Consider the following 56656-nt stretch of genomic DNA (forward strand, 5'->3'; position numbering starts at 1 on the left):
TGGTGGTGGTACGGACGTTTTCCAAGGCGTACGGGCTGGCCGGGCTGCGGATCGGCTATGGGGTGGCCGCGCCCGAGTTGGCGGCGACGATGTGGTCACACCAGCTGCCGTTCGGCATCGCGATGATCAGCCTGCCGGCGGTCGCGGCGTCCTACAACGCTGAAGACGAACTGCTGCAACGGATCCGGATGATCACCTGTGAGCGACGGTATCTGCGGATGCGGCTGTCCGCGCTGGGGATATACACGACCAACGCCCACGCGAATTTCATGTACCTGCCGTCGAAGACCGGGCGGCCGTGGAGTGAGGTGTTCGCCGACAGCGGGCTGCGGGTGCGCTGCTATCCCGACGGCGGCGCGCGGATTACCGTGGGCAGCCGCGAATCCACGCTCGCGGTGCTGGCCGCGGTCGGGAAATAGGCGCGCGCTGGATCGGGCCAGTTGACCCGCTTTTGCCGCGAGTGCGGTAAGAAAAGGGGTGGCCCCCGACAAGAAGCGCGACCCGATCGCCGCCGCACGCACCAACTGGGAACGTGCGGGCTGGGGGGATGTGTCGCAGGGCATGGTCGCGGTGACCTCGGTGATGCGTGCGCATCAAATCCTGCTGGCGCGCGTGGAGACGGCGCTACGGCCGTATGACCTGAGTTTCTCGCGTTACGAGTTGCTGCGGCTGCTCGCGTTCAGCCGGACCGGGGCGCTGCCCATCACCAAGGCGTCCGACCGACTGCAGGTCCACGTCACCAGCGTCAGCCACGCGATCCGCCGGCTGGAGGCCGACGGGCTGGTTCAGCGGGTGCCGCACCCCACCGACGGGCGCACCACGCTGGTGCAGCTCACCGAGCTGGGCCGGTCCACGGTCGAGGACGCCACCGTCACGCTCAACGAGCAGGTGTTCGCCGACATCGGCATGGGAACCGCGGAATCGCAGGCGCTGGTGTCCTCGATTGAAACGTTGCGCCGCAACGCGGGTGACTTTTAGCCCGCGGCCCATCGTTTGGCGCGCTCGAGGTCGTCGAGCCCGAACACGGCGATCTCACCCGGCACCATCCAGGCCAACGCGTGCAGAGTGTGGGCGACCCACTCTTTGTCGGACACCACCGCGATCCGCTTGAACGCCGAATGATGCTTGAAAACGCTGCCGAGGCCCAGCTTGAGGTCCTCGACCAGGCCACCGGGCCCGAAGCCCTCGTAATCGGGCGCGATGACCTCCACGATCCTGATCTCGTCACCGCTCACGAGCTCTTCCATGGCGGGCTTGAAGTCGCGCAGATCGTCACCGTTCAACCGGCCCGATACGCGGATGCCGGTGACTCCCGCCGGCATGTCGTCCAGCACTTCGATCATCGAATGCTCCTTTCTGACAACCGTATTGCGCGAGACCGTGCGTCCAGCCGGGCGAGTATTACCGCAATGCCTCGATCACCGCGCTGAAGTCCAGGGCGCCGTGAGAGGCGTCGGACGCGACAAACGCAGCGTAGATCTCGGCGGCGTGCGTGCCCAGTGGCGCGGACGAGCCCGTCGACGACACCGCGTCCATCGCCAGCCCCAGGTCCTTGTTCATCAGCGCGGTCGCGAATCCGGGCTTGAAGTCGTTGTTGGCCGGTGACGTCGGCACCGGGCCCGGCACCGGGCAATTGGTGTGCACCGCCCAGCAGTTGCCGGTCGCGCCGGTGATCACGTCGAACAGCGATTGCGCCGACAGCCCGAGCTTCTCGGCGAGCACGAAGGCCTCGCCGATCGCGATCTGCTGTACGGCCAGCACCATGTTGTTGCACACCTTGGCGGCCTGCCCGGCACCGGCCGCACCGCAGTGAATGATCTTGCCCGCCATGGGTTCCAGCACCCGGCGGGCCCGCTGCACCGCGTCTTCCTCGCCGCCGACCATGAATGCCAGCGTTCCGGCGACAGCGCCTTTCACCCCGCCGGATACCGGGGCGTCCAGCTGCGCAACACCGTGCTCCTTGGCCTGCGCATGCACTTCGCGGGCGTCGCTGACCGAGATTGTCGAGCTGTCGATGAACAGCGCGCCGGCTCGCGCGGCCGGCAGCACCTCGGCGTAACAGCGTTTGACCAACTCGCCGTTGGGCAGCATCGTGATGACGACGTCCGCGCCGGCCACCGCTTCGGCGGCGCTGTCGAAACCGGTGACGCCGGCCGCGGTTGCCGCGGCCAGGGCCGCCGGCACCGGGTCGAACCCGCGCACCGCGTGGTTGGCGGCAACAAGGTTGGTCGCCATCGGCGCGCCCATGTTGCCCAGCCCCAGGAACGCCACCGTCAGATGCTCCGTCATTGCTGCCTTCCTAAGCGGTGGCCCGGAAACGGCCGGCCTCGGCGCGGCCGATGACCACCCGCATGATTTCGTTGGTCCCCTCGAGGATTCGGTGAACCCGAAGATCGCGGACGATCTTTTCCAGACCATACTCGCGCAGGTAGCCGTAGCCGCCGTGGAGTTGCAGCGCCTTGTCCGCGACGTCGAAGCAGGTGTCGGTGACGTAGCGTTTGGCCATCGCGCACAGCTCGACCTTGTCGGGGTCGCCGGCGTCCAATGCGCTTGCTGCCCGCCACAACATCAGTCGTGAGGTTTCGAGCCCGGTGGCCATGTCGGCCAGGGTGAAGCGGATGGTGGGCTCGTCGAGCAGTGCGGAGCCGAACGCGTGGCGCTCGCGCACGTACGCCCCGGCCTTGTCGAAGGCCGACTGCGCACCGCCGAGCGAGCACGCCGCGATGTTGAGCCGGCCGCCGTTGAGGCCGTTCATCGCGATGCCGAAACCGGCGCCCTCGCCCTCGGCACCGCCCAGCATTGCGTCGGCGGGAACCCGCACGCCCTCCAGGATCACCTGTGCGGTGGGCTGGGCGTGCCAGCCCATCTTCTCCTCAAGAGCACCGAAACTCATTCCCGGCGTGCCCTTTTCGATGATGAAGGCGGAAATGCCGCGCGGTCCGGGCTTTTCTGGGCCGCCGGTGCGGGCCATCACCAGGTAAACATCCGAAGCGCCCGCGCCGGAGATGAACTGCTTGACGCCGTCGAGCACGTAGTCGCCACCGTGGGCGACCGCGCGGGTACTCAACGCGCTGGCATCGGACCCGGCGCCGGGCTCGGTCAGGCAGTAGCTGGCGATGACGTCCATCGGCGCCAGCCGCGGAATCCATTCCTTGCGTTGCTCGTCGGTGCCGAAGCTGTCGATCATCCAGGCACACATGTTGTGGATGGACAGGAACGCGGCGGTGGTGGGATCGGCGATGGCCAGCTGCTCGAAGATGCGCACCCCGTCGAGGCGACGCAGCCCGCTGCCACCGACGTCATCGCGGCAGTAGATCGCCGCCATGCCGAGCTCGGCGGCTTCCCGCAAGACATCGGTCGGGAAGTGCTGCGCCGCTTCCCATTCCAGGGCGTACGGAGCAATCCGCTTGGCGGCGAACGCCGCTGCTGTCTCGGTGATGACTCGTTCGTCGTCGTTCAGGGCGAACATGACCTTAATCCATTGTCGGGATGACGAATTCGGCGCCATCCTTGATGCCGGATGGCCACCGCGACGTCACGGTCTTCACCTTGGTGTAGAACTGGATGGACGCCGGTCCGTGCTGGTTGAGGTCGCCGAAGCCGGAGCGCTTCCAGCCGCCGAAGGTGTGATAGGCCACCGGCACCGGGATCGGCACGTTGACACCGACCATGCCCACCTCGACGCGTGCCACAAAATCACGCGCGGCGTCCCCGTCGCGGGTGAACACGGCGACACCGTTGCCGTATTCGTGCTCCGACGGCAGGCGCAACGCCTCCTCGTAGTCGTGGGCGCGCACGATGCACAGCACCGGGCCGAAGATCTCGTCGGTGTAGATCGACATGTCGGTGGTGACGTGGTCGAACAGGGTGGGCCCGATGAAGAAGCCGCCCTCCAGGTTCGCATCACCGAAGGCCAGGTCGTCGCTGGTGCGCTCGCGGCCGTCGATGACCAATTCGGCACCGGAGGCCACGCCCTGGCCGATGTAGTCGCGCACCCGGGCCACGGCGGCCTCGGTGACCAGCGGGCCGTAGTCGGCCTTGGGGTCCAGGCTGTGTCCGACGCGCAGGTTGTTGATCCGCTCGATCAGCCTGGCGCGCAACCGATCCGCGGTCTGCTCGCCGACGGGCACCGCGACGCTGATCGCCATGCAGCGCTCGCCGGCGCTGCCGTAGCCGGCGCCGATCAGCGCGTCGACGGCCTGATCGAGGTCGGCGTCGGGCATCACGATCATGTGGTTCTTGGCGCCGCCGAAGCACTGCGAGCGCTTGTCGTTGGCCGCGGCCGTCGAGTAGATGTAGTGCGCGATGTCGGAGCTGCCGACGAAGCCGACCGCCTTGATGTCGGGGTGGTGCAGGATCGCGTCGACGGCCTCCTTGTCGCCGTGGACGACCTGGAAGACGCCGGGCGGCAGACCCGCCTCGAGAAACAACTCGGCCAGCCGCACCGGCACCGACGGGTCGCGCTCGCTCGGCTTGAGCACGAACGCGTTGCCACAGGCGAGCGCGGGCCCGGCCTTCCACAGCGGGATCATCGCCGGGAAGTTGAACGGGGTGATGCCCGCGACCACGCCCAGCGGCTGGCGCAGCGAGTAGACGTCGATGCCCGGGCCGGCGCCCTCGCTGTACTCACCCTTCAGCAGGTGGGGGATTCCGATGGCGAACTCGATCACCTCGATGCCGCGCTGGATGTCGCCGCGCGCGTCGGGCACCGTCTTGCCGTGTTCGAGGGAAAGCAGCTCGGCCAGCTCGTCCATGTTGCTGTTGACCAGCTCGATGAACTTCATCATCACCCGCGCGCGGCGCTGCGGGTTCGTTGCGGCCCAACCCTTTTGGGCCTCGACGGCCGAGGCGACCGCCGCGTCGACATCGGCCGCCGACGCCATCGGGACCTTCGCCTGGACCTCGCCGGTGCTGGGGTTGAAGACATCGGCCGTGCGAGTGGATTGGCCGGGGACGCGCTTCCCGTCGATGAAGTGCGGGATCTGTGTGGTCATGGGGTGCCCTTGGGTCTTGTGCCAGTGCGTAAGCGGATACTTGCATATCCTAGTAACCGCGTTCTGACCTTGGCAAGGTGGGTTACCTGCGCTGACAACGCGGGTTAGCGTTGAGCCGTATGCAGACCATCGAGGCCGATTACCTGGTCATTGGCGCGGGTGCCATGGGCATGGCGTTCGTCGACACGCTGGTCACAGAGACTTCAGCGACGGAGGCCAGCGTCGTGGTGGTGGACCGCAACGACGCGCCGGGTGGGCATTGGACCACCGCCTACCCGTTCGTCCGCTTGCATCAGCCGTCGGTGTTCTACGGGGTCGGCTCGCTGCGGCTGGGCCGCGACACCATCGACCAGGCCGGCTGGAACCAGGGGCTCTACGAGCTGGCAACGGCCGGAGAAGTCTGTGCTTATTACGACCACGTCATGCGCCAGCAGCTAATGCCGACCGGGCGGGTCCGCTATTTCCCGATGAGCCAGTACCTCGGTGCGGGCCGCTTCGCCACGCTGGCCGGCGACGAGTACACCGTCGACGTGGCTCGCCGCGTGGTGGATGCCACCTACATGCGAGTGATGGTGCCCGCAATGCGCCCGCCGCCGTATCCGGTCGCGCCCGGCACCGTCTGCGTCCCCCCCAACGACCTGCCCGGTCGCGGCGCCCACGAGCGCTACGTCATCGTCGGGGCCGGCAAGACGGGCATCGACACCTGCCTGTGGCTGCTCGGCCATGGCGTGGCACCGCAGCGGCTGACCTGGATCATGCCGCGCGACTCGTGGCTGCTGGATCGCGCCACGATGCAGCCCGGGGCGGCGTTCGCCGACCGCATCAAAGCCGGATTCATCGCCCAGCTGCGCGCGATCAGGGACGCCACCTCAGCCGACGACCTGTTCGCCCGGCTCGAGGACGCCGGCACCCTGCTGCGGATAGACCCGGCGGTGCGGCCCACGATGTACCGCTGCGCGACCGTCACCCAGGCCGAACTAGAGCAGCTGCGCCGCATCGGCGACATCGTGCGCAAGGGCCACCTGCTGGCCATTGAGAAGGACAATGCGGACGACAGGATGGTCCTCGAGGGCGGCGACGTGGCGATGGACAGCGGCGCACTCTATATCGACTGCACCGCCGACGGAGCCGAAAAGCGCCCTGCCACTCCAATTTTCGATTCCGGGCACATCACGCTGCAAAGTGTGCGCGGTTGCCAGCAGATATTCAGCGCCTCGCTGATAGCCCACCTGGAGGCGGCCTATCCCGATGACGCGACCCGCAACCGGCTGGGTGTGCCGCTGCCGCACCCCGATACCGACCTGGACTGGTTACGCATCGCGCTGGCCGACTACAGCAGTCAACTGCGCTGGTTCGACGACCCCGACCTCACCGCTTGGCTGTCCGGCTCGCGCCTGGACCTCTTCGGTCACCTGGTGGGCCAGTTGCTGCCGCCGGCCTCGGCCAAACCCCGGGTGCGCGAGCGAATCCTCGGCGTGGCCAAAACAGTCCTGTCCGCCACCGCGGCGAAGCTCGACGAGCTAGTCGTCGATGAACCTTCGCTCGCCGCGCCCTGACCGCGTGTAACCCCCGCTGATATTGATCGGGTGAGGGAGACATGTGACGTCACAAAACGAACCCGCGGGCCCGCGGCCCCTGCGCGCGGTGCCCGACCCAGGCGCTGCGGGCTACGCCGACTGGCAAGCCGTGTACCAGGACAACGCGGACTGGGTGTACCGCACGCTGTTCGCCCGGGTCGGCAACCGGGCGGACGCCGAGGATCTCACCGCCGAGGTGTTCCTGGCCGCACTGCGGCCACTGCGGCTGTCCGCGAGCGTCGGTGAGGTGCGCGCATACCTGCGCGCCACGGCGCGAACGGTACTGGCCGCGCACTGGCGCGAGACCCTGGGACGGGAGATAACGTCGATCGAGGAGGACATCGAGCAACCACCCGATAGCGAGGAAGCGATCAGCAACGCGCCGGTGCGTGTCGCCCACGTTCTCGAGAGCCTGCCCGACCGCTATCGACAAATTTTGGAACTACGTTTCCTGCAAGGCAATTCAATCAAGGAGTCAGCCGCGGAACTTGGAATCAGCGTCGCCAACGCCAAGGTGCTTCAACATCGCGCGCTGCGGCTGGCGGCACAGGTCAACGATGGGGGCCAGTCATGAACGCGCGAGGATTGCGTCGCTACGTCGACGATATGCTGCGGGGCCGGCGGCCGAAACCGTTTGCGCCAACCGACTTCGAGGCTGCCCAGATCCGCATGGCGATCGAGCTGCACGCTGCCGGACAGGGCTCTGAGGTGGGGGCCGCCCCGCGCCAGGAATTCCTCGCCGACCTGCACCGGCGGCTTGCCGAGCAGATGGCCGGCGTACCGCCCGCGCCACCGACGCCCAAGCAGAACACCACGCGACGTCAGGTGATCGTCGGCACGTCGGCCGCGGCGGCCGCCGCGGTCACCGCGGTCTCCATCGATCGAGCCGTCACCGGAGGCGTCACCGAAGGTCCCGCGGTCGCAGGACAACTCACCCCGAACGACGGAAGCTGGCAGCGCATCGCGGCCAGTTCGGACGTGCCGGACGGTCGCATGCATGCGTTCGATCTGGGCTCGGTCAGCGGATTCGTTCGCCGCGTCGACGGCAAACTCGAGGCGGTATCCGGGGTGTGCACGCATCAAGGGTGCAAGTTGTGGTTCGACGCGCCAGACGACAGGTTGCGCTGCCCCTGCCACTCGACGTCGTTCTCTCCCGCGGGAGAAGTGCTCACCCATCAGCTACCGATCGCCCCAAAGCCGTTGCCTACATTGATGGTTCGCGAGGTCAACGGGGTCGTCGAGGTGCTCGCCCCGCCGCCGTACCCGGAGCGGCCGGCCTAACGGTGTAACCACCGGCCCTATCACTGGGCATGACGATTGCCACGTTCCGAAAACACCTTGCCTTGCTGGCGGCGGGGGCGCTGTTGCTGGCCGGGTGCTCTGCATCGCGGCCCGATGCGCACGCGTCGGTCACCATGAAGCCGGATTCCGGTGCGACGCCGTCGGTGACCGCGCCGTCGGCGCCGGTCAGCGGTAACCAAGTCACCATCGACGGCTTCGCGTTCGCTCCCGCGACGCTGAAGGTCAGCGTGGGCACCACGGTTACCTGGATCAATCGTGACGAAGAACCCCACACCGTGGCCGCGAGCGACGGTTCGTTTCATTCACCCGGCATGGGGACGGGAGCCAGCTTCACCCATACCTTTTCCACCGCAGGGACTTTCGACTACGTCTGCTCGATTCACCCGATGATGCACGGCACCGTGGTGGTGACACAGTGAACACGGACACGAACGCGAACCGCGACCCCAACACGATGAGTCGCCGCCAGCTGATCCGGCACGGGGCATGGTTCGGTGCGGCGGTCGGGTTCGCCGTCGCCGGCGGCGAGGTGATCTCCCATGTCGCCGGTGCCGCCGCGGCCGAGCGCGCAAAGATTCGGCCCGCCCTGCGCTTCGCCCAGATCAGCGACAGTCACCTCGGCTTCACCGGTGCGCCCAACCCGGACGTGGCCGGCACGTTCGGCCACGCAATCGATCAGGTCAACAACCTGGGCTACACACCGGATTTCGTCGTCCACACCGGTGACCTGACGCACCTGTCCACTCCCGAGCAGTTCGACCAGGTGAAGCAGATGATGAGCGGGCTGCAGACGCCGCACGTGTTCACCGTGCCGGGGGAGCACGACTCGGTCGACGATGCGGGTCAGAAGTACCGCAAGGTATTCGGGGCGGGATCGGTAGGTGACGGGTGGTACAGCTTCGACACCGCCGGCGTTCACGTGATCGCACTGGTCAACACGCTGAACTTGCGCAAGCTCGGACATCTCGGCGTCGACCAGCTGGAGTTCGTCGAGAAGGACGTCGCGAGCCTGTCCAGCGACACACCGATCATCGTGTTCAGTCACATCCCGCTGTTCGCGATGTACCCGGACTGGGGCTGGGGCACCGACGACGCCACCCAGGCCCTCAGTTACCTGCGCCGGTTCGCCTCGGTGACTTGCATCAATGGCCACGTGCACCAATTGTTTTCGAAGACCGAAGGCAATGTGTCGTTCTACAGCGGGACCACGACCGCCTACCCGCTGCCACACCCCGGTGATGGGCCGGCACCCAAGCCGATCACGCTGCCGGCCGGCAAGCTGCACGACGCGCTCGGCATTCGCGAGGTCAGTTACACCAAGGGCGAGACCGCCCTGGCGTTGAAAGAGCAGAGGCTGCAATGAATATCTTGGTCCGGATCGGCTTCGCCGCGTCGTTGCTCGCCAGCGCCGTCAGCCATGCTTACCTGTATATCCATGGCTACCAGCACATTCCGACGATCGCCACCGGCTTCCTGGTGCAGGCCAGCGTCTCGTTCGCGGTGGCCGTGCTGATCCTGGTGGGTGGTCCCTGGTGGCTGCGCTGGGCCGGAGCCGCGATCTCCGGCGGTTCGCTGGTAGCCTTCGCATTGTCGCGCACCGCGGGGCTTTTCGGCTTTTCCGAGCAGGGCTGGGACCCCGCGCCGTACGCGGCGATCAGCGTGGGGGCCGAAGTGCTGACCGTGCTGTTGTGGACGCTTGCCGATCTTCCCGGTGGCCTGAGGTTCGGCTGGCTTCGGAGAGCTCGGCGTCAACCGGCTTCTTCTTGAATCGAGATTTCAGGGCCAGTGCCGGCTTTTCGATCAGGAACCAGCTCAGAGCGGCCAGCGGCAGAGTCGCGATCGTCGCAATGGCAGCGAACACAAAGGGATTCGTACCGCCCAGCCCGCCGATAACAAGCAACTGCTGGACCGGGAAAGCGTAAATGTAGACGCCGTAGGACAGATCCGTCGGCAACCGCAGATACCGGTTGTGCACCAGCGCGCCGGAGACGATGACGGCGTATGCCAACGGAACGGCGCCGACCAGTCGGTAGTCAGGGAGTAAACCGGTCAGCGCCACAATGCCCACGCACAATGCGACCAGCGACCAGCGAGCGGGAATCACGTGTTTCCACTGATACACCAGGGCGCCGGCGGCAAACACGATGGCGAAGCGCGCGATGCACTGCTCGTTGCTCCATATCCCTGGAAATGTCATGGGCGGCAAGCACGCAGCGAGAAGCACCGCCAATGCCAACACCACCGCAGAAGTCCATCGACGCGTAGCCAGTCCCACCAACCCGAGGATCGCCACACCGGCGTAGCACAGCACCTCGTAGATGAGGGTCCACAGTGATCCATTCCACATCCCGACCACCGGGACTCCGGTCGGAGTGCCGCCGACATCGAACTTGAGCACCGCGATGGCGGCGTTTTCCACGACGTACTGGAATGGCGCGCTGGACAGCAGCAGCTTGAGTGCCGGTCCACCCTGAATCGCCACACCGATCGGCGCGACGACAAACGCGGTCACCGCCAGGCAGACATAGAGACCGGGAAGAATGCGAAGAGCGCGGTGGACGAGATAGTCACGGATTTGCGGGTTGTTGAGCCAGCTCGCGGTGATCAGGAAGCCCGAGATCGCGAAGAACCCGTCGACACCCACCCCGAACAGCAATTGCCGTATGTGGGCGGACGGCAGCACGCCACCGGTGACGGCGAACGAATGCCAAAGGATTACTTCGGCGGCCATGGCCAGCCGCAACGCATTCAGTGCATTGTTTCGCGGATCGAATACTTGCCCGAGTTTCATCCGTTATCACCAGCCGTCCCCGTTCGCGGCGTCGCCACGTTCCTGCATTTAAGCGCATTGTGCCGTCTTCGCATCGGGTCTTTGGTCCCGAAAACGCACTTTGCCATCCCGGGCGGCGTTAGGATTGGCTCGCTTCGGCGAGCTGCGAGCCGGACCACTTCCGCTTGAGCCGAAACTTGAGAGACTGCGCGGGCTTTTCGATCGCGAACCAACTCAGCGCGGCCAGCGGCACCACCACTGTCGTCGAAACACCGGCAAACGCTATCGGATTCAGCGTCGCGACACCGCAGCTGGCCAGCAACTGCTGCGTCGGGAACGCGTAGATGTAGACGCCATAGGAAAGGTCCGTACGCAGGCGCAAGCGTCGGTTGTGAATCCTGGCCGCCGAAACGATGACGGCATAGGCCAGTGGAAGGGCCGCGACCACCCGGTAATCGGGCAGCAGGACGGCGGCGACCACAACAATGACCACGCTCACCGCGACGAGCGACCATCGAGCGGGCATCACGTCGCGCCACTGATACAGCAGCGCGCCCGCGGCGAACATGATCGCCGAACGCACCACGAGCTGTGAGAAGGTCCATACTCCCGGGAAGGCTAGCGGCGGCACCAACGTCGCGCCAATTGTGGCCATGCCCAGCAGTACTGGTGAAATCCAGCGATGATCGCCCAGGCCGGCCAACCCGATGCCGGCGACGGTGAGATAGCACATCAGTTCCCTGATCAGCGACCACAGCGAAGCGTTCCACCCGCCGGCGGCCGCGCGGGGTTTCACCGATGAAGTGCTGGATGTAGGCCACCGCACCGTTTTTCAGGACGTACTCGAACGGCGCGAAGGACTTCAGCAGCCGTACGGCCGAACCACCGGCGATCGCCGCATTGAGCGGCGCGAACACGAACGCGGTGACGATCAGGCAGGCGTAGAACCCGGGCAGAATGCGCAGCGCCCGAGCCGCGAGAAAGTCACGCAGCTTCGGATCGGTGAGCCAACTCGCGGTGATCAGGAATCCCGAAATCGCAAAGAAGCCGTCAACACCCACCGAGAAGAGAAGCTGGCGCAGCACGTGTGGCGGGGTGCGGCCGGTGACCGGCCAGGAGTGGAACAGCATGACTTCGGCGGCCAGCCCGAGTCGAAACAGGTTCAGCGCGTTGTTTCGGGGATCGAAAACCTGAGCCAGCTTCATAGACCCCCGCCTGCATCCCTCGACAACCCCTGTCGGGCGCCCGAATACGACGCCGGATGCCCAAGGTAGTCGATTCACGCCCCCGGCGAGCGAGGGCGAAAGCCAGTGTCTACCCCGTGCCGTGAACGTCTGGAGCCGGCCGCCCGGCGGTCGGATCGATCGCCGGGCTGCCTTGTGGGCCGTCGGCTCCGGGGCCGGCGGGCGCACCCCACTTCCGTTTGAGACGAGACTTCAGCGCCATCGAGGGCTTCTCGACGCAGAACCAGCTCATCGCAGCCAGCGGCAGCGTCGCGATGACCGCAACGACAAAGAACACCGCCGGATGCAGGAATCCGAGCCCAAAAATCACCAGCAACTGCTGAGTCGGAAATGCATAAATGTAGTAGCCGTAAGACAGGTCCGTCCGCAACGTCAGGCGTTTCTTGCGGATGAGGGCGCCCGAAACAATTACGGCGTATGCCAGTGGAAGGGCCGCGACCACCCGGTAATCCGGCAGCAGAACGCCAGCTGCGACGACGATGACCACGCTCACCGCGACGAGCGACCACCGAGCGGGAATCACGTCACGCCACTGATACATCAGGGCGCCAGCGGAAAACATGATGGCCGAGCGCACGGCGAGCTGAGGGATGGTCCATGACCCGGGGAAGGTCAGTGGCGGTAACAATGTCGCGGCACTCGCGGCGAGCACCAGGATCGCGGGCGAAATCCAGCGGCGGTTGGCAAGCCCGGCAATGCCGATGAGCGCAATGCTGATGTAGCACAGAACTTCCCAGATAAGCGACCACAGCGAAGCGTTCCAGACTCCCGGGGACGCGACCTGCAGCGGTGTACCGGCGACATCGAACTGAAGCACCGCCACCAGGGTGGCGTTTTTCAAGACATATTCGAACGGTGCGCTGGACAGCAGTAGTTTCGCCGCCGAGCCGCCCTGGACCGCGACGCTGAGCGGGGCAAACACGAACGCGGTGATGATCAGGCAGACGTAGAGCCCGGGCAAGATGCGCAGGGCTCGGGCGGCAAGATAGTCACGGACGTGCGGGTCGCGGAGCCAACTCGCGGAGATCAGAAATCCCGAGATCGCGAAGAACCCGTCGACGCCCACCGCGAACATCAGCTGAAGCGCCGCGTGTGGCGGCATATGGCCCGTGATCGGCCAGGAGTGAAACAGCATGACCTCGGCGGCCAGCCCCAGCCGAAACAGGTTCAGGGCGTTACATCGGGGATCGAACACCTCCGCTAACTTCATGCGTGCAAATCCGTATCTGTCGTCGACCCGCGCGGCCGGCCAGAGTTTCCGCACGGAATGCCCAAGTTAGTCGATGAACCCGCGACAAACGACGGTTTAATGCCAACCCGACGTTGCCGCTTTGCTACGCGCAGGTGGCACCGACGCCCACCGGCTTTTAGCAGTTGCGGTCCGGCAATCAGTATTTCAGGATTTACCGCGCAGCTGCGCGGCGAACTGCTGCGCCTCGTCCCAGGTGGGCAGCAGCCCGGCGGCACGCACTTCGTCGAAGCCGGGGGCGACGGCATCGCGGTCGGACAAACTCGGGGCGGCACCATCGACCAGCGGCCAGTCGATGCCCAGGGCCGGGTCGGTAGCACGGATGGTGTGCTCGCGCTGTGGGCTGTATTCCGCGGAGCACAAGTACATCACCGTCGAATTATCCTGCAGCGCAAGGAAACCGTGCCCGAGGCCTTCGGAGATGTAGATTGTGCGCCGGTCCTGGTCGTCGAGCAGTACCGAGTCCCATTGGCCGAATGTCGGTGAGCCGACCCGAATGTCGACCACCACGTCGAACACCGCACCGCGCACGCAGGTCACGTATTTGGCCTGGCTGGGCGGGAGCTGGGCGAAGTGCAGCCCGCGCAGCACCCCGGCGGCCGATACCGAGCAATTGGCCTGTTGCACATTGAGCCCATGACCGGCGAATGAACCGAAATCGGTGTTTTTCAGCCATTCGAAGAACATGCCGCGCGAATCCCCGTGAATTCTCGGGGTGATTTCCCAGGCGCCCGGCACCTTGAGTTCACGAACTTCCATCTCACTGCCCCCGTTGTTCGTAGCGGGCTTCCGATGCGTCCTTCAGCGGACGCCACCAGGATTCGTTTGCCCGATACCAGTCGATGGTTTCCCGCAACCCCTCTTCGAAGTCGGTGTGCTTTGGCGCCCAGTGCAATTCGTCATACAGCAACGACGGATCGATCGCGTAGCGCAGATCGTGGCCGACGCGGTCGGTGACGTGGTCGAAGTCGTCTTCGTCGCGACCCATCATGCGCAACAGCGTGCGCAGCACGGTCAGGTTGTCGCGCTCGCCCTCGGCGGAGATCAGGTAGGTCTGACCGATCTGGCCCTTGTCCAGGATCTGCCAGACCGCGCTGTTGTGGTCGTCGACGTGGATCCAGTCGCGGACGTTGGCGCCGGCGCCGTACAGCTTGCACCGTCTGCCGGTCAGCACATTGGTGATCTGGCGCGGGATGAACTTCTCGATGTGCTGATAAGGCCCGTAGTTGTTCGAGCAATTGGACAGCGTCGCGCGTACGCCGTACGAGCGAACCCACGCCCGGACCAGCATGTCGGCCGCGGCCTTGGTCGCCGAGTACGGGCTGGACGGGTTGTACGGCGTCGACTCGGTGAACCGCTGCGGGTCGTCGAGCTCGAGATCGCCGTAGACCTCGTCGGTCGAGATGTGGTGCAGCCGCACCCCGCGACGCCGTACCGCTTCCAGGATCGTGTACGTGCCGACCACGTTCGTATGCAAGAACGGCTCGGGGTTGTCCAGCGCGTTGTCGACGTGGCTCTCCGCGGCGAAGTGCACCACCGCGTCGGACTCGGCGATCAGCCCAGAGACCAGCTCGGCGTCGCAGATGTCGCCCTCGACCAGCCTGATCGCGTCGTCGACGTCGGCCAGCGATTCACGCCGGCCGGCGTAAGTCAGGGCGTCCAGCACCGTTACTGAGACGTCGGGACGTTCGCGCACGGTGCTGTGCACGAAATTCGCGCCGATGAAACCGGCGCCACCAGTGACCAGCAGCCGCATGGTCAAACCCTAACCGAGGGCGGCGGTCAGCTTGCGGGGGTCAGCCCAAGCGGCCCAGCCAGTTCACTCAACGCGGGCAGCAGCGTCTCTTCGTTGTAGCCGCCCAGCACCTGGATGGCCACGTGGTCGGCGCCGGCGTCGAGGTGCTCGCTCAGGCGCTTCACGATGGCCTCCGGGGTGCCGTATGCGACCACCGCGTCGATCAGCCGGTCGCTGCCGGGCGCGCGCACATCGGCCTCGGTGAATCCCAGCCGCAGCCAGTTGTTCACGTAGTTGCTCAGCCCCAGATAGTGCTGGACGATCTGACGGCCGGCCTCGCGTGCCTTGTCGCGGTCGGTGGTCAGCACCACCTTGTGCTCCGGGGCCAGGAACACCGAATTGCCGAGCTGTTCGCGCGCCCTGGCCGTGTGCTCGGGCGTGGTCAGGTACGGGTGGGCGCCGGCGCTGCGTTCGGCGGACAGCGCCAACACCTTGGGCCCGAGCGCGGCGAGCACCCGCCGGCTGGTCGGCACCAGTGCCTCGTCGAGGGCATCGAGATAGCCGACCAGTGCGGCGTAGGGCTTGACGTACTCCTGGGTGTGCTCGGGGTGTCCCACCCCGATACCGAGCAAAAACCTTCCAGGGTAAGCACTTTCGATGCGCTTGAACGATTCGGCGACGGGTGTGGCCGCCGCCGTCCAGATGTTGACGATGCCGGTGGCCAGCTGCAGCGAGCTGGTTTGGGCCAACGCCGGTTCCACCCAGGCCAGGTCGGCGTCCGGTGATCCGCCGATCCAGGCCGCCGAATACCCGAGGGCTTCGATCTCGGCGGCCAGCTCGGGTGTGATGGATCGGGTGGGCAGCCAGGCGCCGTAGCGGCCGAGGTTGGGCTTGAGTGCTGCGGCGTCGTTCATCGAGGTTTCCTCCGCGGTCGGTTACGAGCGGTTCAGTCCGAGCGGCCCCGCTAGCTCAGCCAAAGCCGAGACCAGGTTTTCATCTTTGGTGAGGACCTGCACGGGCACGTGGTCGGCCCCCGCCTCGAGATGCTCGTTGAGCCGCGCGGCGATCGCCTCGGGGGTGCCGTAGGCCACCACCGCGTCGACCAGGCGGTCGCTGCCCGGACGGACGACCTCGTCGTCGCCGAAGCCCGACCGCTTCCAGTTGTTGCGGTAGTTGGCCAGGTTGAAGTAGATGTCCAGCGCCTTGCGCCCGACCGCGCGGGCCTCGTCCGCTCCCGCCTTGTCCGGGGTGGTCAGCACCACCTTGTGCTCAGGTGCCAAGAATGCCGACGGCCCGATCAGCTCGCGTGCCTGCGCGGTGTGCTCCGGCGTGGTCAGATACGGGTGCGCGCCGGCGCTGCGCTGCGCCGAGAGCCCCAGCACCCGTGGGCCCAGCGCGGCCACCACCCGGCGGTGGGCGGGCACGCCGTACTCGTCGAGTGCGTCCAGGTAGTCGACCAGCGCGTCGTAGGGCTTGCGATATTCGCTGATCACCTCGCGGTGGCCGACGCCGATGCCGAGCACAAAACGATTTGGGTAGGCCTGGTCGATGCGATGGAACGACTCGGCGACCTCGTTGGCGGGTGCGGTCCAAATGTTCACGATGCCGGTGGCCACCTGCAACGTGCTCGTCGCTGCCAGGATGGGCTCCACCCAAGCCAGCTCGGCGGGCGGTGACCCGCCTACCCAGACGGCGCCGTAGCCCAGTGCCTCGATTTCCTTTGCTTGCTGTGGCGTTACGCCACGTCCGAACGATCCGAACCGGCCAAGATCGGGCTTGCTTGCAGCTGCATCGGTCATGCCGTCTCCAACCCGGTCGCCGTGGGTGCTATTCCGCCTCGTCCGGATCCTCGTCGTCATCCACGGCGGCGACGTCGGCGACGGGCATCTCCAGCGGCAGCAGGACGATGAATCGGGTGTCGCCGGGCACCGATTCCACCCGCAGGTCGCCCCGATGTTTCTTGACGACGATGTTGAACGCCAGATCCAGCCCGAGGCCGGTGCCCTCGCCGAAGGGTTTGGTGGTGAAGAACGGCTCGAAGATGTGCTCGCGGATATCGGCGGGGACGCCCGGCCCGGTGTCACAGATTTCGACCCGGGCCATGTTGTCGTGGTAGCGGCAGGTGCGCACGGTCAGCGTGCCGCCCGTGTCGCGCATCGCGGCCAGCGCATTGTCGATGATATTGGTCCATACCTGGTTGAGATCGCCTGGGTAGCAGGGGATTTCGGGTAACGATTTGTCGAAATCCTTGACGAGGGTGATCGATTTTTCGTCCTTGCTGCCGTCCTTGGTCAACCGGTCGGCGAACATCACCAGCGTGCTGTAGAGCAGGTCGTGCACGTTGGCCACCTGGAACGGGGCCCGATCCATCTGCGAGTACTGCTTGGCGTCGGCCACCAGCGCCGAAATCCGTTTGCTCGCTTCCAGAATCTGGTTCATCAACAGTTCGCTCTCGATGGTGTAGTTGATCCATCGGACCGCCTGCTCCAACGTTGCCGACGCGAGTTCCTGGCTGACCGTGGAAATCCGTTCCAGCCAATCGGTGTCGATGCCGCCCTCGACGAACGTCGGCGCGATGTCCCAGCCGCCGTCGATGCCGTGCTCGTCCAGCCAATCTGCGACGGCGTCTTCGCGGTCGGAGCTCTCCAGCGCGCTCAGGTGCTGACTCGCCGATTTGGCGACCTGCTCGGCAACCCGCTCCTGCAGGCGCACCAGCGCGCTCAACGCCTCCGGTGAGATGGTGCCGTCGGCGAGCATCGCGAGCTTGTGGCGCATGTTGGCCACGCGCTCGCGCAGATCCGCCGCGGCCCGCGCGATCGCCGCGGCCGGGTTGTTGAGCTGATGCGTCAGCCCGGCCGACAGCCGGCCCAGCGCCAGCAGCTTCTCCCGGTTGTCGATGATGCGGCGAGTCCGGTCCGTGCCGACGGCGATGCCGTCGAGCAGGTGCACCGCCATCGGGAACTGGTCGCGCATGAACTGGGCGAAGACGGGCGCGTCCATCACGAAAAACCGTGACGGCTTGGTCACGTGCACCGAGGCGTCGTAGGTCTTCTGCTTCCCGCCGGTGAACGCTCGCCAGGCCCCGGCGTATACCCCGCGTTGCGAGGTGCGGTTGGTTTCGATGTCCTGGCCGCCGGAGAGCTTGGACATCGTCAGTTCACCCTCGAGCAGTACGTAGAAGCAGGTCGCCGGTTCGCCTTCCACACAGATCGGCCCCGGCTGGTACTCCTCGATGCACCCGTTGCTGCACAGCACCGCGAGCTGTTCGTCGGTCAGCGCCTCGAACAGGAACAGGGAGCGCAGCTCGTCGGGCTGACACGGCGTATTGGCGGTCATGACGCGCGACCCTTCTAGGACTCGGCCAGGTAGCGGTGGACCAGCATCACGGCCATCGACCCTTCACCGACGGCGGCCGCGACCCGTTTGGCGGACGTGGAGCGGACGTCCCCGGTGGCGAAGACGCCCGGCACGCTGGTTTCCAGGTGATGCGGTGGCCGGTCCAGCGTCCAGCCGCACACGTTGCGCAGGTCCGGGCCGGTCAGGATGAAGCCGTGGTTGTCGCGGGCCAGCACCCCGTCCAGCCACTCGGTGCGCGGGGCGGCGCCGATGAAGATGAACATCCGTCCGCAGGCGACGTCCTCGACTTGCTCGGTCCGGTTGTTGACCAGGGTCAGCTTCTCCAGATGGCCGTCGCCGGTCGCGCGCCGCACCTCGGTGCAGGTTAGGACGTTGATCTTGGGGTTCGCCTCGATCTGCTGAATCAGGTAGTAGGACATCGACGCTTCCAGCGACGGAGCGCGCACCACGATGTTGACCGATTTGGCCGTGCGCGACAGATACATCGCGGCCTGGCCGGCGGAGTTGGCGCCGCCGATCACATAGACCTCTTCGTCTTCGCAATCCGAGGCGATCGACACCGCGGCGCCGTAGTAGACGCCGCAGCCGGTCAGCTCCGTGAGTCCCTCGGCGGTCAGCTGACGGTAAGAGACACCGGTGGCCAGGATGACGGCGTGCGCGTCGATCGACCCGCCATCGGCGAAGCGCACGGTGCGCTTGGATCCGTTCACCTCGAGGCCGGTCGCCCTGCGGGCGGTGATGATCTCGGCGCCGAACTTCTCGGCCTGCCGGCGAGCCCGCTCGGCCAGCTGGCCGCCCGATACTCCGTCCGGGAAGCCCAGGTAGTTCTCGATGCGCGAGCTCTGCCCCGCCTGCCCGCCGGTCGCGGTGTGCTCGATCAGCACCGTGCGCAGTCCCTCGGATGCGCCGTACACGGCGGCGGCCAGGCCCGCGGGCCCTCCGCCGATCACGATCAGGTCGTAGAACTCCTGCGACGGGGTGGAGGACAGGCCCAGTTTGTCGGCCAGCTCGGCGTCGGACGGTTCCACCAGCGGGTCGCCGTGCTCGGTGACGACGACGGGCAGCCGCTTGCCGTCTTCGCCGGCCGCCTGCAGGAGTCGCTCGCCGTCGGGCTCGTCGGCCATGAACCAGGTGTAGTAGAGGCCGTTGCGGGCCAGGAAGTCGCGCACCTCCCAGGACCGCGCCGACCAGCGATGCCCGATCACCTTGGTGTGCGGGATGGGGTGTTCCGGGGCCGCCCGCCAGGCCTCGAGCAGGCCGTCGATCACGGGATAGAACTTCTCCTCCGGCGGATCCCACGGCTTGAGCAGGTAGTGGTCCAGGTCCACGACGTTGATCGCGTCGATCGCGGCGTGGGTGTCGGCGTAGGCGGTCAGCAGCACACGGCGCGCCACCGGGTACAAATCCATCGCCTGTTCGAGAAACTCGATGCCGCTCATCTGCGGCATCCGGTAGTCGGCGATCAGCGCGGCGACCGTTTCGCCGCGCAGCTTGAGCTGTTTGAGGGTTTCCAGCGCCTCGGGACCGGCCTCGGCGCGCACAATGCGGTGGTCTTCGCCGTATTTGCGCCGCAGGTCCCGGGCCACAGCGCGGGAAACCGCGGGATCGTCGTCGACGGTCAGGATCACCGGTTTGCGTGCCTGCGCGGTGCCATCAAGGGGACGTGTCATCGTGGTCAAGTATGCGCTTGTCAGGCTAGGTGTGGTGGGTCGAGGTGGCACCCGCGAGCGCCCGGATCGCGGATTTTGGCCACGCCGCACGAGCGGGTACCATGGAACGACGGTGCGACATTTCGCGCCGGCTTTTTTGTGTGTCCGTTCCCTAGGAATTTCCTGTCACCGGCTCACGTTCCAAAGTCGGTGTGAATGCTGTGCCGTTGTTGGCGCAGACGACAACGAAACTAAACGACGAGGATTTGACGAGTAGTTATGGCCAAGAAGGACGGCGCCATCGAGGTCGAGGGCCGGGTGGTCGAGCCTCTGCCCAATGCGATGTTTCGCATTGAGCTGGAGAACGGTCACAAGGTGCTTGCCCACATCAGCGGCAAGATGCGGCAGCACTACATCCGCATCCTGCCCGAGGACCGGGTGGTAGTGGAGCTGTCTCCCTACGACCTGTCCCGGGGCCGCATCGTGTACCGGTACAAGTAACCAAACAACAGACGAGAACAGGATCGAACAGCCGTGAAGGTCAACCCCAGCGTGAAGCCGATTTGCGACAAGTGCAGGGTGATCCGTCGGCATGGGCGGGTCATGGTGATCTGCTCCGATCCACGCCACAAGCAGCGCCAGGGCTAACTGCCGGGCCGAGTTGCACCCACAACTGAATGCAGACCTCCCAGCACCACTGAGCGGATACGCCGCTCACCTACGCCCGGTCGGAGGCCGGGCCCCGAACATTCGGGAACGGGCTGGGAAAAGACCTCCGCTTAGTAAAAAGAGGAAACGCCACCTATGGCTCGACTAGTAGGCGTCGATCTGCCGCGTGACAAGCGGATGGAGATCGCGCTGACTTACATCTTCGGCATTGGCCGTACCCGTTCCAACGAGATCCTGGAAGCGACCGGCATCGACCGGAATCTGCGCACCCGGGACCTCACCGACGACCAGCTGACCCACCTGCGTGACTACATCGAGGCCAACCTCAAGGTGGAGGGTGACCTGCGCCGCGAGGTTCAGGCAGACATCCGCCGCAAGATCGAGATCGGCTGCTACCAGGGCCTGCGGCACCGCCGCGGCCTGCCGGTGCGTGGCCAGCGCACCAAGACCAACGCGCGTACCCGCAAGGGCCCCAAGCGCACCATCGCCGGCAAGAAGAAGGCCAGGTAACCGCCCATGCCACCAGCCAAGAAGGCAGCAGCGTCGGCCCCCAAGAAGGGGCAGAAGACCCGCAAGCGGGAAAAGAAGAACATCCCGCACGGCGCCGCGCACATCAAGAGCACGTTCAACAACACGATCGTGAGCATCACCGACCCGCAGGGCAACGTCATCGCCTGGGCGTCGTCGGGCCACGTCGGCTTCAAGGGTTCGCGTAAGTCGACGCCGTTCGCCGCGCAGCTCGCCGCGGAGAACGCCGCGCGCAAGGCCCAGGAGCACGGGGTGCGCAAGGTCGACGTGTTCGTGAAGGGCCCGGGCTCGGGCCGGGAGACCGCGATCCGTTCGCTGCAGGCCGCGGGCCTGGAGGTCGGCGCGATTTCCGACGTCACCCCCCAGCCGCACAACGGCTGCCGCCCCCCCAAGCGCAGAAGGGTCTAGGTAAAAAACATGGCTCGTTACACCGGACCCATCACCCGCAAATCGCGCCGGCTGCGCACCGACCTCGTCGGTGGCGACCAGGCTTTCGAGAAGCGTCCCTACCCGCCCGGCCAGCACGGCCGCGCGCGGATCAAGGAAAGCGAATACCTGCTGCAGCTGCAGGAGAAGCAGAAGGCCCGCTTCACCTACGGCGTGATGGAAAAGCAGTTCCGTCGCTACTACGAAGAGGCCGTGCGCCACTCCGGCAAGACCGGTGAGAACCTGCTGCAGATCCTGGAAAGCCGGCTGGACAACGTCGTGTACCGCGCCGGGCTGGCGCGCACCCGCCGGATGGCCCGCCAGCTGGTCAGCCACGGGCATTTCAGCGTCAACGGCGTGCACGTCAACGTCCCCAGCTACCGGGTGTCGCAGTACGACATTATCGACGTGCGGGACGGGTCGCTGAACACCGTGCCCTTCCAAATCGCGCGGGAGACGGCGGGCGATCGCCCGATTCCGAGCTGGCTGCAGGTGGTCGGGGAGCGTCAGCGCATCCTCGTGCACCAATTGCCCGAGCGCGCACAGATCGACGTGCCGCTCACCGAGCAGCTGATCGTCGAGTACTACTCGAAGTAAAGACTTTCCGGGCCGACCGGCCCGGGAACCTAACGGCATCAAATAGCGGGTGCCGAGAAGGAGAACAAGAAACACATGCTGATTTCACAGCGCCCCACACTGTCGGAGGAAATCCTCACCGACAGCCGGTCCCAGTTCGTCATCGAACCGCTGGAGCCGGGTTTCGGTTACACCCTTGGCAATTCGTTGCGGCGCACCCTGCTGTCGTCGATCCCCGGCGCGGCCGTCACCAGCATTCGCATCGATGGCGTGCTGCACGAGTTCACCACCGTGCCCGGCGTCAAGGAAGATGTCACCGACATCATCCTGAACCTCAAGGGTCTGGTCGTGTCCTCCGAGGAGGACGAGCCGGTCACCATGTACCTGCGCAAGCAGGGCCCGGGTGAGGTCACCGCGGGTGACATCGTCCCGCCCGCCGGCGTCACGGTGCACAACCCCGGCATGCACATCGCGACGCTGAACGACAAGGGCAAGCTCGAGGTCGAGCTCGTCGTCGAGCGCGGTCGTGGTTACGTGCCGGCCGTGCAGAACCGCGCTTCCGGTGCCGAAATCGGCCGTATCCCAGTCGATTCCATCTACTCGCCGGTGCTCAAGGTCACCTACAAGGTGGACGCCACCCGTGTCGAGCAGCGCACCGACTTCGACAAGCTGATCCTGGACGTCGAGACCAAGAGTTCGATCACCCCCCGCGACGCCCTGGCGTCGGCGGGTAAGACCCTGGTCGAATTGTTCGGCCTGGCACGCGAACTCAACGTCGAGGCCGAGGGCATCGAGATCGGGCCGTCGCCGGCCGAGGCCGACCACATCGCCTCGTTCGCGCTGCCGATCGACGACCTGGATCTGACCGTGCGGTCCTACAACTGCCTCAAGCGCGAGGGTGTGCACACCGTCGGCGAGCTGGTCAGCCGCACCGAGTCCGACCTGCTCGACATCCGCAACTTCGGCCAGAAGTCCATCGACGAGGTCAAGGTCAAGCTGCACCAGCTGGGCCTGTCGCTCAAGGACAGCCCGCCGAGCTTCGACCCGTCGGAGGTCGCGGGTTACGACGTCGCCACGGGCACCTGGTCCAGCGAGGCGTCGTACGACGACGCGGACTACGCCGAAACCGAACAGCTCTAAAGACCGTCCGGTGACGATGCGGCCGTGCAGCGGCCGATGAGGAACCGGACACATGCAACACCGTCCGTCCCGGCCCTACCTGATACGGGGGTCGGCCGCTAAATAGGAGATAGTGCAATGCCCAAGCCCACCAAGGGCCCTCGCCTCGGCGGGTCGTCTTCGCACCAGAAGGCTCTGCTGGCCAACCTGGCCACGTCGCTGTTCGAGCACGGTCGCATCAAGACGACCGAGCCGAAGGCACGTGCGCTGCGGCCGTACGCGGAGAAGCTGATCACGCACGCGAAAAAGGGCACGCTGCACAATCGCCGAGAGGTGATGAAGAAGATCCGCGACAAGGACGTGGTGCACGCCCTTTTCGCGGAGATCGGGCCCCACTTCGCCGATCGTGAGGGCGGCTACACCCGCATCATCAAGGTCGAGGCGCGCAAGGGCGACAACGCCCCGATGGCCGTGATCGAGTTGGTCCAGGAAAAGACCGTCACCTCAGAGGCCGACCGGGCCCGTCGGGTGAAGGCTTCGAAGAAGGCCGAGACGCCGGCTGAGGCGCCGGTGGCTGCGGCCGCCGCGCCGCAGGCCGCGGTCGAGCCCGAGGCCGCCGAAGGCCCGACCGTCGAAGAAGCGACGGCTCCCGAGGCCGAAGAGACCACGACCGACGCGGCCGAGCCGGCCGCCGAGGCCGAGGCTGCCACCGAGCCCGAGGCCGCCGACGAGGGTGACGAGTCCACCGACAAGTAGCGAAGACGTCCGTCTCAGGCTCGATATCGCCTACGACGGAACCGATTTCGCGGGCTGGGCAACGCAGGCCGGGCAGCGCACTGTCGCCGGTGTCATCGACGACGCGCTGACGACGGTTTTCCGCACGCCGGTAAAGCTATGGGCGGCCGGGCGCACCGACACCGGAGTGCATGCCACCGGACAGGTGGCCCATCTCGATGTGCCCGCCGGCGCCCTGCCTAACGCCTACCCGCGTTCGCCGCGCGTCGGCGATCCGGAATTCCTGCCGCTGCTGCGCCGGCTGGGCCGCTTTTTACCCGCCGACGTCCGTGTGCTCGGAATTGCCCGCGCCCCAGCTGGTTTCGACGCACGCTTCTCGGCGCTGCGGCGTCATTATGAATACCGGTTGTCGACGGCCGCCTACGGCGTGCAGCCGCAGCAGGCGCGCTACATCACCGCGTGGCCGCGGGAGCTGGACATGGACGCGATGAGCGAAGCGTCGCAAGACCTGCTGGGGCTGAACGACTTTGCGGCCTTCTGCCGTTACCGCGACGGTGCCACCACGATTCGCGACCTGCAGCGGCTGGACTGGTCGCGTGACGGCGATCTGATCACCGCGCACGTCGCCGCCGATGCGTTCTGCTGGCAGATGGTGCGCTCACTGGTCGGCGCGCTGCTGGCCGTCGGCGAACACCGGCGCTCTCGAGAGTGGTGTCGTGAATTGCTAAGCGCAACAACACGATCCAGCGACTTCGCGGCCGCTCCGGCGCAGGGCCTGACGCTGGTCGGGGTGGACTATCCGCCCGACGACGAGCTCGCGTCGCGCATCCTGATCACCCGGGATCTGCGCACCCGCTAGCAGTGGGCCTAAGCGCCCCTCAGTCGGCGCGACACTGTAATTTTGCAGACGACACGCCGCGAGACGTCTGCAAAATTACCGGCTCGACGTCTGGGCTCCGCCGGCCCGTTGGGCCTCGAGCAGGTGCTTGGCCTGCTTGTCGGTGGCCAGGCACAGCGAGCAGATGTGCGCGTCGTGGGCCTGGCAGGCCAGCATGTCGGGACGTTCGAAGCCGTGATTGCAGACGTGGCAGGTCAATTCGTCTGCGGCAGGGTTGCCGTGCTCGTCGTACATCGGCACGTCGATGCCGTCGTCCATGCGGCGCAGATAGTACTTGCCCCGCGTCGCGATCGCCAGGACCGGCGGCATCCCCAGCGCGACCATGATGGCCACCAAAGGCGAATAGGGCCGCAGCTCGGGGCCGAGCCCGCCGAAGAACGCGACGATCGAGAGCCCGGCGGCCAGCAGCATGGAGCCGAAGCCGACCGGATTGACGGGGTACAACATGCCGCGGCGGAATTCGGGTGCCTTCGGCGACAGGCCCAGCACGTACTTGTTGAAGACGATGTCGGACGCTACCGCCACCACCCACGCCATCCCGCAGTTGGCGTAGAAACCCAGGATCGTGTTGAGGAAGTCGAACATGTTGGCTTCCATCAGGATCAGCGCAATCGTCAGATTCACGGCGAGGAAGACGACACGGCCGGGGTAGTGCTTGGTGACCCGCGTGAACGAGTTGGTCCACGCCAGCGAACCCGAATAGGCGTTCGTCACGTTGATTTTGATCTGGCTGAGCACCACCAAGATCACGGCCAGCGTCAGCGCGAGCCAGTCCGGCATGAAGTTGCGGTAGATCTCGTCGAATTGGTGTACCGGCTGATTCGCGATCGACAGCGAACCCGCCAAGTGGAACACGAGATAGACGGCCAGGAAAAGCCCGACGATCTGCTTGATCGCGCCGAACAGCACCCACCCGGGACCGGCCAGCAACACCCAGGTCCACCAGCTGCGGGCGTTCTGCGGCGTGCGCGGCGGCATGAACCGTAGGTAGTCGATCTGTTCGGCGATCTGAGCGATCAGCGCAAGGCAAACGCCCGCGGCCAGCAGCGCCGAGCCGGCGTCGACGCCGCTGTGGCCTTGCTTACCCGTGTAGGAGAAGAACTCGCCGACCGCCTCGGGATGGCTGATCACCAGGTAGACGAATGGGGCGACCATCAGCACCAGCCACAGCGGGGTCGTCCAAAGTTGAAGCTGGGAGAGGACTTTCATGCCGTAGATCACCAGTGGGAAGACGATCAGTGTGGAGACGGCATAGCCGATCCACAGCGGAATGTGCAGGCCGAGTTGGAGGCCTTGCGCCATGATCGAGCCTTCGAGGGCAAAGAAGATGAACGTGAACGTCGCGAAGATGACGTTGGTCACCACGGAGCCGTAGTAGCCGAAACCACTGCCGCGGGTGATCAGATCCAGGTCGATGTTGTAACGCGCCGCGTAGTATGCCACCGGGAATCCGGTCGCCACGATCACCACCGCGAAAATCCCGATACCGCACAACGCGTTTGCGGTGCCGTAGGTGATGCCGAGGTTGGCGCCGATCGCGAAGTCGGCCAGGTAGGCGATGCCGCCGAGGGCGGAGATCCCCACCACCGCGGTAGACCACCTGCGGTAGCTGCGCGGGGCAAAGCGCAACGTGTAGTCTTCGAGCGTTTCCCGGGCGGCGGCCGGCGAGGTGTCGCGGTCGGTGGCAGCGGTGGTCGTCACGTCTGCATTGTCCGATTGCGCGACGTCAAACGCCAATCGAGGCGCCTGGGAATTGCCTGTGCGCCTGCGGTTTACGGACTAAAGCTTGCCGGCGGCGAATCCCGCCGCCTGATCGACCAATCCCGAGTCGATGTAGGAGGGCTGCAGATGCGACGCCCACACCGCCTTGCCGTTGCCGTTGCAGATCGGGTCGCCGGGGGCGCACTCCTCGATCGTCTTGCCGGCGAAGGCCGGGCTGAAGCCGGGGACCGGGCCGAGCACCCGCTGCGTGCCGTTGCCGAACAACGCGACCGCGGCCACGTGTTGGTCGATGCCCGGGGGCAGCGGGTTCTTGAAGCCGAATGAGGGCTGGGTCACCGCGATCACCAGGTCGGCCGACACCGCGCCGAGCGAGTAGCCGCCGAGCACCTCGCGGGTGTTCGGGCAATGCTTGGCCATGTACTGGACGTGGTTGCTCATGTCGCTGGCGCCCTTGGCCGGATCGACGTCGGCGGGGTAGTTGACCCCGTAGACGCCGACCGGCAGCTGAGTCTTGGCGCGCAGCGAGTTGGCGAACGCATCGCCGACCAGGCCGGCGCCCGGCGGTTCCTCACGGCCGCGGGCGAACACCACCTCGGCGCCCGGGCACGGTGGTCCCGCCGAGGCCACCGGAGCCAGCGTCAAAGCCGAGCCGGCGATCATGCATGTCGCGAACAGTGTGTTGCCAAGCGGTCTAACCCCCATGAGCCGATGGTACGCATTTTCGGCGGGTGTTAGTGAACGGCCGTGATCACTCCGCGATCGCGGTGTTACCGGATCTTTGTGCCGCTAGATCTTGCCGGCGACGAAATGTGCTGCCTTATTGGTCAATCCGGGCACGTAACCGAGGTGGGCCGGCCACGAGTTGCCGTTGGAGCAGATCGGGTCGCCGGGGTTACACAGGTTGAGGATCTTACCGCCGAAATCGGGGCTCAGGGCCGTCATCAGATTGCCGGCCCGTCCCGACGGATTCCCGAACAGGGCCACCGCGGCGACGTGGTCGGCGGCATCGGCCGGCAGCGGATCGCGAAAGCCGAGGGCGGCTATGGGTGCGGCGGTGACGATGTCGATGACGGCGGCGCCCTGCGAGTAGCCGCCCAGCACCAGCTTGGTGTTGGGGCAGTGGTCGGCCATGTGCTGGATGTGGCCGCTGGCGTCGTTCGCCCCGTCGGTCGCGGCCAGGAAATCGTCGTTAGCCGGGTAGTTGACACCGTAGGACCCCACATTGCGGTCGGTCTGAGCGCGCAGTGCGGTGACGAAGGCGCCGCCGACTTTGCCGAGTCCGGGGGGCTCGTCGGTTCCGCGGGCGAACACCACCTCGACGTCCGGGCACCCGGCAAACGCACGCGGGATCAGCGGAGACCCGAACACCATCGCGGCGCCCACCACCAGTGCGGCGACCACCAAAAGGGAAAAGTTATGCGCCCGTGATCTTTTCGCGGCAAGGCTCATGCCGCGATAGTACGGGTTGTTGATCGCGCGTCAGTGAACGGCGGCAACCACGTCGGTCTGGGGAACCGTGGGTCCGGGCGCCGACGGGGCCGGTGCTTGTGGTGCGTAGCTGGGGCTCAACGGGCCGGGCGTCGGCGAGCCGGGACCCGGTGCCTGCCCCGGCATTTGCGGGCCGTAGCCGGGCGTGTTGGGACCAGCACCCGGAGCCGACGGCCCGTACCCGGGCATCGACTGGCCGGTGCCGGCCAATTTGGACGCCACGAACTGCGCCGCCTGAGTGGTATAGACGGGGACATAGCCCTCGGTGTGCCCGCTCCACTCGTTGCCGGGACCGGCGTGGCAGATCGGGTCGTTGGGGTTGCAGTAGTCGACGGCTTTGGAGCCGAGCAGTGCACTCTGGCTGGGCAGCGTGCCGCCCGCGCGGTCGGCCACGTCACCGAAGGTGACCACGGCGGCGATGTTGTCCGCGTACTGCGCCGGCAGCTTGTTGCCCCAGCTGATGCCGCCGATCGGGACGCCGGCCACGATGTCCATCACCGACGCGCCCTGCGAGTAGCCGCCCAGCACAATCTTGGTGTTGGGGCACGTTTCCACGCTCTTCTTGACGCGGTCGATAGTGTCGTTGGCCCCGTCGCCGCCGTGCAGCTGCAGCTTGCTGGCGGCGTAGTTCACCCCGTAGGGCAGGATGTTCAAACCGGTCTGCTGGCGCAGCGAGTCGACCAGTGCGTCACCGACGCGGCCCAGGCCGGCCGGCTCGTTGGTGCCGCGGGCGAAAATCACCTCGACGTCGGGGCAGTCGAAGGCGCGCGCGACGGGTGCGCTCGGTGTGGCGAGCAGGCCCGCAGCGACGACCAGGGCGGTTGCGCCCAGGCCCGCGACGCGGCCGGCCAACCGCACGCTGCCCTCCCGACGGGTACGGATGCGGTGAAAAATCACGCGCCAATTTTACCCAAATTGTGACCTCGCCAAACCTACGCGGCTGTGGATGACCGGCGGCGCGAGGCGTTGCCGCGCGGTTACTGTGACCAGCGGATTCGCGGACTTTGGGAGGCCAATGCCCCACCGATCGACGACCTGGGCGCAGGTCAGCGGTTATCGGTTGCTGCTACGTCGGGTTGAAGGCGCACTACTGAGCGGCGCCGCCGGGGCGTCCGATCAGCCGCTGCGGGCGCGCACCGGCCCCCTGACGGTGGGTTGCGTGCTGGCGGCTGTCGCGGCGCTGGGCTGTGCATTCATCGGGTTGCTGCGGCCCCACGTCCGCCTGGATCACGCCCAGATCGTGATGGGCAAGGAGACCGGAGCGCTGTATGTGCGAGTCGGCGATACCTGGCACCCGGTGCTCAACCTGGCCTCGGCGCGGCTGGTCGCGGCCACGGATGCCAATCCGCAGCCAGTGCCCGAGTCCGACTTGCGCGGCACCAAACGTGGTCCGCTGCTGGGCATTCCGGGCGCACCGCAGCTTCTCGGTCCGCAGCTGTCCGGCAACGATGCGGTCTGGACTATCTGCGATTCAGAAGGTGGAACTTCCACCACGGTGATGGTCGGGCCGCCCAGCGCGGCGTCGGCCCATCGCTTGGCACGCGATCAGGCGGTGCTGGTCGCACCGGGTACGGGTTCGCCGGTGTACCTGCTCTACCACGGTGAGCGGGCCGTCGTGGATCTCACCGACACCGCGGTGGTGCGCGCGTTACGGCTGGAGGGCCACCCGCCAAACGTCGTCTCGCAGTCCCTGCTGAACTCGATTCCGGAGGCGCCGCCGATCACGGCTCCGCGAATCCGGGGCGCCGGAGGCAGGGCGGCCGGACTGCCCGACTTTCCCGTCGGCAGTGTGCTGCGTATCACACGCGGCGACGGCGACGAGTACTACGCAGTACTGGGCACCGGAGTCCAGCGCATCGGCCAGGTAGCCGCGGATCTGATGCGGTTCGGCGACTCGCGCGGCGCTGCCAACATCATCGCCGTGGCACCGGACGTGATCCGGGGCGCCCCGATCGTCGACACGCTGCCGTTGGGGACGTTCCCGGAACGCGCGCCCGGGGCCGACGGCCTGATCGGTGCCACCACCGTGTGTGTGAGTTCGGGAGCCACCGCGTCGGGTGCGGCGATCCTGACCGCGAGTGGCTTGCCGCTTCCGCCCGGCCAGGTCCCCGTGTCATTGTCACAAGCAGACGGCCGCGGCCCCGCACTCGATGCTGTCTACTTGCCACCCGGCCGGAGCGGCTACGTGCGGGCCAACGGCGGGGCGGGCACACGCTATCTCGTCATCGACACCGGTGTGCGGTTCGCGATTCACGACGACGACGCCGCCCGTGACCTTGGTCTGCAGACGGGCCCTGTTCCGGCGCCCTGGCCGATGATCGCGGTACTTCCGTCCGGGCCGGAGCTGAGCAGGGCGGGCGCGTCAGTCGCCCGCGACACCATCGCGGGATCCTGGTAGCCGTCGCTTGGCCGCACCGACGATCAGCGCGCACATCAGAGCGACCAGGCAGATGGCCGCACCGCGCAATGCGGTATCCCGCGCAACAGAATTCGCCGGCTTCGGTGCCGGCGTGGCGATCGCAACGGGCGCCGGCAGGGGTTTGACGACATTGGCGGTCGCGGCGGAGTCGGTGCTCACCGCGGCAAGTACGTCGATGGTGCCGCTGCCGACGAGCGGATTCCATCCCCCGGACGGATGATGTGCGGTCGACTCGATGCGCTGCGTCACCTGCCGCGCCGTCAGCGCGGGAAACCGGGCCCGGATCAACGCGGCCAGTCCGCTGACAACCGGTGCGGCGTAACTGGTCCCGGACAAGGGCGTGGAGCTCAGCGACGTCACCCCCTGCCCGATAGCGGCGACGTCGACCCACGGACCGGCAAGAGTGAAGGCCGAGGGCGTTCCGTCGGCGTTCACCGAACCGACGGTCAGCACGTAGTCGTCGTACCAGGCCGGACTGACCGCGACCGAGATGGTCTGCCACGTCGCATCCGGGCGCTGGGCCGGGCACTGTCCACCGCCGCCGGCGTTCCCGGCTGCGGCGACCACGACGGCGTTCTTGACGTCGACGGCATAAGCCAGCGCGGCCCCCAGTGCCCGGTCGTCGAGCGCCGACGTGACCGGAACGCACGCCACCGACGAAATGTTGATCACCGACGCGCCCAGGTCGGCGGCAGTCCGGACCGCTTTCGCCATGGTGTCTACGTCGCCGATGCCCGAGTTCGACGGGTCGCTGGCCGGTGCGAACTTCGAACTGGACTGCCGGATGCTGATCAAGGTGACGTCGGGCGCGACGCCGCTGAAACTATCGGCTGTCGAATCGGCTGTGGCGGCGATGATTCCGGCGACCAACGTGCCGTGGGCGTCGCAGTCCTGAGTGCCGTCGCCGGTGAATACGTAGTCGCCGCCCGGCACCACTTCGGGCAACCGGCGATGACGCGAAACCCCGGTGTCGATGACCGCGACGCGTTGGCCCGCGCCGCGGGTCAGTTGCCAGACGTGCGGTAAATCCAGATCTGAGAGCTGGTTTCGCCCCGGACCCGGGTCCCCGGTCACCATCGTGCAGACCTCGCGTTGCAGCGTCGGCCTCGTGGGTGCCGGCAACGCCGGCTTCGGCAACAACCGGTCGTCAACCTCTGGCGGTGAAACCGCTTGTGCCGACGGCATTCCCCAGCTCGATAATGCCGTCAACACCGATATCGCCACCAGTCGGACGAGACGCGACGTCCTCAACTCCATGTCGGATGCAGGCCGCGGGCGGCGTCGTAAAGGCCGCATATCCAACAGGCCAGTGGCACAGTCGCGATCAGCACCACGCACTCCAGCACCTCGACGCATTGTCGCGCGACGGCTGACGGCGCTACCCGCGGTGCTACGAACCCGAGGTATATCGCGCCGGCGACCGACAATGCCGTCGCCGCGGCGATCCACGTCCCGCGCTCCGGGGCCCTGAGCGCGGCAATGCCGAATGTTGTTCCGATCGTGGCCATGCCGGCGATGGCGCTTACCAACGTCCTCTTTTTGTCGACCGACGTGGCGCGCAGCAGCAGTAGTGCACCGGTGGCTACCGCCAGCGCGGCGCACCCCAGCCGCGGTGTGCCCGTCGCTGCGGTGACGATGGCGCCGGTGGCCGCCGAGAACGAGAACACGGCTTGCAGGCTGGCCAACCAGGCATCGGCACGAACAGCGTTGGCGGCCACATCGTCTGGAACTGGTTGGGGGTCGGCTGGCTTTGGCGACAACCCAGCCAGGACGAGCGCCACGCGTGCCGCAACCGCGAGTAAGCCAAGCGATACCAGCGCCAACACCGCACCGACCACCTGCGACGGGACGTCGGTGATCAGACCTCCGAACGCTGCGACGGCAACGATCACCGCGAAACACGACACCGCGGTCAATGTTGTTTTTCCGCAATCGGACACGCGCATCGCCAGCACCGCGGTGACCGCGGCGGCCGCAGCCGCCAGAAGCACGTGGGGCAGGCCCGGGGGGCCGGATACCGCGAGAAAGCCCGCGACTGCGGAGAATGCCGTAGCGACCAGGCTCAGCGTGAGGGCGGCCATCGCGTCCCGGTACGTGCGATTCGCGCGCGCCGCCAGTATCACGGCCGCGAACGCGATGAGCGCAGCGCTTCCCGCGGTGTGGCTGTGATCACGGACAGCGTTGGCGGCGAGGGTGTTTCGAATGAGTGCCAGGCATCCGATGCCGCTGAGACAGCCGGCCCCCACGGCGGCGGTAAGACGCGTTGCCAGCTCGTTTCGAGACGAACTCCACCTCCCGCCGTCCAGCGTGTCCGACACAGCCGCTGCTACGTCGTCGTATCGCACTGTGGGTGGCGGTGGTTCAGACCGGCTCAGGACCAGCACATCGCCGTCGCGGATACCGCCGCTCGCCAGCGTCGTGGACGAATCCAAGGTCGCCGAACCCAGGATCGACAGCTGGTACCGGGTAGCGATGGGAGCGCTGACGCCGTGGGCTTCAAGGGTATCGACGATAGGCGGCAGCAGAGTGGCAACCGGTATCTCGGATGGCAGGGCCAGGTCGACAATGGCGGTGCCCGCATGCACGGACACGCGGCGAAGCGCCGGATCGGATACAGACAACGCAACCTCTTCAGATTCGGATGGTCCGGACGTTAAAGCAGTTTCGAGTCCTCGGTATTCGGCCATCCACAAGTGAATTGCGGCCAATCCCGGCTCTGCTTACCGTCGTCGCACGCGGAAGGGGCGGGATGACTGAGTTGTTCGTGCCGGTGCAGCGCCGGCTACCGGCGCAAGCCGCGACCGCGGACATCGTCGTCGCCGCGCCGCCGGAGCTGCCGCAGGCGACGACACCAAGTCTGCCGATGCGCCTGCTGCCGGTTGTCATGTCCGTCGTAACCGTCGCGGTCATGGCACTGGCCTTCTCCGGTCCGACCGTTACCCGCAACCCCGGATTCCTGGCCTTCCCGGTGATGATGCTGGTGTCGATGGTGCTGACATCGGTCGCGCAACGCGGCCGTCGGCAGGGTAACGAGATCGGCGCGAACCGTGCCGACTACCTGGGATATCTGACACGCCTGCGTCGATCGGTAACTGAAATCACTGCAGCACAGCGCTTTTCACTTAATTGGAGTCACCCCGACCCCACCGCGTTATGGACATTGATCGGTGGCCCGCGGATGTGGGAGCGACGAGTGACCGACCCCGACTTCTGTTCGGTGCGCGTCGGCATCGGTACTCAGCCACTTTCGGCCAAGCTGGTAGCCCCTGAAATACCCGCCGGGCAGCGGCCGGATCCGGTCACCATCGCGGCCGCACAGCGCTTCGTCCGGACACACGAAACGATCGCGGACGTCCCCATCGTCGTTCCCCTGAACCCAACAGCGTCGGTCATTGTCGATGGTGATGTGGCCGAGGTGCACGGACTGCTGCGTGCGATGATTTGTCAGCTCGCCGTGCTGCACCCTCCGGATGGGTTGCTGATTGCCGCTGTGATTGCGGATTGTACACGGGCCCAATGGGATTGGTTGAAATGGTTGCCGCACAGCCAACACCCGACCGCGAAGGATTCGATAGGCAGCGCGCGAATGCTGTTTGAAAGCCCTGCGGAGTTGCGGCGCGCACTGGCCGGCACCGAACTGCCGGCACGCGCGGTGGTCGTCGTCGACCAGCAGGGGCTCGGCGACGCAGACAGCGCTAGCGCTATCCCGGGTGCGACCATCATCGAGACGGGCCCCGGCCTCAGCGGCTCGCCGTTGACCATTCGGATCTCCGGCGCGGTGCACGCCTTGACGTACCCCGACCGGATGAATCCGCTCGATGCGGAGATGTGTGCGCGCCGTCTTGCCGCCTACCGGGCAGGCACCGCGTCTCACCCCGGTGGCGATTCAGGCTGGCCAGGACTGGTCGGTCTTGACGATGTCGCCCGCTACAACCCGGTCATGGTGTGGCGCAGCCGCGATCACCGCGCTCGGCTTCGCGCTCCGATCGGAAGAGCGCCGGACGGAGTTGCTCTCGAACTCGATATCAAAGAGGCCGCCGAAGACGGCATGGGGCCGCACGGGCTCTGTGTGGGGGCGACCGGGTCGGGCAAGTCGGAGCTGCTGCGCACCGTCGCACTGGGCATGATGGTACGAAACTCTCCGGAAGTGCTGAACCTGCTCCTCATCGACTTCAAGGGTGGGGCAACGTTTCTCGACTTGGCTCAGGCCCCGCACGTCGCCGCGGTCATCACCAACCTCTCGGAGGAAGCACCGCTGGTCGCGCGGATGCGAGACGCATTGGCCGGTGAGATGAATCGTCGCCAGGAGTTGCTGCGGACGGCGAAGTGCTCCAGCGTTGCGGTGTACGAGCAGGCCCGTCGGGCCGGTGCGACGATCACTGCCCTGCCGGTGCTGTTCATCGTTGTCGACGAGTTCTCCGAGCTACTCAGCCGGCATCCCGATTTCGCCGATATGTTCGTCGCAATCGGTCGGCTCGGCCGGTCACTGGGCATGCACCTATTGCTTGCGAGCCAGCGCCTCGACGAGGGTCGGCTGCGTGGGCTGGAAGCCCACCTGTCCTACCGCGTGTGTTTGAAGACATTGTCCGCCAGCGAATCACGAATCGTCTTGGGAACACCCGACGCATACGAGCTGCCGAACACTCCCGGAGCAGGCTTGCTGCGCTGCGGCAGCGGCGAGCTGATCCGCTTCCAAACCGCATTTGTGTCAGGTCCAGACAGCTCGGCGCGTGGCGTCGCCCCCGCGCTCCCGCAGCTGCCGGCAGCGGTGCGGGCGTTCACCGCACACGCCGTCGGACCGATCACCCGCGTCCCCGAGGCAGGCGCGTCGCCCGCACCCACCATCTTGCGGACTGTGCTGAACCGGCTGTCCGGGCACGGGCCGGTTGCGCACCGAGTGTGGCTGCCCCCGTTGGGTTTGGCGCCGCCACTGGACCGCCTGCTGCGCGATGCGGGAACGGGAAGCCTGAGTGTGCCCATCGGCATCGTCGATCGTCCGTTTGAACAGTGCCGGACACCGCTGATGGTCGACTTATCCGGAGCGGCAGGCAATGTCGCGATCGTGGGCGCTCCCCAAACGGGCAAGTCGACAGCCCTGCGAACGCTGATCACCGCGCTGGCGGCCGCGCACGATCCGGGGCGGGTGCAGTTCTACTGTCTGGACTTTGGCGGTGGAGCGCTCGCGTCGCTGCGCACGCTGCCGCATATCGGCACGATCGCGAGCAGAGCCGAACCCCGGCTCGTCGCGCGCATGATCGCCGAGATCGAATCGATCATTCGCGCTCGGGAGGCCGAGTCGTGCGTGCAGCGTGCTGACGTGTTTCTCGTCGTCGACGGCTGGGCGGGTTTGCGTGATGAGTTCCGGACTCTGGAGGAATCGGTCACTGCTGTTGCGGCCCAGGGGTTGTCGTTTGGGGTGCACGTCGTGGTATCGGCCTCGCGCTGGGCCGAGATCAGACCCTCGTTGAGGGATCAGATCGGCACCCGCATCGAACTGCGGCTGGGCGATCCGGCCGATTCGGAGCTTGACCGCAAACGAGCGCACGAAGTGCCCCGCGACCGCCCGGGTCGCGGTCTGTCCCACGACGGTCTGCACATGGTCCTGTGCCGCCCGATTGACGCCGACGAATTGCGATGCCGCCACGGCGAACTGGCCGCCCCTGCCATACCGCTGCTGCCCACGCACGTCGACCACTGTGCCGTCGTCGAGTCGGCGGCCGGCGAGGGCGACACGCAGATCCTCCTTGGGCTTGAGGAGCGTCGATTACGGCCCGTAGCCGTTGATTTCGACCGGAATTCGCATCTGCTGATCCTCGGGGAGAACAAATGCGGAAAGACCACCGCGCTGCGGACTCTGTGCCGCGAGATTGTTCGGACGAAGACGGCCGCACAGGCACGACTAATGATCGTCGACTTCCGGCGCACCCTGCTCGGCGTCGTCGAGTCACAACATCTCGGCGGCTATGCCATGTCGCCAACCGCGCTCAGGACACTGATCCCGGACATGCTCGACCTGCTGCAGCGGCGGATGCCTGCGCCGGACGTGACGCAGGCGCAGCTGCGAGCCAGGTCATGGTGGTCCGGTCCAGACATTTATGTCATCGTCGACGACTACGACCTGGTCGCCGCTCCGGCCGGAAATCCGCTGCTGGACATTCTCGAATACCTGCCGCATGCAAAGGATCTGGGATTGCACCTCATCGCTGCCCGGCGCAGCGGGGGTGCGTCGCGCGGATTGTTCGAGCCTCTGCTGGCGGGGCTGCGGGAGATCGGCTGTATGGGACTGATGATGAGCGCGCGACCGGATGACGGCTCGCTGTTGGGTGCGGGGCGTCCGGCGCGGTTGCCGCCGGGGCGTGGCGTTCTGGTCAACGACGCCGGCGACGAACAGGTCATCCAGGTGGGCTGGAGTCCGCCACCATGAACGGGCATCACGCGACTATCGCGGCGGGCCCGGGGATGGTTCACCGTCTGTGTTGTGCCACAAGCACAGTCGCCGACGGGACATCGGAGATACTCCACGCGGCTTTGAACGCGATTGACGATCAGGTGGCGTTGGTCGACGGATTGCCGGTGGCCGTCGATCGGCTGTGGCGCCGTGGGCTGCGGTCATTGGACTGTGGGAATCCGCAGGCGCGGAAAGCGATCCGGATAGTGCATCCGTCCTGGTGGTCGTCGTCGCGGGTCGATGTGGTTGCCGCCGCGGCCGCGGCCGTGTCCGATGACCTGGAGGTGCGCCCGCGGTCGTGGTTGATTCGCCGGGTGTCGAAGGTGGAGCCGGAAGTGCCGGTGGTGGAGATCGCCGAACGGCTGATAGCGATCGTGGGTGACGATGTCGTGGCCGTTGCACGCCGGGCGGATCCGCAGAGCGTGGTTGAAGAGGTGGTTGGTCTCGTCGACGAAATGACCTGCGGGACAACAGCAACCGTGCTGATCGATCTGCCTGATAGCGTCACCGGCGCCCGAGAGCTTGCAACGTTGCTCGCCGGCGGCTTGCGCAGACGCGGACAGAGAACAGTGCGGGTGGACGACGCCCGGCTATCTCGGTTGGCGTTGTCGGCGACTTCCGACGTCGATCAGGCGCCGCCTTCGGGCGTCGATCCCGGTAGGGTCCAGTCCCGCATCCGGATGTTCGCGGGCCTGGCGGCTGCCACAGTCGTGCTGGCCGCGACGGTGCCGGCGATCGCGGTGGGCGGTCATCGCGGCGTGGACCCGGTGGCTGCGGCGCCGACGACAATTCTCGTGGAAGGCCGGGTTGCACTGACGGTGCCGGCGAACTGGACGACGCAACGGGTGATCGCGGGGCCGGGTTCGGCACGACTGCAGGTCACGTCGCAGTCGGATCGTGAGGTGGCGTTGCACATCACCCAGTCATTGATTCCGGACGAGACGCTCAGCACCACAGCCGACCGGTTGAAGCTTGCGATCGACGGCGAGCCCGCGGGGGTGTTTGTCGATTTCAATCCGTCCGGGTTTACCGCGGGACGCCCCGCGGTGACGTATCGCGAAGTCCGCGCCAGTCATCACGTGCGATGGACGGTGTTAGTCGATGGCCCGGTTCGGATCAGCATCGGATGCCAGAGCCGGCCCGGTGGTGAGGACGCCGTTCGCGACGTGTGTGAGGAGGCGGTGCGGTCAGCCCACGCGATCGCATGAGCCGTCGCGACGGGGCGGGGAAATTGCAGGGAACCAAACCGCGGCGTGGGTGGTCGTACTTGGTATCGGAGAGGAAGGAGAAGGGTGACTACACCGCCAGGTGCGAACACGCTGAGCACCGATTTTGATCTGATGCGCTCGGTCGCCGGCACGACGGACAGCCGCAACGATGAGATCCGGGCGATGCTGCAGGCATTCATCGGCCGGATGAGCAGCGTGCCGCCATCGGTCTGGGGTGGGTTCGCGGCCGCCCGGTTCAAGGACGTGGTGGATCGCTGGAATGCCGAGTCGTTGCGGCTGTATCACGTGCTGCACGCGATCGCGGAGACCATTCGGTACAACGAGGCCACGCTGCGAGATGCCGGCCTGAACCATGCCCACCACATCGGCGTTGCCGGCGGCGATCTGTGAAAGGACATTCCGGTGGACCCAGTGCTGTCCTATAACTTCGGCGAGATCGAACACTCGGTGCGCCAGGAGATCCACACCACCTCGGCTCGTCTCAACGCGGCGCTTGACGAATTGCGCTCGCAAATCGCCCCGCTGCAACAGCTCTGGACCCGCGAAGCGGCCGCCGCCTACCAGGCTGAGCAGCTCAAATGGCACCAGGCGGCCACCGCGTTGAACGAGATCTTGGTCGACCTTGGAAACGCGGTGCGCGACGGCGCCGACGAGGTTGCCGACGCCGACCGCCGGGCGGCCGGCGTCTGGGCAAGGTAGCGCACCCATGAGCCACTGTGCGGTCCCGGCGGAAGGAGAGCCGTCGGGACCGCACAGTCATTGCAATCGATTGGCGTTAGTATCGTGGTTCGTTAGTATCACACCGTGATCCACTCGTGCGGCGGGGTGCTTCCACTGGAGCAACGGCGGCGCGGACGATGTCGAACTAGTCGACTGTCACTGAGAGGAGGGAGTCGATGGTCGATTTTGCGCCCACCCATCCCGGCGAAATCCTCGCCGGCGAGTTCCTCGCGCCCATGGGGATCACTCCCTATCGCCTCGCCAAGGAAATCGGGGTATCGCAGACGCGCGTGGGGGAGATCCTCGCTGGCAAGCGCCGGATCAGCGCCGACACCGGGCTGCGCCTCTCGCGGGCGCTCGGGCTCAGCGACATGTTCTGGATCAACCTGCAGGCACGTTACGACGCCGACGTAGTACGCATCGAAAAGGGCGACGAGTTGGCACACATCAGCCGCTTGGCGGCCGGCGGCTGATAGTCATTTTGACCTGCGGGGATGTGGGTCGGTAAGCTGCTCCGTTGGCGTACGGTACGCCGGGGACTCGGGTCAACGTCGGTCGCCGAGACCAAACCCCAACCGTGCACGCCTGACCGGCACCCGGCTTGAACCGGGATCCACCCGAGAGAAGAGAAGGTAAGCGCTGTGCCCACCTACGCGCCAAAGGCGGGTGACACCACGCGGTCGTGGTACGTCATCGACGCCACGGACGTAGTGCTTGGTCGCCTTGCCGTCGCGGCAGCCACCCTGTTGCGCGGTAAGCACAAGCCGACGTTCGCTCCCAATGTCGATGGCGGCGACTATGTCATCGTCATCAACGCCGACAAGGTCGCCATCAGCGGCGACAAACTGCAGAGCAAGCTGGCCTATAGCCACTCGGGGTATCCCGGCGGTCTGCGCAAGCGCACGATCGGTGAGCTGCTGGAGAAGCACCCCACCCGCGTCGTCGAGAACGCGATCGTCGGCATGCTTCCGCACAACAAGCTCAGCAAGCAGATCCAGCGCAAACTCCACGTCTACGCCGGCCCGCAGCACCCGCACGCGGCGCAGCAGCCGGTTCCGTTCGAGATCAAGCAGGTGGCCCAGTGACCGAGACCAACGAGGCAGCGCCTGAGGAGACCACCGAGGTGGTTGTCGAGGTGACCACGGAGGAGGCCCCGGCCGACACCGCCGAGGCCCCCGCGGCCAAGCCCAGCGAGCCGATCGTGCTCGAGCGGCCCATCCAGACCGTCGGCCGTCGCAAGGAGGCCGTGGTGCGGGTGCGCTTGGTGCCCGGCACCGGCAGGTTCGACCTGAACGGGCGGACCCTGGAGGCCTACTTCCCGAACAAGGTGCACCAGCAGCTGATCAAGGCCCCGCTGGTCACCGTCGACCGGCTGGAGACCTTCGACGTCTACGCGCTGCTGCACGGCGGCGGCCCGTCGGGTCAGGCCGGTGCGCTGCGTCTAGGCATCGCCAGGGCGCTGATCCTGGCCCAGCCCGAGGACCGGCCCCCGCTGAAGAAGGCCGGCTTCCTCACCCGTGACCCGCGCGCCACCGAGCGCAAGAAGTACGGCCTCAAGAAGGCCCGTAAGGCACCTCAGTACAGCAAGCGCTGATCAGCGATCACTTTCTGGCCGCAGCCGCGCATCGTTGCGCGTCTTTTGGGCACCGGTTCGGCGTGTCGGCGCACAAACCTGCGCGGTTGCGGTCACAAAAGGAAGTGCACTTTGTGCGCATGACGTCACTGTGAGAGGTTTGTCCGATGGCTCGACTATTCGGCACCGACGGTGTTCGCGGAGTCGCCAATCGCGAATTGACCGCTGAGCTGGCACTATCGCTGGGCAGCGCGGCCGCGCGGCGGTTGGCGGGACCGGGAAAACCGGGCCGGCACGTGGCCGTGATCGGCCGCGATCCGCGGGCGAGCGGCGAGATGCTTGAAGCCGCGGTGATCGCGGGCCTGACCAGCCAGGGTGTCGACGCGCTTCGCGTCGGGGTTCTTCCCACCCCCGCGGTGGCCTACCTGACCGGCGCCTATGACGCCGACTTCGGCGTGATGATCTCGGCGTCGCACAACCCGATGCCCGACAACGGCATCAAGATTTTCGGGCCCGGCGGCCACAAGCTGGACGACGACACCGAAGACCAGATCGAGGAGCTGGTCGCCGCCGGCCCGGGCACGCGACCCGTCGGCGCCGCGATCGGCCGCGTGATCGACGCCGAGGACGCCGCCGATCGCTACCTGCGCCACGTCGGCAAGGCCAACACGCTGCCACTCGACGGCCTGACGGTCGTCGTCGACTGTGCCCACGGCGCGGCGTCGTCGGCCGCACCCCGCGCCTACCACGCCGCCGGAGCCCGGGTCATCGCGATCAACGCCCAGCCCAACGGCCTCAACATCAACGACCGGTGCGGATCGACGCACCTGGACTCGCTGCGCGCGGCGGTGCTTGCCCACGGCGCCGACCTGGGCCTGGCCCACGACGGCGACGCCGACCGGTGCCTGGCGCTGGACGCCAGGGGCGAACTGGTCGACGGCGACGCCATCATGGTGGTGCTCGCGCTGGCGATGCAGGAAGCCGGCGAGCTGGCCGCCAACACCTTGGTCACCACCGTGATGAGCAACCTCGGACTGCATCAGGCGATGCGGGCGGCGGGCGTCACCGTCCGCACCACCGGCGTCGGCGACCGCTACGTCCTCGAGGAGCTGCGGTCCGGCGAATTCAGCCTGGGCGGTGAGCAATCCGGCCACATCGTGATGCCCGCGCTGGGCTCCACCGGCGACGGCATCGTCACCGGGCTGCGCCTGATGACCCGCATGGTGCAGACCGGCTTGGCGCTGGCCGACCTCGCCGCGCCGATGCAGTCGTTCCCGCAGGTGCTGATCAACGTCGAGGTTGCCGACAAAGCGACCGCCGCCGCCGCGCCGTCGGTGCGCAGCGCGGTCGACGAGGCCGAGGCCGAACTCGGCGACACCGGTCGAATCCTGTTGCGCCCCTCGGGAACTGAGCCGATGATCCGCGTCATGGTCGAAGCGCCCGAAGAAGACATCGCGCAGCGGGTGGCCAACCGCGTCGCCGAAGCGGTCAGCGACCAGCGCTAGTTCCTTTTCGCTGGAACCCCGACGGGGAGTCCGGCGTCGGACTAGGCATGGGAATACGACACGCCACTTTTGACCGCACCGGAATCGACGTCGCGGCGGTACATCGCGTTGCCGATCAACTGCGGGCCGCCGCCGAGCTGGTCGACAGCGCGGTCTGTGATCACTTGGCGGCGTTGGCTTTCAGCGGCGTGACGGCCGGACGGGCATACACCGCGCGCGGGGATGCGCTACGAGCCGAGCTGGAGCGATTGACGACGCAGTTGTCGCAGTGGTCACGTGCCTCGGTCGCGATCGCAGTCGCGCTGCGGTCCGGAGCGCAGCGCTATGCCGACGCCGAGCTTTACGCCGCGGCGCGGATCGCCTGACCGTGGCCGATCGGTTAGACGTCGCCGAACGCCTCGCCGAGGGCCGAGTCGCGATCGAGCGCACCCAGGCCTACGTACAGGCTTGTCAGACAATGGGATACGAGCATCCGGACCTGACGTCGCACCCGTCGCAGATTCGCGACTGGTTCGACAGTGAAGACGGCCTCGATCTTCGTGTCCTCGACCGCGACTGCGCTCTACTGCGGGCGGCAGGCGCTGCGGCATTGGAGGGCTTGCGGATTCAGCAGGATCAGGTCGCTGGGCTGGTGGCGGCCTGGATGGGGGCGGGAAGCGACGCCGCCGTCGCGTTCTTGCAACGCCATTGCGACGCCGCCAACATGGTCGCCACCGAGGTGCGCGCGGCCGCGCAGCGGTGCGAATCGCTACGCGACAACTTGTGGTACCTGCTCGACTCCAAGGTCGGTGCTGCGATCGCGATCGACGACCGCAGCCAGGCGCAGCGCTCGGCGTGGTTGGCCGCCGCCGCGGTGGTGACGGCCGGGGCGGGGGAGCGGTCGACGGCGGAACAGGTCGTCCGTGGGCAGGTAATGCCATACGTGGACAACGACATTCGTAATGACTGGCTGGCGGCCATGCGTTCGTCGACGGCCGCGTTCGGCACTGCCTACGACATGGTGAACGACCGGATGGCCGCCGCACCCGCGGCATACTTCGAAATGCCCACCGACCTCGGCCCCGGTTTCCAACTACCCCAATCGTCCCCGGGGTTACCTCCCCAGCCGCTTGCGGCCGCGACGGCACCCGCGGCGGTGCTCGCCGGACCCGGCCCCCGCGCCGGTAGCCAACGCCCCCGCTGCGGCTCCGACGCCCGCCGCGCCGCCGCTCTCGGACCCCGCGCCAGCGCTCTCGGACCTGGGCGCCGGCCTGGGCGATGCGGCCCTGCCAGCGGCTGCCGGCGCACTCGGCGATTCGGGTGGTGCAACCGGCGGTCTGGGCGGGCTCAGCGGCCTGGCCGGCCGCATCGTCGATGCACTGGGTGGTCTGCTGGGTTCGGCGACAGACGGGCTCGGCGATTCGTCGGGGCTCGACGATCCGATAGGTCACGACCCGTTCGACGAGGATGAGGATGAGGATCCGTTCAAACCCGATGACGAGCACGACGACGACGAAGCAGGACACGACAAGGCCGACGCTGAAAAGACCGATGAGCCAAAGGAAGCCGATGAGCCAAAGGAAGCCGACGAGGCTCAGCCGGTGAGCGCCCCGCCGGCCGCCGCTGAGACGCCGCCACTACCGGTTGGCGCGCCGGTCCCCGCCGATCCGCCTAACCCGCCGCCGACGCCCGCGGCCGCCCCGGCGCCGCCAACTGAGGGGGCGACGCCGTGTGAGATTGCCGCAGACCAGGTTCCGCAGGCAGGGCAGTGACGCCTCAGCCCCGCAGTTCGAGCACCTCTTCGACGAAGCGCACGGCCTCTTTAGGGTCGGCGGCCGCCGGGCTTGCCAACAACGTCGTCACACCGGACTCGGCGAAGGCGGCGATGCGCTCTTTGACGAAACCGCGCGGGCCGATCAGCGACATACCCCGCACCAGCTCGTCGGGCACCAGGTCGACGGCCTCGCTCTTGCGGCCGGTCAGGTACAGCTCTTGGATCTTGTCCGCGACCTCGCCGTAGCCGTAGCGCGTGGCTAGGTTGTGGTAGAAGTTTTTACCCTTGGCGCCCATGCCGCCGAGGTAGAGCGCCAGCTGCGGCTTGACCCAGGCCAGCCGCTCCTCGACGTTGTCGCCGATCGCCACCGACGCATGCACCATGGTGTCCAGCGGGCCCAGGGCCGGATCCCGTTTGGCAGTGCCGGCGGCCAGCGCCGCGCCCCAGACGGTGTGGGCCTTCTCCGGGAGGTAGAACACCGGTTGCCAGCCCTCGGCGATCTCGGCGGTGAGCTCGACGTTCTTCGGGCCCAGCGCCGCGATCGTTATCGGAATACGTTCGCGCACAGGGTGATTGATGAGCGCAAGCGGCTTACCCAAACCGGTGCCGCGGTCCGGCGGCAGCGGCAGCTGATAGTACTTGCCGTCGTATTGCAGCCGCTCGCGCCGCCACACCTTGCGGCAGATCTCCACGACCTCGCGGGTGCGCCCGAGCGGGGCGTCGAACGCGACGCCGTGAAACCCCTCCATCACCTGAGGCCCGGAGGTCCCGATGCCAAGCCGGAACCGGCCGCCCGACACGAAATCCAGGCCCGCGGCGGTCATCGCCAGCAGCGACGGCGTGCGGATGTAGATGGGAACCACGCCGGTGGCCAATTCGACGGTGTTGGTCTTGGCGGCCAGATACCCCAGCTGGCTGATGGCGTCGTAGGAATACGCCTCGGCCACCACGGCGATGTCGAGGCCGGCCTTCTCGAGTTCGACGATACGGTCGACGGCTTCGTGAAAGCCGCCCGAATAGTCCAGGGCGATTCCGATTCGCATGAACGATACTTAATCACGCCGGGCAGGACGCCCGACGGAGCGGTGCCGGTCGTCGTTCGCATAAGCTGTAGCAAGTTGCTACAGTTGTTACAACCTGCTACAGGTGGAGGGGAAATGGCTGACAGCGCCGATCGGGTGACCCGGTTCGCGGCGGACCTGGTCGATAGCGCCGCGGCCGAGGGTGTGCGGCAGAGCCGCTCGGCCAAGCAGCAACTCGACCATTGGGTGCGTGTCGGGCGCGCGGTGTCGAGCCAGCACACCGCTGCCCGTCGCCGGGTGGAGGCGGCGCTGGCCGGAGACCTGGAGCTGAGCGAGCTCAGCGTCGAGGAAGGCGTCGTCGTCAACGCCGAGATCGCCGCGGCAATCCAGGAAAACCTCAACGAAGCCAACTACGGCGAGCTGTTGGCCAAGCGCGGCGTTACCACCGTCGCGCTCAACGACGCCGGTGAGATCGTCGAATACCGGCCCGATGGCGGCTCGGCGGTATTGGCGGCCAAGCCACAGCCCAGGCGCAAGAAGGGGAACGCCGAGGCCCGATGAACCGGCTCGACCTGGTCGTCGGGCCTAATGGCGCGGGCAAGTCGACCTTCGTCGAATTCACGCTCGCGCCGCTGCTGCCGACTGCCGTCTTCGTCAATGCCGACGAGATCGCCCGACAACGCTGGCCGGCCGACCCGGCTACCCATTCGTACGAGGCCGCCCGGGTCGCGGCCGACACCAGGGCAAGGCTGATCGAGCTGCGCCGATCGTTCATCGCCGAGACGGTGTTTTCCCATCCGTCCAAGCTGGAGCTGATCGACAGCGCCCACGCGGCGACGTACACCGTCGTCCTGCATGTACTGCTCGTCGCCGAGGAGCTCGCGGTGGAGCGGGTCAGATACCGAGTCAAAGCCGGTGGGCATGCCGTACCCGAGGACAAGATTCGTCAACGCTTTCAACGCCTTTGGCCGCTGGTCGTCGCCGCGATCACGCGCTGTGACTGCGCGACCGTCTACGACAACAGCGCGCTCAAAGGCCCCCGCATCGTCGCCCAAATGAGCGGTGGCCAGGTTGTCGGAGCACCTAACTGGCCGGCCTGGGCGCCGAGCGCGTTGAGGTCGCGCTGGCCCGCATAACGTTACTTCAGCAGCGCGACGATCTTCTCTTCGAGAGCGACCGGTTCGGCCTCGGGGTCGATCGGAGTTGTCTTGGGCAGCACAACGTCCGGATCGGCGAACTCGCGATAGGTTTTGTCACCGGCCAGTGTGGCGAGCAGGTACCCGGTCAGCAGGGCGCGCACCGATCGTTGGGTGCGGCGGTGGGAACCGGGTAGCCCGAACACCGACGCCAGTCGTCGGCCTTCGCCAAGCCCGCGGGGTTCGGCTTTGCTGACGATGCGCAGCGTGGCCGAACTCCACGCGCTGGAAAGCGCAAGTGCGTTGGCGTTCAACGTCTTTGGATCATCCGGCGCGGTCAGGATCAACCCCGGGACCTTCAGCGACGCAGCCGGCTGCTCGGCCGGGGGAGTCGTGACGGTCGGAAACACCGCGACGGCCGCGGCCAGCGCGGTCGGCATTCCGGCAGCGGCGAACACGGCCGCCGAGGCGCCGAATCCGTGGCCCACGACGCCGAGCTTCGCCGGGTGCACGCTGATGTTGCCCGGCCCCAGCCGCACCCCTGCCACGATGTCGAGGGCGGTGCCCAGATCGGAGGCCAGGTTGAGCACCGACGGCGCCAGGCCCCGCTCGGTGTCGGGCGCGCCGGCCACGATGCCCCACGACGCCAGATGCTCGAGCAGACCCGAATAGCGGGCCGCGCCGGCGAGCCAGTCGTGGCCGAACGCGATACCGGGCAGGTTCAGACCGGATTCGGGGGTGTAAACCACTCCCGGCAATCCGGCAAAAGCCAGGTCACCACGCAAAACCCTATGCGGGCCACGGCGGCTGAGGGCGGTGACGAGCTTGCGGATGCGGGCCACTCGTCGACGTTAGCGGGGATGGGTCCAGTGAGTCCACGCGACACCGTCCCAGTACCGCTGTCCCGGTCCGCCCGGGTCGGGGTACCAGCCCGGCGGCGGCCCGACCGGTCGGGGTGGGGCGGCTGGGTGAGGCGCGACGGCCTGGCGGGGCGCCACGGCGCGAACAGCCTGGCCGACGGGGGCATAGGGCGTCGCGGCGTGGGGCGCCGGGGCTTCCTTCGCCTGGGCGCGTACTCGTCGAATCGCCGTGTAGTTCGAGATCAGCGCGATCGGGTTCATCAGGAAAAGCGACAGCAGGCCCCACCAGCCGGTGACCAGGCAATGCAGCTGCGCATCGCGGTATGCCTTCTCGCATTGCTCGAGCGTCCCGGTGCAGGTGATCGTGCGCTGGACCCAAAAGACCACGAAGCCGGTGTGCTCGTGGAGCCTGACGGAGAAGCGGTGGTACGGGTCGGTCAAAGCGGGCCTTTCGCGCTGGTGGGCGGGCCAAACGTTACCGGCTGGGCGCCGTGTGTCACTTCAGTGCCGTTGAGCGTGAGCTCGGGGCGACACTTCGGCCGAAAAGCCGCCTGAGCGACCACTCATCCGGGTTGGGCCTGGCAGCGGGCCGAGCGGGCGCGTCATCTGCACTACCCTGGTCACAATGTGCGGAATTGTCGGCTACGTCGGGCAGGCCCCTGCCTGCCAAGTCGTCATGGACGCACTTCGCCGCATGGAGTACCGCGGCTACGACTCCTCGGGCATCGCGCTGGTCGACGGCACCGGCAGGCTCACCGTGCGCCGCCGCGCCGGCCGACTGGAAAACCTGGACAAAGCGGTGGCCGACATGCCGGCCAAGGACCTGGGCGCCACCACCGGCCTGGGCCACACCCGCTGGGCCACCCACGGCCGCCCGACCGACCGCAACGCCCACCCGCACCGCGACGCCGCCGGCAAGATCGCCGTCGTCCACAACGGCATCATCGAGAACTTCGCGACCCTGCGCCAAGAGCTGGAGGCGGCCGGCGTCGAGTTCGCCAGCGACACCGACACCGAGGTCGCCGTGCACCTGGTCGCCCGGGCGTATCGCGAGGGTGAGACGGCCGGCGACTTCGCCGCGTCGGTGCTCGCGGTGCTGCGCCGGCTGGAGGGCCACTTCACGCTCGTGTTCGCCAACGCCGACGAGCCCGGCACCATCGTGGCCGCGCGACGGTCGACCCCGTTGGTGGTCGGCGTCGGTGACGGCGAGATGTTCGTCGGCTCCGACGTGGCGGCCTTCATTCCGCACACCCGCAACGCCGTCGAACTCGGCCAGGACCAATGCGTGGTGCTGACCGCCGACGGCTACCGGATCACCGACTTCGACGGCAACGAAGACGTCGATTATCGCGAGTTCCATATCGATTGGGACCTCGCCGCCGCCGAAAAGGGTGGCTACGAGTACTTCATGCTCAAGGAGATCGCCGAGCAGCCCACGGCGGTGGCCGACACGCTGCTCGGCCATTTCGTCAACGGCCGCATCGTGCTCGACGAGCAACGCCTCTCCGATCAGGAACTGCGCGAGGTCGACAAGGTATTCGTCGTCGCCTGTGGCACCGCGTATCACTCCGGGCTGCTGGCGAAGTATGCGATCGAGCACTGGACGCGACTGCCGGTGGAAGTCGAGCTTGCCAGCGAATTCCGCTACCGGGACCCGGTTTTGGACCGCAGCACACTCGTGGTCGCCATCTCGCAGTCCGGTGAAACCGCGGACACCCTGGAAGCGGTCCGCCACGCCAAGGCGCAGAAGGCCAAGGTGCTGGCGATCTGCAATACCAATGGCTCGCAGATCCCCCGCGAATGCGACGCGGTGCTCTACACGCGCGCCGGGCCGGAAATCGGGGTGGCCTCGACGAAGACCTTCCTGGCCCAGATCACCGCCAACTACCTGGTCGGACTGGCGCTCGCACAGGCCCGCGGCACCAAGTACCCCGACGAGGTCGAGCGCGAATACCGTGAGCTGGAAGCGATGCCCGAGATCGTTTCGCGGGTGCTCGCCAACATCGAACCCGTTGCCGCCCTGGCTTATCGGTTCGCCCAATCCTCGACCGTGCTGTTCCTGGGCCGCCATGTCGGCTACCCGGTGGCGCTGGAAGGCGCGCTCAAACTCAAAGAGCTGGCCTACATGCACGCCGAGGGTTTCGCCGCCGGCGAGCTCAAGCACGGCCCGATCGCGCTGATCGAGGACGACCTGCCGGTCATCGTCGTGATGCCGTCACCCAAGGGGTCGGCTACGCTGCATGCGAAGTTGATGTCCAATATCCGCGAGATTCAGACGCGTGGCGCGGTGACCATCGTCATCGCCGAGGAAGGGGACGACACCGTGCGTCCCTATGCCGATCATTTGATCGAAATCCCTTCGGTGTCAACGCTTTTGCAGCCACTGCTGTCGACCATCCCGCTGCAGGTGTTTGCCGCGTCGGTGGCGCAGGCCCGTGGGTACGACGTCGACAAACCGAGAAATCTGGCCAAGTCGGTCACGGTTGAATAGCCACCGCCGGATATTCGGCATCGTCGGTGTCGTGTTGTTCCTGGTGGCCTATGGCGTCTCGGTTGCGCTGTACGTCGACGGCGGCCTGAGCCACCGCAGCATTGTCGTTCGAGGTCAGTCGGAGCCCGACCTGACCCGGGTGACCATCGATGTCCAGGAAGTTCAGTCGGCCAACAGCCTGCTCGTCGCCAACGTCAGCGTCTTTCCCGGACCCGCGCTACTCGATCCGCGAACCCACAATCTCAAGGAAGATCTCACCATCGCGGTCACGTCCGCGGTGACGGCCAGCAAGCGTACGTGGCCGAAAGGCACTGTGCCCGATGTGTTTCGGGTTTCACTGGCCGTGGGCGGTGAAGTCGCGGTCTGGCCGCTGGACGAATACCACTCGGGGCCCATCGTCTCCGAGCTCTTGTCCGGCCCCACCACCTCCACGCGGGTGCCGGCGGTGGTGACCATGGCCGATCGTCTGCTCGGCTGGGATATCGACGTCAGCCGCATCAGCGACGCAGATCTGCTCGGCCCCTACCAGGTGGATCTGTCCCGATCGATGAGCACGGTTGCGTTCGCGGTTGTCATCCTTGGCGTACTGGTCGCGCTCGCCGCGTTTGCGCTCTTTGTCGCGGTCCAGACCTGGCGCGACAAGCGCAAATTCCAGCCGCCGATGACAACCTGGTACGCGGCGATGCTGTTCGCGGTGGTGCCATTGCGGAATGCGCTTCCCGACGCGCCTCCCTTCGGAGCCTTCATCGACGTCACGATCGTGCTGTGGGTGATCGTCGTATTGGTGATTTCGATGGGGCTCTACATCTCTTGCTGGTGGCGGCATCTGCGGCCCGCACCCGACGAGCTGGCCTCGCAGCGGCCGACTTAGCGTCTGGTCGCCGCGCGGTAAGCCACTAGTATTTCTGGCCGGGGTGATGCGTGTCGGACGGGACAGTCAGCGGGGGAGGCAACCTTGGCAGCGAACGGCTTCGCCAGAGGCACTCGGTTCATGAAGTTTTCGATCATGGCTTTGGTGATCTTTTTCATCGGCGCGTACGTGACCACGGTCGCGCTCTATGCCAGGTCCGGTTGCGGCTGCCCGCTGCAACTGACCCCCGGCAAGCCGTCGGCCGACGGGACCACGGTGACGATCGACTTCCTCGATACCCAGTCGATGAAGGGCGCGCTGCACGCCGACGTCACCATCACGCCGGGGCCTGGGCTGCTGGATCCGGTCACCCGCGGCCTCAACTCAGACTTCGCCGTCGTGGTCCACTCCGCGGCCACGCCCAGCAAACGCGCCTGGACGAAAGGCATGCTTCCCGGCGAATACCCTGTCCCGCTGACGATTAGCGGCGATCCGTCGGTGTGGCCCCTCGACAAATATCAGTCGGGCCCGATCACGGTCGACCTCATCTACGGCACCGAGCGACCCGAACAGCTACCGGTGAAATTCGTCGACCGTGTCTCCGGCTGGCAGCTTTCCGTTGCCGGTGAGGGTAGTTTGCAGTCGCCGTACCGGGTGGAGCTACGGCGCTCGCCCAGCATCGCGGCGTTCGCCGCCGTCATCGTCGTGGTGATGCTCGCGCTCGCCGGAGTCGGCGCCTTCGTCGCCATCCAGACGGCGCGCGACCGTCGAAAATTCCAGCCACCGATGACAACGTGGTACGCGGCAATGCTGTTCGCGGTGATACCACTGCGAAATGCGTTGCCCGACGCACCCCCGATCGGGTCCTGGGTCGATGTCACGGTCACGCTCTGGGTAATCGTCACACTGGTGATGTCGATGGTGCTGTACATCTTTTGCTGGTGGCGGCATCTACGACCCGAACCTGAAAAGGCGGCATAAAAGTTTGCCCAAGCCGCCGGGCATGCAAAGGTGGACGCCGTGGCGGATGGATCGGTGGGGGCGCGACTACGAAGCTTGGCTATCGGGGTCTGGCATTTCGTCAGCAGCGCTCCGCTGACCTACGGCTGGCTCCTGGTGTTGATGATCACCACAGTCATCCAAAACCAGCTCTCCGGGCGGCAATTGCACTCGGTGTTGCTGCACCGCTCCACCAACATTCACGAGTTGGGCACCGATCCGCTTTCGGTGCTGTTTTCCAGCCTGCTGTGGATCGACGGCAAGAGCCTGGAGCCCTACCTGCTGCTGTTCACCTTGTTTCTCGCCCCGGCCGAACACTGGCTCGGCCACTTGAACTGGCTCACCGTGGGATTGACCAGCCACATCCTTTCGACCTACATCAGCGAAGGCATCCTGTACTTCGCGATCGAGGAACACGACGCATCGGAACGGCTGGTGCGCTCCCGCGATATCGGGGTCAGCTACTTCCTGGTCGGCATCATGGCCGTGTTGGCGTATCGCATCGAGCGGCCATGGCGCTGGCTTTACCTCGGCGTACTGCTGGTCGTCTTCGGCTTTCCTCTGATCACGATGGCCAAACACGGGCTGAACTTCACCGCGATCGGTCACTTCACGTCGATCCTCATCGGGCTCTGCTTCTATCCGATGGCCCGGGCGAGAATAGACAAGCCGTGGAGCCCGGCCCGGTTCCGAGCCGCGATACGACGATTCCGCTCCCGCGAGGATCCGATCTGAGGGTCCGGCCGGTTTTGCTGTTGCGAACGCGATCTGCGTTTAACGCCACGGTAATTGCGCCGCCATAGCGTGGGGAAATGCGAGCTGTGTCGCCGCGAACGCTGGGCGCTGAAGAGGAGTTCCACCTTGTCGATCTGAAGACAAGGCGGCTCACGGCGCGCGCACCCGAACTGCTGGCCGAGCTGACCGAGGACTATGTCGCCGAGTTGCAGCGGTGCGTCGTCGAGACCAACACTCAAGTGGTTAATTCGCTGGGCGAATTGCGCGAGGAACTCGTCCGCCAGCGCAAGGTCTTGGTCGAGGCCGCCACCGAATTGGGCATGGGAGTGGTCGCCGCCGGCGCGGTGCCGCTGGCGGTCCCGGCCGAGATGCAGGTGACCAAGACGCCGCGCTATCGGCAGATGCTCGCCGATTACCAACTGCTGGCCCGAGAGCAGCTGATCTGCGGCACCCAGATACATGTGGGCGTCGCCGATCGCGACGAAGCGGTCGAGGTCGGCTACCGGGTGGCCGCGTATCTCCCGACTCTGCTCGCCTTGTCTGCCAGCTCGCCCTTTGCGTCCGACGGGTCTGACACCGGTTACGCGAGTCTGCGCACGCTGGTTTGGCAGCGCTGGCCTACAACGGGTCCGGCCGCCCCGGTTCACACGGCCGCGGAATACGACCAACTGGTCGCCGACCTGGTGGCCAGCGGCGTCATCTCCGACGTCGGGATGGTTTATTTCGACGTGCGCCCGGCTAGCGCGGCGCCGACGCTGGAGCTGCGGGTATGCGACAGCTGCCCGTCCGTGGACACGGTCGTCTTGATCGCCGGGATATTCCGGGCCCTGGTGGAGCGCGAGGCCGCGGCCGCGCAGGCGGGAACTGAGCCGACGGTGCTCTCACCGGCGGTGAGCCGGGCCGCGGTGTGGCGAGCCGCCCGGTCGGGGTTGGAGGGCGAGCTGGTCGACGTCCGCGGACCCGTCGGCCGCCCGGCATCCGAGGTGGTTAGCGAGCTGGTCGAGGGACTGCGTGCGCAATTGGACGAAACCGGTGATTGGGAAACCGTGAGCGAGCTGAGCCGCCAAGCGCTCGAGATGGGAACGTCCTCGGCACGGCAGCGGCGGGCGCTGCGCCGTCGCGGGCGTCTCACCGACGTCGTCGACCAGCTCATTGTCGAGACGGCGGCCACCGGTCCGACCTCGATGACTGTCGGTGACGACCGGACGCTTCGGTACGGCTACCAGCCGGGCAGCAAACGCACCGATACCGCTGGTGGCAACCTCGACGACAGTTACGACGAAGCGGTCGACACCAGCGGTCAACCACACCCGCACTATCGGAATGTCCTCGATGCCATCGCCCAGATCGGCGTGGCCGAACTGCGTTCCCGGGAAGCGGCCATCGAGCAGGAGCAGCGCGCCGACAACGTCACGTTTCGCGTCACCGGTCAAACCCGGGCCCAACTGTTCCCGGTTGACCTCGTGCCGCGCATCGTGACCGCACCGGAGTGGACGCAGTTGTGCCAAGGCTTAGCCCAGCGGGCCCGCGCGCTGGACGCGTTTCTGCGCGACATCTATTCCGCGCAAGAGATCGTCGCGGCCGGCATCATCGGCGAACAGATTCTCGACCGGGCACCCGGCTTTCGCTCTACCGGCCGGCTTGCGGGCAATACCGTCCGCGCCCACATCAGCGGCACCGACATCGTGTGCGACCGCGCCGGTGGGTGGACGGTGCTCGAGGACAATTTGCGAGTGCCCTCGGGGATGGCCTACGCAATCGTCAACCATCGCCTGGTCACCAAACACCTCAGCGAGTTGCAACCGCCCGCGGCGATCGAAGAAGCCGGCCAGGCACCCGCGATGCTGCTCGAGACGCTGCGCGCAGCGGCACCGGCGCACGCGTCCGACGACCTGACCGTCGCGGTGCTGTCGACCGGCTGGGAGGACAGCGCATGGTTCGAGCACACCTTTTTGGCCGAGGAAATGTCGGTGGCACTGGTGCAGCCATCCGATCTCTCACTGCGCGACGGCAAACTGGTGCAGCACGTCGGATCAAGGGCCCGCCGCATCGATGTCGTGTATGCGCGGATGGATGAGGACATGCTGTTGTCGTCCACCGGATACGACGGCGTGCCGCTGCGGCCGGGTCTGCTCAGAGCGATCGCGGACGGCGATCTCACCATCGCGAATGCGCTGGCCAACGGTGTCGCAGACGACAAGGCGATTTACGCCTATGTGCCCGACATGATCAAGTTCTATCTCGACGAAAAGCCCAGCCTGGCGCAGGTGCCTACCTGGATCTGCGCCGAACGCGAACAGCGTGACTACGTGCTGGCAAATCTCGGCGACCTGGTCGTCAAACCGATCGACGGACTGGGCGGAAGCGGGGTGTTGATCGGGCCGGACGCCTCCGAGTCCGCGTTGGACGCGCGGCGACGGGAGCTGGAAACGCAACCCGAGCGGTTCATCGCCCAGGAGGCGGTCAACTTATCGACCCATCCCACCTTTGACGGCGACGGCCTATACCCTCATCACGTCGACTTGCGTGCATTTGTGCATCTTCGGGCGGCCGGAAACGGTGCCGTATCGGCACATGTGATGCCCGCGGCGCTGACGCGGGTGGCCAGCCGTGGGTCGCGCATCGTCAACTCGTCATACGGCGGCGGCAGCAAAGATACCTGGATCCTCAGCGAGCCATTAAGCGAAAGCGATTGATATGTGCGGCATCTGCGGTGAGATCCGCTGGGACGGGTGTGCGGCGGATGTCGGCGCCGTCGCGCGCATGACCGGGGCAATGACGTCACGCGGGCCCGATGCCGACGGGGTGGTGGCCCATGGACCCGTCGCACTCGGGCACCGGCGGCTGTCGATCATCGACTTGTCCGCCCGCGGCGCGCAGCCCATGGTCGACGCCGATCTGGGCTTGACGCTGGTGTTCAACGGCTGCATCTACAACTACCAGGAATTGCGCGAGCAACTACACGCCGATGGCTACCGATTCTTCTCCACCGCCGACAGTGAGGTGGTGATCAAGGCGTTTCACAAGTGGGGGGAACGCTGCGTCGAGAAGTTCAAGGGGATGTTCGCGTTCGCCATCGCAGACCGGGACTCCGGCGCGGTGACGCTGGCCCGCGACAGACTCGGCATCAAGCCGCTCTATATCGCGTCCCTACCCGGCGGGCTGCGGTTTGCATCCTCGGTGCGGGCATTGCTCGAGGCCGGCGGGGTGGACACGGAGCTCGACCGTGAAGCGTTGCACCATTACATGACTTTTCACTCCGTGGTACCGGCGCCGCTGACGATATTTCGCGGTGTGCGTAAGCTGCCGCCGGCAACCGTACGGGTGATCCAACCCGACGGTACCCAGGCCGACACCATTTACTGGACACCGGAATTCGGGCGTAATCCGGCGAAAGCGTCATGGTCAGCGCGTGATTGGGAAGCTTCGCTGATGCAGGCACTGCGCACCGCGGTCAAACGCCGGATGGTCGCCGACGTTCCGGTGGGTGTTCTGCTGTCCGGTGGCATCGACTCATCGATCGTGGTCGCGTTACTGGCAGAGGAGGGTCAGCAGGGGCTGGCAACCTTCAGCATCGGGTTCGACTCCGCAGACGGGGAGTCCGGAGACGAGTACTTCTATTCCGATCTGGTCGCCAAGACGTATGACACCGACCACCACAAGATTCACATCGACGAATCGCGACTGGTGCCCGCCGTACCGAAATGCATCGCCGCGATGAGTGAACCCATGGTCAGTCATGACTGCGTCGCCTTTTACCTGCTGTCGCAAGAGGTGAGCAGGTCGGTGAAGGTGGTGCAGTCGGGTCAGGGTGCCGACGAGATCCTGGCCGGTTACTCGTGGTATCCGCCGCTGGCCGATATCGCCCGTGAGCAGACCACCGAGGCGTATGCGAAGGTTTTCTTTGATCGCAGCCATGACGATCTACGGTCAATCTTGGCCCCCGAGTACATGATTGATGCCGATGTCAGCCGCGCATTCGTCGCAGCCCATCAGGGCGCGCCGGGTGCCGACTGTGCTGTCGACGCGGCGCTGCGTCTGGACACCCAGGTGATGCTCGTCGACGATCCCGTCAAGCGGGTCGACACGATGACGATGGCGTGGGGCCTCGAGGCTCGCGTGCCGTTCCTCGACCACGATTTCGTCGAGCTGGCCGCAGCATGTCCGCCCGATTTGAAGCTGGCCTCGGGCGGCAAGGGTGTGCTGAAAGGTGGTGCGCGAGAACTACTTCCGTCGGAGGTGATCGACCGGACCAAAGGCCACTTCCTGGTGCCGGGCATCCGGCATCTGCACGGCGAGGTGTTCGAGATGGTGCGCGATGCGCTGACCAACGGTGCGGCCCGCAACCGCGGCCTGTATCGCACCGACACCGTCGACGCCTTGCTGGCCGCGCCCAACGAGACGCGAACCACATTGGGCTCCAACGCGTTGTGGCAACTGGCGGTGCTCGAAATGTGGCTGCAGAGCCTGGGGACCTGAGTCGATGGCGCAACACGTGCGCGCCATCTACGGCGCGTCGCTGTCCCCGGACGCGACGGCATTCGCACACCTGATCGACGACGGCGGTTATCCCCGCGCGGTGCAACGCTTTCTGCGAGGCCGACGGGCAAGCTCGTCGCGCGACGTCGTCCTGCCGGTCGAGGGTCCTGTTTCGCGGGTGATCCACTCGGCGGACGGTCAGTGGCTGGCGTGCGAGGTGGCGCCCAGCGGCGGCACACGAACCGAGATCTGGGTCGTCACCACCGATCCCGACGACAGGATGGCCCTTAGGATCGACGGCATCGACGACGAGCACGACGGGACCGCTGAGCTCGTCGGCTGGGACGGTGGCCGTGTCGCGGCGATCCTGACCGGTGAGGACGGGGTCGGGCAATCGTG

58 protein-coding genes and 1 pseudogene (2 of these 59 running past the window's edge) are annotated in these 56656 nt (G+C 66.5%); 36 read left to right on the plus strand and 23 right to left on the minus strand.

From position 1 onward, the window contains the following. On the plus strand, positions 1 to 419 hold the 3' portion of the coding sequence (locus tag MAAFP003_RS04710) for a pyridoxal phosphate-dependent aminotransferase (protein ID WP_096290880.1). The gene continues 613 nt to the left of window position 1, outside the view; the window shows 419 of its 1032 coding nt (coding positions 614-1032); its start codon lies off the left edge, out of view; the stop codon is at positions 417 to 419. Between the two features lie 58 nt (positions 420 to 477). Continuing rightward, positions 478 to 978 (plus strand): MarR family winged helix-turn-helix transcriptional regulator, encoded by a 501-nt coding sequence (locus MAAFP003_RS04715; protein WP_096284851.1) that lies wholly within the window; start codon positions 478 to 480, stop codon positions 976 to 978. On the opposite strand, the gene MAAFP003_RS04720 is transcribed toward MAAFP003_RS04715, so the two are convergent. Genes MAAFP003_RS04720 through MAAFP003_RS04735 form a run of 4 tightly spaced genes read right to left on the minus strand, consistent with a single transcriptional unit; the run spans position 975 to position 4994 of the window. Then, positions 975 to 1343 carry a SpoIIAA family protein gene (locus tag MAAFP003_RS04720; RefSeq protein ID WP_096284853.1) on the minus strand — a complete coding sequence of 123 codons (369 nt, stop codon included), beginning with the start codon at positions 1341 to 1343 and terminating at the stop codon, positions 975 to 977. The genes MAAFP003_RS04715 and MAAFP003_RS04720 overlap by 4 nt on opposite strands. 58 nt (positions 1344 to 1401) lie before the next feature. Further along, on the minus strand, positions 1402 to 2289 hold the full coding sequence (mmsB, locus tag MAAFP003_RS04725; RefSeq protein WP_096284855.1) for a 3-hydroxyisobutyrate dehydrogenase: 888 nt from the start codon (positions 2287 to 2289) through the stop codon (positions 1402 to 1404). Positions 2290 to 2299: 10 nt separating this feature from the next. Then, a complete protein-coding gene (locus MAAFP003_RS04730) occupies positions 2300 to 3469 on the minus strand; it encodes an acyl-CoA dehydrogenase family protein (protein WP_096284857.1) in 1170 nt (389 codons plus the stop codon). 4 nt (positions 3470 to 3473) lie between these two features. Continuing rightward, complete coding sequence (locus MAAFP003_RS04735) at positions 3474 to 4994, minus strand: CoA-acylating methylmalonate-semialdehyde dehydrogenase (protein WP_096284859.1); 1521 nt, start codon at positions 4992 to 4994, stop codon at positions 3474 to 3476. Positions 4995 to 5113: 119 nt separating this feature from the next. On the opposite strand from MAAFP003_RS04735, the gene MAAFP003_RS04740 reads away from it, so the two are divergent. From MAAFP003_RS04740 to MAAFP003_RS04765, 6 genes are read left to right on the plus strand one after another with little or no spacing between them, the layout of a single operon-like run. After that, positions 5114 to 6550, plus strand: a complete 1437-nt coding sequence (locus MAAFP003_RS04740; RefSeq protein ID WP_096284861.1) for a hypothetical protein — start codon at positions 5114 to 5116, stop codon at positions 6548 to 6550. Positions 6551 to 6593: 43 nt separating this feature from the next. Further along, positions 6594 to 7145, plus strand: a complete 552-nt coding sequence (locus MAAFP003_RS04745; protein WP_096284863.1) for an RNA polymerase sigma factor — start codon at positions 6594 to 6596, stop codon at positions 7143 to 7145. Beyond that, entirely contained in the window at positions 7142 to 7852 is a 711-nt protein-coding gene (locus tag MAAFP003_RS04750; protein WP_096284865.1) for a Rieske (2Fe-2S) protein, read from the plus strand. Before MAAFP003_RS04745 ends, MAAFP003_RS04750 begins: the two co-directional genes overlap by 4 nt. 23 nt (positions 7853 to 7875) lie before the next feature. After that, on the plus strand, positions 7876 to 8292 hold the full coding sequence (locus MAAFP003_RS04755; RefSeq protein WP_165796370.1) for a cupredoxin domain-containing protein: 417 nt from the start codon (positions 7876 to 7878) through the stop codon (positions 8290 to 8292). Between the two features lie 35 nt (positions 8293 to 8327). Continuing rightward, a complete protein-coding gene (locus MAAFP003_RS04760; RefSeq protein ID WP_096290881.1) occupies positions 8328 to 9236 on the plus strand; it encodes a metallophosphoesterase family protein in 909 nt (302 codons plus the stop codon). Beyond that, positions 9233 to 9640, plus strand: a complete 408-nt coding sequence (locus MAAFP003_RS04765) for a hypothetical protein (RefSeq protein WP_096284869.1) — start codon at positions 9233 to 9235, stop codon at positions 9638 to 9640. Before MAAFP003_RS04760 ends, MAAFP003_RS04765 begins: the two co-directional genes overlap by 4 nt. On the opposite strand, the gene MAAFP003_RS04770 is transcribed toward MAAFP003_RS04765, so the two are convergent. The 9 genes and pseudogenes from MAAFP003_RS04770 to MAAFP003_RS04810 all read right to left on the minus strand — a co-directional run bounded on the left by MAAFP003_RS04770 (position 9528) and on the right by MAAFP003_RS04810 (position 19898). Beyond that, positions 9528 to 10664: an acyltransferase family protein gene (locus MAAFP003_RS04770; protein WP_096284871.1), complete on the minus strand. Its 1137-nt coding sequence runs from the start codon at positions 10662 to 10664 to the stop codon at positions 9528 to 9530. The two genes, MAAFP003_RS04765 and MAAFP003_RS04770, sit on opposite strands and share 113 nt — an antisense overlap. 118 nt (positions 10665 to 10782) lie before the next feature. Further along, positions 10783 to 11848 (minus strand): annotated as a pseudogene (locus tag MAAFP003_RS04775) (acyltransferase family protein). Positions 11849 to 11957: 109 nt separating this feature from the next. Then, positions 11958 to 13097: an acyltransferase family protein gene (locus MAAFP003_RS04780; RefSeq protein WP_096290882.1), complete on the minus strand. Its 1140-nt coding sequence runs from the start codon at positions 13095 to 13097 to the stop codon at positions 11958 to 11960. Positions 13098 to 13283: 186 nt separating this feature from the next. Further along, a complete protein-coding gene (rfbC, locus tag MAAFP003_RS04785) occupies positions 13284 to 13895 on the minus strand; it encodes a dTDP-4-dehydrorhamnose 3,5-epimerase (RefSeq protein ID WP_096284873.1) in 612 nt (203 codons plus the stop codon). A 1-nt stretch (position 13896) separates the two neighbouring features. Beyond that, on the minus strand, positions 13897 to 14892 hold the full coding sequence (rfbB, locus tag MAAFP003_RS04790; RefSeq protein ID WP_096284875.1) for a dTDP-glucose 4,6-dehydratase: 996 nt from the start codon (positions 14890 to 14892) through the stop codon (positions 13897 to 13899). A 26-nt stretch (positions 14893 to 14918) separates the two neighbouring features. Beyond that, entirely contained in the window at positions 14919 to 15785 is an 867-nt protein-coding gene (locus MAAFP003_RS04795) for an LLM class F420-dependent oxidoreductase (RefSeq protein WP_096284877.1), read from the minus strand. Positions 15786 to 15806: 21 nt separating this feature from the next. Beyond that, entirely contained in the window at positions 15807 to 16670 is an 864-nt protein-coding gene (locus tag MAAFP003_RS04800; protein WP_096284879.1) for an LLM class F420-dependent oxidoreductase, read from the minus strand. Between the two features lie 28 nt (positions 16671 to 16698). Continuing rightward, positions 16699 to 18207, minus strand: a complete 1509-nt coding sequence (locus tag MAAFP003_RS04805) for an ATP-binding protein (protein WP_096284881.1) — start codon at positions 18205 to 18207, stop codon at positions 16699 to 16701. 14 nt (positions 18208 to 18221) lie between these two features. After that, on the minus strand, positions 18222 to 19898 hold the full coding sequence (locus MAAFP003_RS04810; RefSeq protein WP_096284883.1) for an NAD(P)/FAD-dependent oxidoreductase: 1677 nt from the start codon (positions 19896 to 19898) through the stop codon (positions 18222 to 18224). Between the two features lie 258 nt (positions 19899 to 20156). Here MAAFP003_RS04810 and infA point away from each other — a divergent pair, with 258 nt between their 5' ends. The 8 genes from infA to truA all read left to right on the plus strand — a co-directional run bounded on the left by infA (position 20157) and on the right by truA (position 24789). Next, entirely contained in the window at positions 20157 to 20378 is a 222-nt protein-coding gene (infA, locus tag MAAFP003_RS04815) for a translation initiation factor IF-1 (RefSeq protein ID WP_003418601.1), read from the plus strand. Positions 20379 to 20411: 33 nt separating this feature from the next. Further along, positions 20412 to 20525: a 50S ribosomal protein L36 gene (gene rpmJ / locus MAAFP003_RS04820; protein ID WP_003879483.1), complete on the plus strand. Its 114-nt coding sequence runs from the start codon at positions 20412 to 20414 to the stop codon at positions 20523 to 20525. Positions 20526 to 20681: 156 nt separating this feature from the next. Beyond that, positions 20682 to 21056 (plus strand): 30S ribosomal protein S13, encoded by a 375-nt coding sequence (rpsM, locus tag MAAFP003_RS04825; RefSeq protein ID WP_025737540.1) that lies wholly within the window; start codon positions 20682 to 20684, stop codon positions 21054 to 21056. A 6-nt stretch (positions 21057 to 21062) separates the two neighbouring features. After that, a complete protein-coding gene (gene rpsK, locus MAAFP003_RS04830; protein ID WP_090600535.1) occupies positions 21063 to 21482 on the plus strand; it encodes a 30S ribosomal protein S11 in 420 nt (139 codons plus the stop codon). A gap of 9 nt (positions 21483 to 21491) precedes the next feature. Then, entirely contained in the window at positions 21492 to 22097 is a 606-nt protein-coding gene (rpsD, locus tag MAAFP003_RS04835; RefSeq protein WP_090600537.1) for a 30S ribosomal protein S4, read from the plus strand. Between the two features lie 42 nt (positions 22098 to 22139). Further along, on the plus strand, positions 22140 to 23216 hold the full coding sequence (locus tag MAAFP003_RS04840) for a DNA-directed RNA polymerase subunit alpha (RefSeq protein WP_279304457.1): 1077 nt from the start codon (positions 22140 to 22142) through the stop codon (positions 23214 to 23216). 117 nt (positions 23217 to 23333) lie between these two features. Beyond that, positions 23334 to 23951, plus strand: a complete 618-nt coding sequence (rplQ, locus tag MAAFP003_RS04845; protein ID WP_096284887.1) for a 50S ribosomal protein L17 — start codon at positions 23334 to 23336, stop codon at positions 23949 to 23951. Then, on the plus strand, positions 23929 to 24789 hold the full coding sequence (gene truA, locus MAAFP003_RS04850; RefSeq protein WP_165796301.1) for a tRNA pseudouridine(38-40) synthase TruA: 861 nt from the start codon (positions 23929 to 23931) through the stop codon (positions 24787 to 24789). Before rplQ ends, truA begins: the two co-directional genes overlap by 23 nt. A gap of 75 nt (positions 24790 to 24864) precedes the next feature. Here the strand turns inward: truA and MAAFP003_RS04855 are convergent, their stop codons facing one another. The 4 genes from MAAFP003_RS04855 to MAAFP003_RS04870 form a co-directional block, all read right to left on the minus strand. Continuing rightward, positions 24865 to 26529 carry a purine-cytosine permease family protein gene (locus tag MAAFP003_RS04855; RefSeq protein ID WP_207768465.1) on the minus strand — a complete coding sequence of 555 codons (1665 nt, stop codon included), beginning with the start codon at positions 26527 to 26529 and terminating at the stop codon, positions 24865 to 24867. A 78-nt stretch (positions 26530 to 26607) separates the two neighbouring features. Continuing rightward, the gene (locus MAAFP003_RS04860; protein ID WP_096284892.1) at positions 26608 to 27252 is read right to left on the minus strand and encodes a cutinase family protein; all 645 of its coding nucleotides are present in this window, start codon (positions 27250 to 27252) and stop codon (positions 26608 to 26610) included. 84 nt (positions 27253 to 27336) lie between these two features. Then, positions 27337 to 27999, minus strand: a complete 663-nt coding sequence (locus MAAFP003_RS04865) for a cutinase family protein (protein WP_096284894.1) — start codon at positions 27997 to 27999, stop codon at positions 27337 to 27339. Between the two features lie 30 nt (positions 28000 to 28029). Next, a complete protein-coding gene (locus MAAFP003_RS04870; protein WP_207768514.1) occupies positions 28030 to 28896 on the minus strand; it encodes a cutinase family protein in 867 nt (288 codons plus the stop codon). Between the two features lie 157 nt (positions 28897 to 29053). Between MAAFP003_RS04870 and eccB the strand changes: the two genes are divergently transcribed. Continuing rightward, entirely contained in the window at positions 29054 to 30436 is a 1383-nt protein-coding gene (gene eccB, locus MAAFP003_RS04875; protein WP_096284896.1) for a type VII secretion protein EccB, read from the plus strand. Here eccB and mycP read toward each other — a convergent pair. Further along, positions 30401 to 31714, minus strand: a complete 1314-nt coding sequence (gene mycP, locus MAAFP003_RS04880; protein WP_103175398.1) for a type VII secretion-associated serine protease mycosin — start codon at positions 31712 to 31714, stop codon at positions 30401 to 30403. The two genes, eccB and mycP, sit on opposite strands and share 36 nt — an antisense overlap. Then, on the minus strand, positions 31705 to 33048 hold the full coding sequence (gene eccD, locus MAAFP003_RS04885; RefSeq protein WP_279304383.1) for a type VII secretion integral membrane protein EccD: 1344 nt from the start codon (positions 33046 to 33048) through the stop codon (positions 31705 to 31707). Before eccD ends, mycP begins: the two co-directional genes overlap by 10 nt. Positions 33049 to 33206: 158 nt before the next feature. Here eccD and eccCa point away from each other — a divergent pair, with 158 nt between their 5' ends. The 9 genes from eccCa (at position 33207) to MAAFP003_RS04930 (ending at position 42297) form a co-directional block, all read left to right on the plus strand. Beyond that, the gene (eccCa, locus tag MAAFP003_RS04890; protein WP_096284900.1) at positions 33207 to 36881 is read left to right on the plus strand and encodes a type VII secretion protein EccCa; all 3675 of its coding nucleotides are present in this window, start codon (positions 33207 to 33209) and stop codon (positions 36879 to 36881) included. After that, positions 36878 to 38113, plus strand: a complete 1236-nt coding sequence (locus MAAFP003_RS04895) for a type VII secretion-associated protein (RefSeq protein WP_096284902.1) — start codon at positions 36878 to 36880, stop codon at positions 38111 to 38113. The genes eccCa and MAAFP003_RS04895 overlap by 4 nt, the downstream gene beginning before the upstream one ends. Positions 38114 to 38197: 84 nt before the next feature. After that, positions 38198 to 38524 (plus strand): WXG100 family type VII secretion target, encoded by a 327-nt coding sequence (locus MAAFP003_RS04900; protein WP_096284904.1) that lies wholly within the window; start codon positions 38198 to 38200, stop codon positions 38522 to 38524. Positions 38525 to 38530: 6 nt separating this feature from the next. Further along, positions 38531 to 38833, plus strand: a complete 303-nt coding sequence (locus tag MAAFP003_RS04905; RefSeq protein WP_096284906.1) for a WXG100 family type VII secretion target — start codon at positions 38531 to 38533, stop codon at positions 38831 to 38833. A 197-nt stretch (positions 38834 to 39030) separates the two neighbouring features. After that, positions 39031 to 39327 (plus strand): HigA family addiction module antitoxin, encoded by a 297-nt coding sequence (locus tag MAAFP003_RS04910; protein WP_096284908.1) that lies wholly within the window; start codon positions 39031 to 39033, stop codon positions 39325 to 39327. A 168-nt stretch (positions 39328 to 39495) separates the two neighbouring features. Beyond that, positions 39496 to 39939: a 50S ribosomal protein L13 gene (rplM, locus tag MAAFP003_RS04915; RefSeq protein ID WP_096284910.1), complete on the plus strand. Its 444-nt coding sequence runs from the start codon at positions 39496 to 39498 to the stop codon at positions 39937 to 39939. A 50-nt stretch (positions 39940 to 39989) separates the two neighbouring features. After that, on the plus strand, positions 39990 to 40448 hold the full coding sequence (gene rpsI, locus MAAFP003_RS04920; protein ID WP_096290885.1) for a 30S ribosomal protein S9: 459 nt from the start codon (positions 39990 to 39992) through the stop codon (positions 40446 to 40448). A 146-nt stretch (positions 40449 to 40594) separates the two neighbouring features. Continuing rightward, positions 40595 to 41932: a phosphoglucosamine mutase gene (gene glmM, locus MAAFP003_RS04925; RefSeq protein WP_096284912.1), complete on the plus strand. Its 1338-nt coding sequence runs from the start codon at positions 40595 to 40597 to the stop codon at positions 41930 to 41932. A gap of 47 nt (positions 41933 to 41979) precedes the next feature. Further along, a complete protein-coding gene (locus tag MAAFP003_RS04930) occupies positions 41980 to 42297 on the plus strand; it encodes a type VII secretion target (protein ID WP_096284914.1) in 318 nt (105 codons plus the stop codon). A 250-nt stretch (positions 42298 to 42547) separates the two neighbouring features. Here MAAFP003_RS04930 and MAAFP003_RS30065 read toward each other — a convergent pair whose 3' ends face one another. Continuing rightward, positions 42548 to 42919: a hypothetical protein gene (locus MAAFP003_RS30065; RefSeq protein WP_423790856.1), complete on the minus strand. Its 372-nt coding sequence runs from the start codon at positions 42917 to 42919 to the stop codon at positions 42548 to 42550. 122 nt (positions 42920 to 43041) lie between these two features. Here MAAFP003_RS30065 and MAAFP003_RS30070 point away from each other — a divergent pair, with 122 nt between their 5' ends. Further along, positions 43042 to 43683, plus strand: coding sequence for a hypothetical protein (locus tag MAAFP003_RS30070; protein ID WP_423790857.1), 642 nt, complete (start codon positions 43042 to 43044; stop codon positions 43681 to 43683). Positions 43684 to 43687: 4 nt separating this feature from the next. Here the strand turns inward: MAAFP003_RS30070 and MAAFP003_RS04940 are convergent, their stop codons facing one another. Beyond that, positions 43688 to 44728 (minus strand): LLM class F420-dependent oxidoreductase, encoded by a 1041-nt coding sequence (locus tag MAAFP003_RS04940; RefSeq protein WP_096284916.1) that lies wholly within the window; start codon positions 44726 to 44728, stop codon positions 43688 to 43690. Between the two features lie 114 nt (positions 44729 to 44842). Here MAAFP003_RS04940 and MAAFP003_RS04945 point away from each other — a divergent pair, with 114 nt between their 5' ends. After that, positions 44843 to 45268, plus strand: coding sequence for a TA system antitoxin ParD family protein (locus MAAFP003_RS04945; protein ID WP_096284918.1), 426 nt, complete (start codon positions 44843 to 44845; stop codon positions 45266 to 45268). Next, positions 45265 to 45843 carry an ATPase gene (locus tag MAAFP003_RS04950; protein ID WP_096284920.1) on the plus strand — a complete coding sequence of 193 codons (579 nt, stop codon included), beginning with the start codon at positions 45265 to 45267 and terminating at the stop codon, positions 45841 to 45843. The genes MAAFP003_RS04945 and MAAFP003_RS04950 overlap by 4 nt, the downstream gene beginning before the upstream one ends. Positions 45844 to 45845: 2 nt before the next feature. On the opposite strand, the gene MAAFP003_RS04955 is transcribed toward MAAFP003_RS04950, so the two are convergent. Beyond that, complete coding sequence (locus MAAFP003_RS04955; protein ID WP_096284922.1) at positions 45846 to 46685, minus strand: dienelactone hydrolase family protein; 840 nt, start codon at positions 46683 to 46685, stop codon at positions 45846 to 45848. 9 nt (positions 46686 to 46694) lie between these two features. Further along, a complete protein-coding gene (locus MAAFP003_RS04960; protein ID WP_096284924.1) occupies positions 46695 to 47144 on the minus strand; it encodes a DUF2510 domain-containing protein in 450 nt (149 codons plus the stop codon). A gap of 184 nt (positions 47145 to 47328) precedes the next feature. On the opposite strand from MAAFP003_RS04960, the gene glmS reads away from it, so the two are divergent. The 7 genes from glmS to MAAFP003_RS04995 form a co-directional block, all read left to right on the plus strand. Continuing rightward, positions 47329 to 49194, plus strand: coding sequence for a glutamine--fructose-6-phosphate transaminase (isomerizing) (gene glmS, locus MAAFP003_RS04965; protein WP_096284926.1), 1866 nt, complete (start codon positions 47329 to 47331; stop codon positions 49192 to 49194). Further along, positions 49187 to 50065 (plus strand): DUF4436 domain-containing protein, encoded by an 879-nt coding sequence (locus MAAFP003_RS04970; protein ID WP_243393766.1) that lies wholly within the window; start codon positions 49187 to 49189, stop codon positions 50063 to 50065. The genes glmS and MAAFP003_RS04970 overlap by 8 nt, the downstream gene beginning before the upstream one ends. A 120-nt stretch (positions 50066 to 50185) precedes the next feature. Then, positions 50186 to 51025 carry a DUF4436 domain-containing protein gene (locus MAAFP003_RS04975; protein WP_096284928.1) on the plus strand — a complete coding sequence of 280 codons (840 nt, stop codon included), beginning with the start codon at positions 50186 to 50188 and terminating at the stop codon, positions 51023 to 51025. Positions 51026 to 51064: 39 nt separating this feature from the next. Continuing rightward, positions 51065 to 51778, plus strand: a complete 714-nt coding sequence (locus MAAFP003_RS04980) for a rhomboid-like protein (RefSeq protein WP_243393768.1) — start codon at positions 51065 to 51067, stop codon at positions 51776 to 51778. Positions 51779 to 51855: 77 nt separating this feature from the next. After that, the gene (locus MAAFP003_RS04985; protein ID WP_207768466.1) at positions 51856 to 54474 is read left to right on the plus strand and encodes a carboxylate--amine ligase/circularly permuted type 2 ATP-grasp protein; all 2619 of its coding nucleotides are present in this window, start codon (positions 51856 to 51858) and stop codon (positions 54472 to 54474) included. A gap of 1 nt (position 54475) precedes the next feature. Continuing rightward, positions 54476 to 56257, plus strand: a complete 1782-nt coding sequence (locus MAAFP003_RS04990) for an N-acetylglutaminylglutamine amidotransferase (protein WP_096284930.1) — start codon at positions 54476 to 54478, stop codon at positions 56255 to 56257. Between the two features lie 4 nt (positions 56258 to 56261). Continuing rightward, positions 56262 to 56656, plus strand: the 5' portion of a protein-coding gene (locus MAAFP003_RS04995) for an alpha/beta hydrolase family protein (RefSeq protein ID WP_096284932.1). The gene runs 1504 nt beyond the window's last position; the window shows 395 of its 1899 coding nt (coding positions 1-395); it begins with the start codon at positions 56262 to 56264; the stop codon falls past the right edge of the window.

Origin of the sequence: Mycobacterium ahvazicum, assembly GCF_900176255.2 — a bacterium.
Lineage (GTDB): Bacteria > Actinomycetota > Actinomycetes > Mycobacteriales > Mycobacteriaceae > Mycobacterium > Mycobacterium ahvazicum.

What these genes read in the sequence shown, in the direction of transcription:
- MAAFP003_RS04810 (WP_096284883.1), bottom strand. Translation starts at nt 19,898, where the DNA reads ATGACACGTCCCCTTGATGGCACCGCGCAGGCACGCAAACCGGTGATC.
- rpsK (WP_090600535.1), top strand. Translation starts at nt 21,063, where the DNA reads ATGCCACCAGCCAAGAAGGCAGCAGCGTCGGCCCCCAAGAAGGGGCAG.
- MAAFP003_RS04750 (WP_096284865.1), top strand. Translation starts at nt 7,142, where the DNA reads ATGAACGCGCGAGGATTGCGTCGCTACGTCGACGATATGCTGCGGGGC.
- rpsM (WP_025737540.1), top strand. Translation starts at nt 20,682, where the DNA reads ATGGCTCGACTAGTAGGCGTCGATCTGCCGCGTGACAAGCGGATGGAG.
- MAAFP003_RS04740 (WP_096284861.1), top strand. Translation starts at nt 5,114, where the DNA reads ATGCAGACCATCGAGGCCGATTACCTGGTCATTGGCGCGGGTGCCATG.
- MAAFP003_RS04860 (WP_096284892.1), bottom strand. Translation starts at nt 27,252, where the DNA reads ATGGGGGTTAGACCGCTTGGCAACACACTGTTCGCGACATGCATGATC.
- infA (WP_003418601.1), top strand. Translation starts at nt 20,157, where the DNA reads ATGGCCAAGAAGGACGGCGCCATCGAGGTCGAGGGCCGGGTGGTCGAG.
- MAAFP003_RS04730 (WP_096284857.1), bottom strand. Translation starts at nt 3,469, where the DNA reads ATGTTCGCCCTGAACGACGACGAACGAGTCATCACCGAGACAGCAGCG.
- MAAFP003_RS04735 (WP_096284859.1), bottom strand. Translation starts at nt 4,994, where the DNA reads ATGACCACACAGATCCCGCACTTCATCGACGGGAAGCGCGTCCCCGGC.
- MAAFP003_RS04780 (WP_096290882.1), bottom strand. Translation starts at nt 13,097, where the DNA reads ATGAAGTTAGCGGAGGTGTTCGATCCCCGATGTAACGCCCTGAACCTG.
- MAAFP003_RS04930 (WP_096284914.1), top strand. Translation starts at nt 41,980, where the DNA reads ATGGGAATACGACACGCCACTTTTGACCGCACCGGAATCGACGTCGCG.
- MAAFP003_RS04945 (WP_096284918.1), top strand. Translation starts at nt 44,843, where the DNA reads ATGGCTGACAGCGCCGATCGGGTGACCCGGTTCGCGGCGGACCTGGTC.
- MAAFP003_RS04910 (WP_096284908.1), top strand. Translation starts at nt 39,031, where the DNA reads ATGGTCGATTTTGCGCCCACCCATCCCGGCGAAATCCTCGCCGGCGAG.
- rfbB (WP_096284875.1), bottom strand. Translation starts at nt 14,892, where the DNA reads ATGCGGCTGCTGGTCACTGGTGGCGCCGGTTTCATCGGCGCGAATTTC.
- MAAFP003_RS04865 (WP_096284894.1), bottom strand. Translation starts at nt 27,999, where the DNA reads ATGAGCCTTGCCGCGAAAAGATCACGGGCGCATAACTTTTCCCTTTTG.
- MAAFP003_RS04720 (WP_096284853.1), bottom strand. Translation starts at nt 1,343, where the DNA reads ATGATCGAAGTGCTGGACGACATGCCGGCGGGAGTCACCGGCATCCGC.
- mmsB (WP_096284855.1), bottom strand. Translation starts at nt 2,289, where the DNA reads ATGACGGAGCATCTGACGGTGGCGTTCCTGGGGCTGGGCAACATGGGC.
- MAAFP003_RS04990 (WP_096284930.1), top strand. Translation starts at nt 54,476, where the DNA reads ATGTGCGGCATCTGCGGTGAGATCCGCTGGGACGGGTGTGCGGCGGAT.
- eccB (WP_096284896.1), top strand. Translation starts at nt 29,054, where the DNA reads ATGCCCCACCGATCGACGACCTGGGCGCAGGTCAGCGGTTATCGGTTG.
- MAAFP003_RS04895 (WP_096284902.1), top strand. Translation starts at nt 36,878, where the DNA reads ATGAACGGGCATCACGCGACTATCGCGGCGGGCCCGGGGATGGTTCAC.
- MAAFP003_RS04760 (WP_096290881.1), top strand. Translation starts at nt 8,328, where the DNA reads ATGAGTCGCCGCCAGCTGATCCGGCACGGGGCATGGTTCGGTGCGGCG.
- rfbC (WP_096284873.1), bottom strand. Translation starts at nt 13,895, where the DNA reads ATGGAAGTTCGTGAACTCAAGGTGCCGGGCGCCTGGGAAATCACCCCG.
- MAAFP003_RS04985 (WP_207768466.1), top strand. Translation starts at nt 51,856, where the DNA reads ATGCGAGCTGTGTCGCCGCGAACGCTGGGCGCTGAAGAGGAGTTCCAC.
- MAAFP003_RS04800 (WP_096284879.1), bottom strand. Translation starts at nt 16,670, where the DNA reads ATGACCGATGCAGCTGCAAGCAAGCCCGATCTTGGCCGGTTCGGATCG.
- glmS (WP_096284926.1), top strand. Translation starts at nt 47,329, where the DNA reads ATGTGCGGAATTGTCGGCTACGTCGGGCAGGCCCCTGCCTGCCAAGTC.
- MAAFP003_RS04940 (WP_096284916.1), bottom strand. Translation starts at nt 44,728, where the DNA reads ATGCGAATCGGAATCGCCCTGGACTATTCGGGCGGCTTTCACGAAGCC.
- eccCa (WP_096284900.1), top strand. Translation starts at nt 33,207, where the DNA reads ATGACTGAGTTGTTCGTGCCGGTGCAGCGCCGGCTACCGGCGCAAGCC.
- MAAFP003_RS04770 (WP_096284871.1), bottom strand. Translation starts at nt 10,664, where the DNA reads ATGAAACTCGGGCAAGTATTCGATCCGCGAAACAATGCACTGAATGCG.
- rpsD (WP_090600537.1), top strand. Translation starts at nt 21,492, where the DNA reads ATGGCTCGTTACACCGGACCCATCACCCGCAAATCGCGCCGGCTGCGC.
- MAAFP003_RS04975 (WP_096284928.1), top strand. Translation starts at nt 50,186, where the DNA reads ATGAAGTTTTCGATCATGGCTTTGGTGATCTTTTTCATCGGCGCGTAC.
- glmM (WP_096284912.1), top strand. Translation starts at nt 40,595, where the DNA reads ATGGCTCGACTATTCGGCACCGACGGTGTTCGCGGAGTCGCCAATCGC.
- MAAFP003_RS04795 (WP_096284877.1), bottom strand. Translation starts at nt 15,785, where the DNA reads ATGAACGACGCCGCAGCACTCAAGCCCAACCTCGGCCGCTACGGCGCC.
- mycP (WP_103175398.1), bottom strand. Translation starts at nt 31,714, where the DNA reads ATGGAGTTGAGGACGTCGCGTCTCGTCCGACTGGTGGCGATATCGGTG.
- MAAFP003_RS04765 (WP_096284869.1), top strand. Translation starts at nt 9,233, where the DNA reads ATGAATATCTTGGTCCGGATCGGCTTCGCCGCGTCGTTGCTCGCCAGC.
- MAAFP003_RS04805 (WP_096284881.1), bottom strand. Translation starts at nt 18,207, where the DNA reads ATGACCGCCAATACGCCGTGTCAGCCCGACGAGCTGCGCTCCCTGTTC.
- MAAFP003_RS04950 (WP_096284920.1), top strand. Translation starts at nt 45,265, where the DNA reads ATGAACCGGCTCGACCTGGTCGTCGGGCCTAATGGCGCGGGCAAGTCG.
- rplQ (WP_096284887.1), top strand. Translation starts at nt 23,334, where the DNA reads ATGCCCAAGCCCACCAAGGGCCCTCGCCTCGGCGGGTCGTCTTCGCAC.